Here is a 56,715-nt window from a genome sequence, read left to right on the forward strand (position 1 = left end):
TCGCAAGCTTTTTGAAGTCAGTGTTATTAAGGCTATCCATGGCTAAATTTCACAATAATTCATCAATCTTAATTAGATCACATTTTTACTTTAATTGGTATTAGGTGTTCCTCAAACCAACTCATGATTACGACTACATTATTTCTGATTCCAGCTGTGAGGTGACTCGAGCATTATTTCAAACGTATATAGCTTTAAGTTTAGCATTCAGATACTCGAGCCATACGCGCTGTAGATGTTTCCTTTATTAAGTGAGCGGCTCTCAGTATTAGTTAACAGCCTTTCGGCTACGAAATCTGACTTCTGCTCTATCTGTGAATCTATAGGATACGTGTAATTAGGGCTCTATCATGGAGGCTTCTCTTAAGAACGCTAGAGCTCATAATGAGTCGACTTAATGTCTCTTGTTATGCATTGAGCTTAAAACCACTCTCGATGGTATTGAGCGACTCGTTCTAAGTACTTCAAAGGGTGGAAGTAGGCTAGATTCAGCTTAAAGGTGAGAGTCGCTAAGTGTGTTCCCAAGTGGTGCCTGAGGGGTATATAAGCTAAGAAATAGAGCATCCCTCGTATTCGTGAAGTGACGTTTATCACCCTGCGGATTTAGATTCTTTGGTTCTAGGTGCTGGTATATTAGGGGTTACCACTCTGTCTTCGATTTTGATGTGTTTGTTGACTCGATATTAATCAGTCGTGTTGACCGTTTTGCTCTGAGCATATTGATTTCTTGCTGGTTAGTTCAAGCTATGTTTTGGTTATTGCGACTAAGATGAAGCTAGAAGGTCACTACTGTTTGCTTAGTAGAAATAAAAATCCCCCAAATCATCGGCGGATAGTTTTGTGATTCTTTTCAGAATTAGATAAAGCCTTAAACCTAATGGGTCGAATTATGAAATTGAGTTTTAACTTTGAAGATGCGAGCCAGATCTTTGTGGGATCTTTTGCCTTGGCCGTGCCGATTTCTTTTTCTGAAGAGGCTTGGAAGTTAGGGGAGACTTTACCTACCGCTAATCTATTGCTGCTATTTTTACTGTCTGCGGTGTTCTTAGGCTTCTATACGTATGAGAGTGTCTTTCAAAAAGATGTTGTTGCTCGGTTGCCGGTGTTTATTTTCAGAATAGTGATTGCTTATGTTATGACGGCATTGGTCGTTGCTTTGGTACTGACTTGCCTGGACAAATTACCTCTATTGAGTGATCCCGTCGTATCGATCAAAAGAGTGATTGTTATTTCAATGCCAGCCTCTATGGGCGCTATTGTAGTGGATAGTTTTGATAAAGAGTAATCTGTGTATCAATTTGGATTGAAGTGTCTTACAGAGCTTTTCAGCGCTTACTTGATTCGTTATTTAGCTTTCTTACCTCCAAACTTAGTATTGATTTTTTCAACCGATCTCCTAGTCAATAAAATGAGTAGCAACGTACTGTGACTGACTCTTACGTGAATGTGTCGTTTGTTGTTGGGAGATTTTGAAGAGCATTAAGTAGCGAAGATTTGTAGCTTTGGAAGGATATAAAAACGGTTGGTTTCTGAATTGAATATGGTATTTGAAAGGTGAGGGTAGTTGTATTAATAAGTTAGGATCTTTAGATGCAAAAAAGCCGCATCAATGATGCGGCTTTTTTTAATTGGCTCCCCTTGCAAGACTTGAACTTGCGACATACGGATTAACAGTCCGCCGTTCTACCAACTGAACTAAAGGGGAATTGATTGTTTAGTCTCTAATCAAGAGAATGGTGCCGACTACCGGAATCGAACTGGTGACCTACTGATTACAAGTCAGTTGCTCTACCTACTGAGCTAAGTCGGCATCATGAATCAAAAAGCTTATGCTTGATGATTAACTTGGCTCCCCTTGCAAGACTTGAACTTGCGACATACGGATTAACAGTCCGCCGTTCTACCAACTGAACTAAAGGGGAATTATTCTTAAAGCTTTAAAGAAATGGTGCCGACTACCGGAGTCGAACTGGTGACCTACTGATTACAAGTCAGTTGCTCTACCTACTGAGCTAAGTCGGCACATAATATTTCTTTGTGCTTTACTGTTGTTGTCTAAGACACCAACAAATAAATTGTGGTGCCCGGAGGCGGAATCGAACCACCGACACGAGGATTTTCAATCCTCTGCTCTACCGACTGAGCTATCCGGGCGACGAGGTGTATTAAACGTGTTTTCGCGTTCTGGGTCAACATTAAATTGCAAAAAAAGTATCGTTTGATGTTTTTCTATACTTAGTGGGTTGTTTTTGCTCATTTGGGGTGAAAAACCTAGGTCTAGCATGCCCTAAAAGATAGTAAAACTACGGTTAACTACACTGAATGGGCGCCGAAATAAAAAAAGCACGTATGAAAACGTGCTTTTTTATTTGAAAATTTTCTAGGGAGTTTAGTGTTTTACTTCAAACCTATTAACCCAAGCTTCTAATTCGTTGGAAAGAGAGGCAAGAGTTTGGGTGCTGTTATGACTTTCTGTTACGACATTGCTCAGTTGGTTACCGCTCTCTTCGATCATATTGATACGCTTCGATATATCATCGCTCACCTGAGTCTGCTCAGCGGCCGCTGTTGCGATTTGATGACTCATTGATGAAATGGACTCTAATGCGACAACAATCTGTTGTAGTGCTTCAGAGGCGTTTTGAGACTCTGTTACGGTGCTTTCACTGGTCGCGGCACACACTTCCATGGTTTGAATTGCGTTGCGAGATCCCTCTTGAAGGTTATTAATCATTAATTGGATTTCTTTTGTGCTCGATTGTGTTCTGCCTGCAAGGTTACGAACCTCATCTGCTACAACAGCAAATCCACGACCTTGTTCGCCAGCTCGAGCTGCTTCAATGGCTGCATTTAGTGCCAATAGGTTAGTTTGCTCCGCTATATCACCAATCACATCCAATACTTTTGCAATGTTGTTTACATCGTTATCTAGGTTAGCGACAGCTTCGCTTGCTGTGCCTAGTTGGCCTGCTAAGCCTTGAATGTTATCTACTGTGTTGTGAATGAGTTGTTGGGTATGCTGGCTCTGTTTGTCGGCCTCGTCGGTGTTGCGCGCGGTATCGCTAGCTGAAGCAGCTACGTTATTGGCTGAAGAGGCCATCTCGGTCATTGCTGTCGCGATCATCTCTGTTGATTTCTGTTGGGTGTCTGTCAGTTGACCAATTGACCCAGCGCGATCTTCTACGCGCTGCAGTTCGCCTCTTAATGCCAGCATTGAAGCGCCAAGGTTTGATACTAGCTCAGCCAATGACTTACTCATTTGTTGTACGGCGTGATAGATACTGCCGTCAATTGCCTGAGTTTCGAAAGAGGTTTGAATTCGACCTTGTGCTACGGCTTGTACTGCTTCTCGTACGTCTTTAGGTTCGCCGCCAAGAAGCGCTAGCATGCGTTTAATGGATACAATTAGGCTCGCCAGAATAAGACCAGCAATCACGACACAAAGGAATAGCTGCCATTGAGCAGTAGACCAAAAACGAGCGTTAACTTCATTGAACCCGATACCAGTGCCGACAACCCAACCCCAATGTGGCGTTTTCTCTGCAATAGACAGTTTTTCTTCAATCGTTCCATCTGGCAGTTTTTGTGTCCAGGTGTACTCAATGATCTCGCCAGTACGATTACCAAGTACTCTTTGGATTAGCTGCCCAACACTATTGCCGTCGCCATCTTTAAAGTCGTTAAAACTGGTTCCGTGCAGTTGAGGATCTAATGGTGTCGCGATAAACGTCATGTTCTCATCGGCTACGTAAACATATTCATTATCTTTATAGATGTTGTTGCGTAGAAGGCGAGTAGCTAGTTGCTTGGCTTGCTCTTCTTCTAGTGTGCCATCAATAGCCATTTTTTCGACTTCAGTAAGAATGCTGTATGCGCTCTTAAACAGCTCTGTTACGCGAGCTTTGTTGTCCATGTTGCTAGCAACTCTTAAGGTCCATAAGCCTGTAGCCGTCAGTGCTAGCAGGGCGATCAAGATGATGCCCGATAATAAGTAAGCTTGCGTTTTTAGTTTCATATTTCCCCGCGCAGCGATTCAATAATTAGTATTAGGTATAATTCATCGAATCTTAATCTAAGTGGTGTAAGGCAGATATTAGAAAGACATCAAAGTATGATAGGGATTAAATTTTCGAAGAAAAAAAAGTAACAGGACTTGGTTCTATTTGTTTTAATGTGAATATTAGCGGGTCATGAACTTTATAAGGCGTTGGTTCTGTTGTAGTGGATATGCTTTATAGAACTTAGAATCAACTGTTGTAGTAAGAGTACTAAAAGGAGATAACTCAATTTATCGAGACTGATTAAGAGTTAGTGAGGAGCTGATGTGTATATTGAATAGAGTTTGTTTTTGTTCAAACGAAAAAAAGCCAAGTCTTTCGACTTGGCTTTCTTGAATGTGGCTCCCCTTGCAAGACTTGAACTTGCGACATACGGATTAACAGTCCGCCGTTCTACCAACTGAACTAAAGGGGAATTATTTGTGTCAACATCAGGTCTATAAAGACCATTATTTGTTAAGCACCAAATAATGGTGCCTCGAGGCGGAATCGAACCACCGACACGCGGATTTTCAATCCGCTGCTCTACCGACTGAGCTATCGAGGCAAAAGAATGGTGCCGACTATGACCTACTGATTACAAGTCAGTTGCTCTACCTACTGAGCTAAGTCGGCACACTAAATTCTTTATGCTTTTGTCCGTGTTGTTACTCCCTGTTAAAGAGTGTTGACACCAACAAATCAAATTGTGGTGCCCGGAGGCGGAATCGAACCACCGACACGAGGATTTTCAATCCTCTGCTCTACCGACTGAGCTATCCGGGCAACGGAGCGCTATTAAACGGATTTTCTGCATAACCGTCAACTCCTTTTTTGAAAATAATTAAAAAAACCGTTCGTTCGTTGTTTTTTTATTCAAAAGTGAGGGTTATGTTTTACCTTGGTTAAATTCTTTTTTGAATTGCGTTACTTTTTCGAGGTATCGGCGCGACTCTTTATTTGGATGCTTCTTGGTAAGCGCCCAGTAGGCTTGGCTCGGTTGCAGCGAGTTTAAGTCTTGCATTGCTCGCTTTCTGTCCTTACTGAAGGTATTGAGTACGCCACCAGTACCGCCGTTATAGGCTGAAATCATACTGTATTCAAGCGTTAATGGGTTTTTTACGTCTTTCAAATAACGATTTTTAAGGATGTAAAAGTATGCGGTGCCAGCATCAATGTTGTTTTCTGGATTGAATAAGTACTCAGGGCTTGGTTCACCAGGTTTCTTTTTGACGTGTTCAAATACATCTCGACCAGCGGTTTTAGGTACCACCTGCATAAGACCATAAGCATTAGCCCAGCTTACGGCGTACGGGTTGAAGCTACTCTCTGTCTTGATGATAGCGTAGATTAAATCTTCAGGGATGTCATAACGCTGAGACGCTCGTCGAACGATGTCGGCATATTGATAACTACGCTGGCTAGCGTGGTCGGCCACCATTGGGATTTCAACGTAGTAGGCTTTTTTAAAGTCGACTTCTTTGGTTTTTAGGTTATTCGCGATCAGGTAATCCGCAAACTGGTTCGCTCGCCAAGTCCATTGAATGGGCTTTTTTTCTTGGTCTACGACCTGATTATAGAGGAAAGGTTTGCCTTCTAGCTTGATGCTTTTAGAAGAGAATAGATCGACATGCGCCGGATCATCTGGCGTCAAAAGGGTCGTCATGATCGCATTTTTGAGGTGTTTTTTCGGTTCGGTAGAGGAAACCGTTTCCACCGTTATCAGGCCTTGGCTAAAATTCACTTCTGAACGACTTAAGTAATTATCTATGTATTTCACATAGTTACTCTTACCTGCTATCTTGATTTCACTGCTACCCCAACGTTTTTGAATGTTGCCTGAAAAGCTATCTATTAATGAATCTAGCGCCCCGGTATCTTTTTCAAATTGTCCGGGTAGCTCAGCTAAATTCTTCACAAACCGGTTGGTTGGCTCGTAATTGACATCATAAATGCTTTCGACAAATTCACGGCTGCAGCCAGTTAATAACATGGCTGTTAGGAAGTAACTTAGCTTTTTCATAGTTCCTCATACAAAAATGACATCGCAGCGTTAACCATGATGTCATTAAAAATTGCTTAAATAAATGTCTTATTCGCTTGGTGGAGTATAGCCATCAATTACGACATCTTTACCTTCAAAAAGGAAGTTAACCATCTCAGTTTCAAGAAGTTTACGATGCTCAGGATCCATCATGTTTAGCTTCTTTTCATTGATAAGCATAGTTTGCTTGCTTTGCCATTGTCCCCAAGCTTCTTTAGACACGTTGTCAAAGATACGCTTACCTAAGTCACCTGGGTAAAGTTGAAAATCTAGGCCTTCAGCATCTTTTTGAAGGCGAGCACAAAATACAGTGCGGCTCATAGTGGTTCCTCTTATCGCGTTCGTTGATTCAAACGTCGTCGTTCAGTTCAAAGGGTAGGCTCTCAATAAGCTGCTTTACAGGAGCGGCTAGGCCAATTTCTTCCGGTTTTGATAAGTTATACCAGAGACCTTTAGCCCCTTCCATTATCAAATCTGGTTGTTTATCTAATTTCACTAATACTGGCGTGATATCTAAGTGGTAGTGGCTGAAAGTGTGTCTAAACGCAATCATGGTCTTGATCGAATTGGTTTGAGTGTCTTTGATCGAACGAAGATCTAGTTGATGTTCGATCTCTGCGTTTTCATTTTGAGGGAAACAAAACAATCCGCCCCAGATACCAGATTGAGGGCGCTGTTCGAGCCACACTTGGTTGTCGTGATACAGAATCACAAACCATGTGTCTTTTACTGGCTTTTCTTTCTTAGGCTTTTTGCCAGGGAAGTCGAGCTGTCTATCGAGCTTCTTGGCCTCACACATGCTTTCAATCGGGCACAAGGTGCACTTAGGCTTGCTACGGGTACAAACCATGGCACCCATGTCCATCATTGCTTGGTTGTACTTATCGACATCTTTGTTCGGAGTATGTGCTTCGGCGTGTTCCCAAAGCTGGTTTTCGACTTTCTTTTGCCCCGGCCAACCTTCAACGGCAAAACTTCTCGCAAGCGTTCGTTTTACATTGCCATCAAGAATCGCATGAGGAAGTTTATGAACCGATGATAAGACGGCTGCTGCTGTTGAGCGACCAATCCCCGGTAGCGCGTTCATCTCTTCGATAGACAGCGGAAATTCACCACCATATTGCTCAGCAACGATCTTGGCTGCTTTATGTAGATTGCGAGCTCGTGCGTAATAACCAAGCCCTGTCCATAAGTGGAGTACCTCATCTTGTTCGGCGTTCGCTAGGTCGATAACCGTTGGAAAGCGTTCTAAGAAGCGTTGGTAGTATGGAATCACCGTAGCAACCTGAGTCTGCTGAAGCATGATTTCAGATAGCCAAACGGTGTAGGCGGTTTTGTTTTGTTGCCAAGGCAATTCTTTACGCCCGTAGGCGTCATACCACTTTAATATGGCGGTTGCGAAAGGAGTCACGACATGCTCTATGCTTTGCTATTATTAGAAGCGAAATTGCACCACACTTAACGTTGGATGTAAAACAGACAAATTGTGTGGGAATTTATCCACGGAAAGACTTGCACCGAAGGCAATTCTTTGGATAATCCCCGCTTTGATTAATCAATGTGCAGGCAAAAATCAATGAGTGAAGTGACCACTAACGAATATACTGAAGACGGCAAACTGGTTCGTAAGATCCGTAGTTTTGTTCGCCGCGAAGGCCGCTTAACAAAAGGCCAAGAGAACGCGATGAATGAATGTTGGCCAACAATGGGTATCGACTACAACCCAGAGCTTCTTAACTGGAAAGAAGTATTTGGCAACGATAACCCAGTTGTACTAGAGATTGGCTTCGGTATGGGTGCATCACTGGTTGAAATGGCAAAGAACGCACCTGAGAAGAACTTCTTAGGTATTGAAGTTCACAGCCCAGGTGTTGGTGCTTGTTTGGGTACTGCGCGCGATGCTGGCGTAACTAACCTACGTGTAATGTGTCACGATGCTGTAGAAGTATTTGAACACATGATTCCAGATAGCAGCCTGCATACACTGCAACTGTTTTTCCCTGACCCATGGCACAAAGCTCGTCACCACAAGCGTCGTATCGTTAAAGCTGAATTCGCTGAAATGGTGCGCGCTAAGCTACACCTTGAAACTGGTATTTTCCACATGGCAACTGACTGGGAAAACTACGCAGAGCACATGATTGAAGTAATGAATGCTGCACCAGGTTTCGAGAATATCGCTGAAGATGGTGATTACATTCCTCGCCCGGATGAGCGTCCACTGACTAAATTTGAAGCACGTGGCCACCGTTTAGGTCATGGCGTTTGGGATATTAAGTACAAGCGTACTAAGTAATTCTGAACATCAACAAATATAAGGTGAGATTTGATTAGGATCTTAACCTTACACTTTGTGGGATTGATAAAAGCCAACATTATTGTAGTGTTGGCTTTTTTGTCCTTAGGCTTTTATTTCAGTAAAGGCTTAACGACAGAAAGTAATACCAATCACAGTAAGTAAGTGATCAGAAATAGCGTAGGAAAAAGGCTTGAGAACAAGGCAGCATTTTTCGATAAGTAGTTACTCTACAATCAAAAACTCTAACGCAGTTATCGAGCATTTTAACAAGCTAGAGTGAGCCGTTATTTACTACGATTGGTATATGTTACATCCCTACAAAAATAACAATATAGAAGTAAGCACACATGAAACCAACTCAAGCTATTTTGGCCGAGATCTTAGAAGAAGTTCGCCCTTTAATTGGTCAGGGAAAGGTCGCTGATTATATTCCTGCATTAGCGCGTGTATCGAACCAGAAACTGGCGATCGCGGTGTACACCAATGAAGGAGAAGTGATTCAAGCTGGTGATGCAGAGGAAGCCTTCTCTGTACAATCTATCTCTAAGGCTTTGAGTTTGACGTTAGCAATGGTGCTCTATAAGCCGGAAGAGATTTGGCAGCGTGTAGGTAAAGAGCCTTCAGGGCAGGCCTTTAACTCGATGATTCAGCTTGAGATGGAACATGGGATTCCTCGTAACCCGTTCATCAACGCTGGTGCAATTGTTGTTGCAGACCTACTACAAAGCCGCTTGTCAGCACCAAGACAGCGTTTATTGGAGTTTGTGCGTCAGTTATCGGGCGATACTCATATTGTGTACGACAAGGTAGTAGCAGCTTCAGAAATGATGCATAGCGACCGTAATGCCGCTATCGCGTACTTGATGCGTTCATTTGGTAATTTTGAGAACGATGTTATCCCTGTACTCAATAATTACTTCCATGCTTGTGCACTTAAGATGACTTGTGTGGATTTGGCGAAAACCTTTAGCTACTTAGCGAACAAAGGTGTGTCAGTACAGACTAAGAAAGAGATCATCACGCCGGTACAGACCAAGCAGCTGAATGCTTTGCTTGCAACTTGTGGTTTGTATGATGGCGCAGGTGAGTTTGCTTATCGCGTCGGCATGCCGGGCAAATCGGGAGTAGGTGGCGGGATTATCGCTATCGTTCCTGGTGAAATGACGATTGCTGTGTGGTCTCCAGAGCTTGATCCGTCTGGTAACTCTCTTGCTGGCACTAAGGCTCTCGAGCTGCTTTCAGAACGTATTGGTCGTTCGATTTTTTAGTACTTTCGGTATGCTGATTTCTATAAAAAGCCTCTCGTTGATGAGAGGCTTTTTTGCAGGTTCTAGGTTATTCGTCTTCTTCAGCCATGAAGGCTTCTAGCAAATCGTTTAGGAACAACTTACCTTTTTCTGTGATCTGCCAATGAGTGTCGGTTTCGCTCAAGTAACCTAGATCTTTTGCCCACTCAATTGTTGGCTGAACAGCGTCAAAACCAAGTCCTGTCGTATCAATGAAATCTTGCTTAGGGCATGCTTCCATCAGCCTGAAACGGTTCATGAAAAACTCAAAAGGGCGATCTTCATTTGCTACTTCAAATTCATCCGAAATATAAGGCTTCACCATATTCTGGTAAGCCGCCAAATAGCCTCTAGGGTGTTTAACCTTAGTCGTTCGAATGATTCGTCCATCAGCAAAACTCAGCTTGCCATGAGAGCCGCAGCCAATACCTAGGTAGTCGCCAAAGCGCCAATAGTTAAGGTTATGCTGACACTGATAGCCGGGCTTGCTGTAGCCTGAAATTTCGTACTGCACATAGCCTGCGTCTGCGAGTTTCTTATGACCCAAGTCGAAAATATCCCAAAGGTCATCATCGTCAGGTAGCTTTGGCGTTTTGTAATAGAACATGGTGTTAGGTTCTATTGTTAGCTGATACCAAGATAAGTGTGGAGGATCGAGCTCGATCGCTTTGTCCAAATCAGCCAAGGCCTGATCAATGCTTTGATCCGGTAAGCCGTGCATTAGATCTAGGTTGAAGCTATTTAATCCGATTTTATGTGCTAAATGAGCGGCGTTAACCGCTTCATCTTGCCCATGAATACGGCCAAGTCTTTCCAGTTTCTCTTGCTCAAAACTTTGCACGCCCACCGAGATTCGACTAACCCCTGCTTTTTGATAACCAGCAAAACGCTCAGCTTCAATGGTGCCAGGGTTGGCTTCCATGGTTACCTCGATTTCCGGTTTGAACGGGATGCGTTGTTCAATACCTTGCAGCAATCGACCAATTCCTTCTGGAGAGAATAGGCTCGGAGTACCACCACCAATAAAGATCGAGTGCAGTGGACGAGGTGCGTCATTGAGTTGGTATTTTTCGATATCAGTATCGAGATCCTCAAGCAGAGCATCAATGTATTCTTTTTCAGGAATCTCGGCTTTCAGAGCATGTGAGTTGAAATCACAATATGGACACTTTTGTACACACCATGGGATGTGTACATAGAGACTAAGTGCTGGTGGTATAAGCGCTGTATCGTGCATTACAGAGCTTGCTCTTTGATTGCTTCGAATAGTGAAGCAAGGGCTTTACCGCGGTGTGAAAGCTGCTTTTTACGTGTAGATTCGAGTTCAGCAGATGCACAGTTATCTTCTGGTACAAAGAATACAGGATCGTAGCCAAAGCCATTCTCACCGTGCTCTTCCGTCAGAATACGACCTTCCCATTTACCGTGACACACCAATGGTGTTGGATCGTTTTCGTGACGCATGAGTACCAACACACAGTGGAAACGAGCGGTACGCTTTTCAGTTTCCACACCTTGCATGGCATCAAGCAGTTTTTCAATGTTTTGCTTATCCGTAGCCCCTTCACCTGAGTAGCGCGCTGAGTAGATGCCCGGAGCACCCTTAAGGAAATCAACCTCTAAACCTGAGTCGTCAGCAATCGCTGGCAGCCCTGTCTCTTTCGCAGCATGGCGAGCCTTGATGATGGCATTTTCAATGAAAGTCGTTCCTGTTTCAGCGACTTCTGAAACGTTAAATTCACTTTGCGCGACAACGTCAAAACCAAACTCAGACAGAATATCTGCCATCTCGCGAACTTTACCTTGGTTGCCTGTTGCTAAAACAATCTTACTCATGGGAATGTAGCTCTAAATAAGTTAATAAATGAAAAGTAAGGTTTGAGCTTACTCTTCTATGTAGAATTTCTGTGTGAAACGCAGTGGACCAGTGCCTTTTAGGCCTGCGTTCACATCGATGTCGAAGGTGATGTTTTCTTCGTGAGTTACGGGGAACTCAGCAAGGTAATAAATCGCATCGCCTTCTTTGATTTCTCGAAACTTCAAAGTACGGGTGTTTCCAACGAGGTTCTTCGCTGTTCCCGTAATTTTAGCCGTTGTCGCAGGCTTGCCTAGAGAAGCCTTGTCTAACACGCTGATGTTGAGGATTGCTGAGTATCCATTTCGCTTAAGTTTGTATTGCTTAGCGACTTGCGAAGTTAAGAACGTGGAATTAAAAGCCGAGTAATGAACCTCGACATCCTTAATGTTCTTAAATTGCCCTGCTGAGCTTGGTAAGGCAACAAGAGCGGTGAGTAGTGCTGTTATCCATAAACGCATAATGACTCCAATAAATAGCAAAAAGCCATCATAGGATGGCTTTGACTTCAGTTGGGATTTGGCTTGGCGAGCATATTCGAACTTGCTTGTGCCTACCGAGATCTCCCTTTTCTATCTTAATTTGCCCTTTTGCGACCTTAAACTGTTTCGCAAGGTATTTCGCTAAGTGGGCGTTGGCTTTGCCATCTACTGGTGGAGCAGTTATGGCAATTTTGAGTTCCTCACCATGCAAGCCAACAATCTTGTCTCGGCTTGCTTTGGGTTGGATATAGAGCCTAAGAAGAATATCGTCTTCCTCGGCCCAAACCGCTTTTGGCATCGTCAAAGTACCTGATGTTTGTACTTGAATTATAGCTGATACCAAATAGGGCCAATCATGTCGCCCATTAGGAAGTTCGCAAATTGCAGAACAATGAACAGAACCAGTACGCTTAGGTCGAAACCACCCATGTCCGGAAGGATACGGCGGATAGGCACTAGCATTGGTTCAGTCAGTTGATGGAATACGTACTCGATTGGACTACGACCTTGGCTTACCCAGCTTAGGATTGCACGGATAAGTAGAACCCAGAAGATCAAACCACCAGCCGCTTTGAGCAGAGACAGTGCACCAAAGATCAGGAAGCTAATATCGAAAACGGCAGCGCCGCCAGAGATAATCAGGTTTAGAGCAACGAACTTAAGTACACACAGCACATAAGCGAAAACAACGGTCGCTAGATCAAGGCTGCCGATTGATGGAATAACTCGGCGTAGTGGGGCAACAACCGGTTGTGTCGCTTTTACGATGAATTGTGAGAATGGGTTGTAGAAATCTGCACGTGATGCTTGTAGCCAGATACGCAAGATCACAACCATGATGTAAAGATCAAAAACGGTCGAGATCAGAAAGCTCATCGAGTTCATATTGTTTCCTTTTTCGGATTTACTTGTCGCTTAGGTATAAATTGAAGCGACAAAATGCTTAAAACAGTTTTTCCATCTCTTCAGCTCGAGCAACCGCCGCTTGCATGGCTTTTGCTACGATGTCTGATAGTTGATGTTCGTTAAACGTGCGCAGTGCTTCTGCGGTCGTGCCGCCTTTTGATGTCACTTGTTCACGCAGTATAGATAATTCAGTATTTGGATTCGCTACCACCATCTCTGCCGCGCCTAATGCAGACTGCTGCACTAGCTTACGAGCGGTTTCTTGGTCAAAACCTTGCTTGATTGCTTCAGCTTGCATCGCTTCCATAAACAGGAAGAAGTAAGCCGGAGCGCTACCCGCCGCCGCAATGATGTTGTTGATTCCAGACTCTTGTTCAACCCAACTTACTTCACCAACAGCTTGCATCAGCTGAGAAGCAAAGTCTTTATCATCTTGGCTGACAGTTGCATCGGCATAAAGACCACTCATCCCTTTACCAAGCAGTGATGGCGTGTTTGGCATCACACGAACAAGGTTCAGTTGGCAGTTTAACATCTCATTAAGTCGATTCGCATTAATACCCGCGGCAATTGAGATAACCAGTTTGTTGCTGAAGTCGATATCTTGTAAGGGTTTACATACATCAGCCATCATTTGTGGCTTCACGGATAACACAACAACGTCTGCTTGCTCTGCTGCTGCAATATTATCGCTGGTGGTATTGATGCCGTATTCTTGTTCTAACGGCAGCCTTCTTGTTTCTGAAGGTGCTGTCGCAGTAATCTTTTGCGCTGGGTAACCACTAGCAACTAAGCCAGCTACAATTGAGCGAACCATGTTTCCCGCCCCAATAAAGGCGATGTTCTTATGTACCATATATAAAATCCTGAGCGTGTCGCTGCGCGGATAAGGCGAAGCGGTATCAATACTTGTACTTGTCGTTACTTACTACGGCTATTTCGCGTAATCACGAGCGCCGAAAATAGCTGTTCCAATACGAACCATTGTGCTGCCAGCCTCAACTGCTGCATCCATATCACCACTCATCCCCATCGAAAGGGTATCAATGTCTGAATACTTCGCGGCTAGCTTGTCTTTAAGCTCTGCCAGTTGAGAAAATGCATTAAGCTGAGATTGATAGTCAGATACGTTTGCAGGAATCGACATCAATCCTCTTAAGGTGAGGTTGGGGAGCGATGAAATCAACTCCGCGAGTGCAAAAACTGTCTCTTCTGAGGTTCCAGATTTGGACTCTTCACCACTGGTGTTTACCTGAATCAACACTTGCAAAGGTGGAAGTTCGCTTGGTCGTTGATCATTAAGCCTTTGTGCGATCTTATCGCGATCGACGGAATGCACCCATTGAAATCTTTCCGCGATTGGGCGGGTTTTATTGGATTGAATTGGACCAATAAAATGCCACTCTAAATTTAGGTTAGAATGTTGTTCTGAAAAGTGTTTTACTTTATCTACACCTTCTTGAACATAGTTTTCACCAAAGGCAACTTGGCCTCCGAGTGCGGCTTCTAGAATCGCATCAATAGGTTTAGTTTTGCTGACGGCTAAAAGTTGCACGGACTCTGGAGCTCGTCCGCACTTTTGCTCAGCACTACGAATCTGTGAGGTGATTTGTTCGATATTTTGTTGAATACTACTCATAGCTGACTTTACTTAAGGGAAAATAAATGGATATCACTGAGTTACTAGATTTTAGTGTAAAGCATAACGCGTCAGATCTACATCTTTCTGCGGGTGTATCTCCAATGGTACGTATAGATGGTGAAGTAAGGAAGCTTGGAATCCCAGCTTTGAGTCATGCTGATGTGCATCGTTTGGTTTTTGAGATCATGAGCGATTCACAACGCGGCGAGTTTGAAGAAAAACTGGAAGTCGACTTCTCTTTTGAATTACCCAATGTTGGTCGCTTTCGTGTTAATGCGTTTAACCAAGCCCGTGGCTGCTCAGCTGTCTTTCGAACTATCCCTGTCGAAATCCCGACTTTAGATCAGTTAGGTGCACCTGAGATCTTCGAAAGGATTGCTAACTACGAAAAAGGGTTAGTGCTCGTCACTGGTCCAACTGGCTCTGGTAAATCAACGACTCTTGCGGCGATGGTTGATTACGTAAATCGCAACCACAATAAGCATATTCTGACGATTGAAGACCCGATTGAATTCGTTCACACCAATAATAAATGCCTAGTCAACCAGCGTGAAGTTCACCGTGATACTCACAGTTTTAAAGCGGCACTGCGCAGTGCCTTACGTGAAGACCCAGACGTGATTCTGGTTGGTGAACTTCGTGACCAAGAGACGATTAGCTTAGCGTTAACCGCAGCAGAAACGGGTCACTTGGTCTTTGGTACTCTGCACACCAGTTCTGCGGCTAAAACGATCGACCGTATTATCGATGTGTTCCCAGGTAGCGATAAAGATATGGTTCGTTCGATGTTGTCTGAATCACTGCGCTCGGTGATAGCCCAGAAGCTGCTAAAGCGTGTTGGTGGTGGTCGTGTGGCGTGTCATGAAATCATGATGGCAACACCGGCGATCAGAAACTTGATTCGCGAAGACAAGGTCGCTCAGATGTACTCGATCATTCAAACGGGCGCAGCGCACGGCATGCAGACCATGGAACAAAACGCGAAGCAGCTGATGGCTCAAGGCTTGGTTGATTCGGAAGAGGTTGAGAAAAAAATCGAAATTGAAACCTCAATGTTTTAATCAAGGTGCACATAATGGAATTGAATCAAATCCTTGAGGGAATGTTGTCTCAAAAAGCGTCCGATCTTTATATCACTGTCGATGCGCCTGTCTTGTTCCGTGTCGATGGTGAACTACGACCGCAAGGCGAGAAGCTGAATTTGGTTCAGGTCGCTCAACTACTTGATGCGATGATGGATCAAGACCGACGTGATGAATATCAGCAAACGCGTGAGGCTAATTTTGCCATAGTGCGTGACTTTGGGCGTTTTCGTGTCAGTGCATTCTTTCAACGAGAGCTACCTGGAGCGGTCATTCGACGTATCGAGACTAACATCCCAACCTTTGAGCAATTAAAGCTTCCAGATGTACTGCAGGACCTTTCAATCGCTAAGCGCGGACTTGTGTTGGTGGTTGGGGCGACAGGCTCTGGTAAATCGACCTCAATGGCTGCGATGACTGGTTATCGCAATACCAACCGCTCGGGGCATATCTTGACGGTTGAAGACCCTATTGAATTTGTGCACGAACATAAAAAGTGCATCGTGACGCAGCGTGAGGTCGGGCTCGACACCGAGAGTTACGAAGTCGCGCTTAAGAACTCGCTACGCCAAGCACCAGACATGATCTTGATTGGCGAAATCCGTAGCCGTGAGACCATGGAATACGCGATGACCTTTGCTGAAACGGGTCACTTGTGTATGGCAACCTTGCACGCCAATAACGCTAACCAAGCGCTAGAGCGTATTCTTCATTTGGTGCCGAAAGAGCAGAAAGAACAGTTCTTGTTTGACCTATCGATGAACCTGCGTGGTGTCGTCGCTCAGCAACTCATTCGCGACAAGAATGGCAGCGGGCGTCATGGTGTATTCGAGATTCTGCTGAATAGCCCTCGTGTTTCTGACTTGATTCGTCGTGGTGAACTACACGAACTGAAAGCAACCATGGCTAAATCGAAAGAGATAGGTATGCAGACCTTTGACCAAGCTTTGTATGATTTAGTGATAGCAGGCAAGATCAGCGAAGAGGATGCGTTCCACAGTGCCGATTCTGCTAATGACTTGCGCTTAATGCTCAAAACTAGACGTGGTGATGACGACTACGGAACTGGGGCGTTGGCTGGTGTGAAGATAGATATGGGGTGATAAAAAACGCCTGATTTGATTCTAGGTTAAAATCAGGCGTTCATCATATTCATCGTTCGACTGCGTCTGTATTATCAACGCTTCTTGTTCTTAGGCTCGCTGATTACGTCTGCGTCAGTCGAAGTATGATTCATATAACCTGCATTATAGGAGCTTGTCGAACTGCATGCTGATATTGCTAGAGCTACGAAGATTGCTAGAAAAATTTTCATGTGAACTCCCACTTACCTAATAATGAATTGCTTCGACATTACGCCGTAATATCATTATAGGATCACAAAGGAGTTTAATCTTTGAGCTCTTAATTTTCGTTATGAATATTGTGCTTCAAACCAGCTCTCTAAAATGACGACTGCAGACTGGTTATCGACATTACCTTTACTTAGTGCTTTGTAGCCGCCCATTTCAAAAAGGTCGGCCCTTGCTTCTGTCGTAGAAAGTCTTTCATCATGCAGTTCAACATCGACACCAAAGCGCCCTTTTAGGCGATTGGCAAACTTCTTCGCCCTTGGTGTAATCGCGGCTAGATCTTTACCATGAAGATCGGTAGGAAGACCAACCACGATAAGATTCGGCTGCCACTCCTTAATTTGCTTTTCGATATCGTCCCAATTTGGGATGCCATCTTTGGCTTTAAAAGCTTTTAGAGGGCTTGCGGTGCCCGTGATTTCTTGTCCTATCGCACTACCGATACTTTTTGTACCGTAGTCAAATGCCATAATTGTTCGTGACATGGGGTTTCCAAATTTATCTGTGTTTGAGAGTGTCTGTTTATTTTACTTAGTTGATTTGAGCTAGGCGTGGCCAGCGTCTGCTGAAAGCTGAGCCGCATTTATTCCTAACATCTGCACGGCGACTTTCCAGCGGTCAGAAATCGGTGTATCGAAGATGACCTTCGGATCGGCTTCAACGGTTAACCATGAGTTCTCGGTCAGTTCGGTTTCCAGTTGTCCCGGTTCCCATCCTGCATACCCAAGTGCGACTAAATAATTCATCGGCTCATCTTCTGTGCCCAACACCATCAAGATATCTTTTGAAGTCGTCACCGAGATTTGATCTGTCATGTTGATGCTGGATTGATAGCTGCCTTTAGGTTTGTGCAAAATAAATCCACGGTCTTCTGCGACCGGCCCACCGTTCAATACTGGCTTATCAAGACTTGCTTGGTTGGATTTCGGCTGCTCAGAATCAACCTTAACTTGTTTAAGCATGCTGCCGACAGTGACATCGATAGGGGCGTTGATCATCAAACCCATCGCGCCTTCGTCATTGTGCTCACAAAGGTAAATCACCGAATTTTGAAAGTATGGGTCTTTCATTCCGGGCATAGCAACCAGAAAGTGGTTCGTTAAATTCATAGAGCCTCCTGCCAGTGTGTTCCCAGTAAAGGAAAAAGAGCGGCGTAAAGCCGCTCATTGTTCTTTGCCTAGATATTTCTGTGTTTTCGAATAGCTAAGGCTTTCTTTAGTTTAGGCTATTTAGCGTTAACGCGACGCTCAATTGCATCCATTAATTTACCTGTAACTGAAATATCAAAAGCGGCTTCAATTTCACGGATACAAGTAGGGCTAGTCACGTTAATTTCAGTCAGCTTGTCGCCGATAACATCAAGCCCAACAAAGATTAAGCCTTTCTCTTTCAGTGCTGGAGCAACTGCTCTTGCGATAGCCCAGTCTGTTTCACTTAGAGGACGAGCTTCACCTGTACCGCCAGCAGCAAGGTTACCTCGAGTTTCCCCTTTTGCAGGAATACGCGCTAGACAGTAAGGCATTGGCTCACCGTCAACCACAAGAATACGCTTATCACCATTGCTGATGTCTGGAACAAAAGTTTGTGCCATTGCGTAGTTCTGACCGTGGTTGGTCAAGGTTTCAATAATAACTGATACGTTTGGATCGCCTTCTTTCACACGGAAGATAGACGCGCCGCCCATGCCATCAAGTGGTTTTAGAATCACGTCGCCGTGTTCTTCTCGGAACGCTTTAATTTTTTCAGCTTTACGAGTCACGATGGTGGTCGGTGTCAGTTCAGGGAACCATGCCGTGAACAACTTCTCGTTACAGTCACGTAGGCTTTGTGGTTTGTTGACGATCAGTGCGCCGTTCTCTTCAGCACGCTCAAGAATGTAAGTTGCGTAGATGTACTCAGTATCAAACGGAGGATCTTTACGCATTAGTACCGCATCTAAATCGGATAGCGCGATAGTCTGTTCTGATTTGAACTCGTACCAACCGTTTGGATCTTCTTTTAGTTCAACAACCTTAGTGTCAGCAATGGCTACGCCTTGATCTAAATGTAGATCATTCATTTCCATGTAATGGATTTCGTAACCACGACGCTGAGCTTCAAGCATCATGGCAAAGCTAGAGTCTTTTTTGATGTTAATGGATGAAATTGGATCCATTACGATGCCAAGTTTGATCATTTTTTTCTCCTAGCCTAGATCGCCAAAACGGACTTGTAAGGCAGTAATTGCGGTTAGAGCTGCTGTTTCGGTACGAAGTACACGTGGGCCGAGTAGCGTCTCTTCAAATTTGTATTGTTCTGTCATGCCGATTTCTTCAGCCGACAAGCCACCTTCAGGGCCGATCAATAGGCGTACCTTACTGATAGGTTCTGGAAGGGTATTAATTGAGTATTTTGCACGAGGATGTAAGTTCAGCTTTAATGCTTCACTCGGTTCGCTACACCACTCTTCAAGTTGCATGATAGGGCGAATGACTGGAACCGTATTGCGGCCACACTGTTCACACGCCGCGATAGCAATCTTTTGCCACTGTGCGAGTTTTTTCTCGAAGCGTTTTGTATCAAGCTTAACGCCACAGCGCTCTGAAATTAAAGGGGTAATGGTGTTCACACCAAGCTCAACCGATTTCTGAATCGTGAACTCCATTTTGTCGCCACGTGAAATCACTTGGCCTAAATGTAAGTCTAACGGAGATTCGCTGCTGCGTTCGATGCGTTCAGAAACATTAACGGTGACATTTTTCTTTGATACTTCGGCTATCGTCGCAGGGAATTCAGCGCCACTGCCATCAAATAGAAGGACTTCTTGGCCTTCTTTCATGCGAAGGACACGACCAACATGACCCGCGGCATCTTCGCCTAAAGCGAGTGAACCTAACTGATGAATGCGTTCTGGGTGATGAATACGAGGGATTCTCATGCTGGTAAACCTATAAATATGTTCATTTGGGTATTTTGTCTCTGCCTAACATGGATGCTTTTAGTTGAAAAAACAAGGGTAGAGCAAGAGTTTCAGGGGCAATTCTGAAACTCTTGTTTGAGATAGTTAGGAATGTTGATTGTACGAGCGACGCTATTTACAAGCAGGGTAAACAAATGGGTTGTGATTACCTTGGATGGCATAGATTCGCTCATCACGAGTACATTCCCACTTGTCGACAGGAAATTGCTTGTTCCACGCCATCATTAGGTTGGTTTGTTGCTTAGATAGTTTGAAACCATACTCTTGGCTCATGTAAAGGTAAGTACGCGCGATAGAGCCTTTTGCTCTGTCTGGCGGCATAACTTTACGCTGCTTGAAGTTGACCTGCATTTCACACTGACCATAGCTCACACCATCCATGCCATTCCACTGACTGAAGTTGTAGTTGGAGCGATCACCGTTAACCTCGCCAATGGCCGGAGTTAGGTTGTGAAGGTCGGCTTCCATGGATTTGAATATTTTGTCATTGCGAGTGCAGTTCTTGCGCCCACCATCTTGCCAACACTGACGCTGGTGGCCAAATTGCCAAGCTGGAACCACGTGTTCCCACTCAATTCGACTCGCCCGCTTTTGTTGTTTTCGGACTTGATAGCCACAGCCATCAAGGTCGGGAATGCCTTTCTTTTTGTCCTTCCAAGTAATGTCACAGCCGCAATAAAATGAAGTCGGATGGTCGAGGTAAATCTTCACCGCTTCTCTTTTTGCTTTGGAAAATGAGCTCGGTGGTGCGGCGAGAACGCTTTGGGTTACCAGTAGGCCAAATACTATTGTTAAGTAAAAAGATACAGGTAGGCCAAATGCTTTGAAGGTGAGTTTTTGCATAGAAAAAGACTGATAAAAGTATGATAAACATCAGTCTAGCACTCAAATGTTAGATCTCTCTATTAGATTTGTTCTACCGAGTAAATCAACCTGTCACTAGCTTAGTTGAGTTCCCGTGAAAGCTAAGGTTTGCTGGCACAATTGGCAGCGGTAGGTCGATTGATTCCGAAGTACTTTGTTGTGTCGTCTGATTGATAATGGGTAAGTGGTGCACTCACATCGATATTCAAAGGTTTTCCCTTGAACTGACGCGATTTCAAAGCTGTGAGTTGTTCTGGCTGGCACGTTGAATACTTTTTCCATCACGTATTTCCACTCGTTTCCGTGAGGCCTAACACGTCCGAAAACCTGATGCGTGATCAGGTGTGCGAGTTCATGTGGCACAACCTCGTTGATGAAGGCATCTTCATTTTCAGAAAATAGTACGTGGTTGAGCTTAATTTCGTTGAGCTGAAGGTAGGCCTTTCCCGCCGCTTTGCCTCTTAACTTGAAGGTGATAGTTGGGTGTGGAAATTCACGAGAGAAATGTTGATTTGCGATAGCTAGGCATTCGGCCAATTTCTTATTTGCTCGGTGTTGTTGCAGGGTGTAAGACAAACGTTGTTAACTCCAAATAAAAGGCCTCAGCGTTTAAACCAAGGCCTAATCATAACATTGCTTGTTGATCTAGCGATGCTTTACACGTGATGTTTTTTCTTAATGATCTCGTGATAAGCGTGCCATGTAGCATAGCCAAGTAGCGGCATGGTGACGATCATTCCGATGCCGTAGGTGGCAAAACCCACCAAAATACCGGCACAAATAATACTCGCCCAAACCACCATTGCAGGGATGTTCGATTTCACGGCATTAAAGCTAGTGAAAATCGCACTCATCACATCAACGCGTCTCTCCATCATTAACGGAATTGAAAATGCTGAGATGCTAAATATGAGGCTTGCGATAACAAAACCAATCACAGAACCCGTAATTAAGAAGGGAGCGAACTCAGCCAGTGGTGCGCCTTGCACTGAAGGGTAGAGCGCGTGCAATAATGCAGCGATACGCATCCAGAATATCATCGCAACCATCAATACGATCGCAAAGGCCCATTGGTGGGTGGAGTTGCGAGTGATGGCTTTCATCGAGTGCAGTAGGCTTGCGTTGTGGCCTTTTTCTCTTTCCCAAGCTGCGTCATACAAGCCCAGAGCAAGAAACGGCCCTATTAGCATGTACACGATCAGGCTTGGCATTACGACCAAGTGTGTTCCTTGCCATTGGACAAGCTGAACAATGGCGATTGCCGCTCCCATAAAGCACAAACCGTAGAATGCGCTGATTAATGGCATTCTTACTAAGTCATGCAGAGCAAGCGACAACCAATGAAAGGGTGCGGAAATACTGATTTGGTTACAAGGAATGGTGCGAGCGTAATCCTTATCGCTGACCTTGTGTTTTTTATCGTTCAGTTCGGATGGGTGCGCGGTACGAGGCATAGATCCCCCTAGTTAAATAACGTCCTAGTTATAATTCCATAAGGCTCATCGATGTGGCTTGTGTGAGAGTTATGGTGTTGAGCTAAATTGCTCTTTGTCATCCCAGTTTTTGTTCTAGCGTGCATTTAACGAGCGTTATCAGGCTGAATTAATTTAAGTTAAATGTGAGCTTGATCTCTTAGGAGTTACCTTAACTATTGTCAGTAGTGTTAGAAAACACAAATTATCAGCGGTTTTTTATACTAAGTGGTTAACGGTAAAGAAGGGCATTAGAGAAGAGAATGGCGAGTGAAAGTAAGGTAAGTACATAAAAATAAAGCCCTTACTAAGAAGTAAGGGCTTTAAAGAAACAAATCGCAGTGGCTAAATTATTTTAGGCCAGCGAAGTCCGCAAGGATTGCTGCTTTGTCAGTCGCTTCCCAAGGGAACTCTTCACGACCGAAGTGGCCGTATGCAGCAGTCTGCTTGTAGATAGGCTGAAGAAGGTTCAACATCTCTTGAAGACCGTATGGACGTAGGTCGAAGTTTTGACGAACTGCTTCAATGATAATTTCGTGAGCTACTTTTTCAGTACCAAACGTTTCAACCATGATAGATGTTGGATCAGCAACACCGATAGCGTAAGACAGTTGAATCTCACAACGGTCAGCCATGCCAGCAGCAACGATGTTTTTCGCAACGTAACGAGCCGCGTAAGCTGCAGAACGGTCAACTTTTGATGGATCTTTACCAGAGAATGCACCGCCACCGTGACGAGCTGCGCCGCCGTAGGTATCAACGATGATCTTACGACCAGTTAAACCACAGTCACCCATTGGGCCACCGATTACGAAACGGCCTGTTGGGTTGATGAAGAAGTTAGTATCTTTGTTGATCCACTCAGCAGGAAGTACTGGCTTGATGATTTCTTCCATTACTGCTTCGCGTAGGTCAGGCGTTGTTACTGAATCACAGTGTTGAGTAGAAAGAACAACAGCATCGATACCAACGATCTTACCTTGGTCGTATTGGAACGTAACTTGAGATTTCGCATCTGGGCGAAGGAAGTCAAGTTTGCCGCTCTTACGTACTTCAGCTTGCTTCTTAACAAGAAGGTGAGAGTAAGTAATTGGAGCTGGCATTAGGATAGGAGTTTCGTTAGTCGCGTAACCAAACATGATACCTTGGTCGCCTGCGCCTTGCTCTTTAGGGTCTTCTTTATCAACACCTTGGTTGATGTCTGGAGACTGCTTACCAATTGTGTTTAGAACAGCACAAGAGTCAGCGTCAAAGCCCATATCAGAATGAACGTAACCAATTTCACGTACTGTTTCACGAGTGATTTCTTCGATATCAACCCATGCAGACGTTGTCACTTCACCGCCAACCATAACCATGCCGGTTTTAACGTAAGTCTCACAAGCAACACGTGCTTTTGGATCTTGTTCCAAGATGGCATCAAGAACAGCATCAGAGATTTGGTCTGCAATTTTATCTGGATGACCTTCTGAAACAGATTCAGAAGTGAATAGGTGCTTAGCCATGAGAGCTCCACTTTTAAGTTTTTGGTGTAAATAGTTTATGGCGTCGCAAGCTAGGAAGCGCCGCCATTAAATACAGTATATTTTGTAGGTGTTTCTACATCTAGACGGCTATTCTAAATTCCAGCGGTCGAATTACAAGCTCTTTTTTATGATATGTCATAACTAATCGTTTGCGTATCGATCGAGATAAGCCACTGCTAAGTGATGTAAATGTTCGAAAATTGCGAAAAATGACCGTTAAAATGCCAGTAAAACGTTTGCAGTCGCAATAGTCGTTTGAGAGAATACCCGCGCTAATAAAAATGAAAACTTTAGCAATTATCTCTTTTTTAAATCGCTTATGTATCCAGGAGCAGACATGCCTTCTCGTAAAGATCTAGCCAATGCAATCCGCGCACTTAGCATGGACGGTGTTCAACAAGCAAATTCAGGCCACCCAGGCGCACCTATGGGTATGGCTGACATCGCTGAAGTTCTTTGGCGTGGCCACTTGAACCACAACCCAGCAAACCCAGAGTGGGCTGACCGCGACCGTTTTATCCTGTCTAACGGCCATGGTTCAATGTTGATTTACTCTCTGCTTCACCTTGCAGGCTACGAGCTTTCAATTGAAGATCTGAAAAACTTCCGTCAACTGCACTCTAAGACTCCTGGTCACCCAGAGTACGGTTACGCTCCTGGTATCGAGACAACGACGGGTCCTCTAGGTCAAGGCATCACTAACGCTGTTGGTATGGCAATGGCTGAGAAAGCACTGGCGGCACAGTTCAACAAAGAAGGCCACGACATCGTAGACCACTACACTTATGCATTCATGGGTGATGGCTGTCTGATGGAAGGTATCTCTCACGAAGCATGTTCTCTAGCAGGTACGCTAGGTCTTGGTAAGCTGGTTGCTTTCTGGGATGACAACGGCATCTCTATCGATGGTGAAGTTGAAGGTTGGTTCTCTGACGATACACCTAAGCGTTTTGAAGCATACGGCTGGCACGTAATCCCAGCAGTAGATGGTCACGACTCTGACGCTATCAACGCAGCGATTGAAGCGGCTAAAGCGGATCCTCGTCCTACGCTTATCTGTACTAAAACTATCATCGGTTTTGGTTCTCCAAACAAAGCGGGTACGCATGACTGTCACGGTGCTCCACTAGGTGCTGATGAAATCACAGCAACTAAAGCAGCATTGGGTTGGGAACACGGTCCTTTCGAAATCCCAGCAGATATCGCAGCTGAGTGGAATGCGAAAGAAGCAGGCGCAGCGAAAGAAGCAGCGTGGAACGCGAAGTTTGACGCATACGCAGCGGCTTACCCAGAGCTAGCAGCTGAATTCAAACGTCGTACTAACGGCGAGCTACCCGCTGAGTGGGAAGAGAAAGCAAACGCAATCATTGCTGATCTTCAAGCTAACCCAGCAAACATCGCTTCACGTAAAGCATCTCAAAACGCACTAGAAGCGTTTGGTCAAATGCTTCCAGAATTCATGGGCGGCTCTGCTGACCTTGCGCCTTCTAACCTGACTATGTGGTCTGGTTCTAAGTCTCTTGAAGCAACTGACTTCTCTGGTAACTACATCCATTACGGTGTACGTGAATTCGGTATGACGGCTATCATGAACGGTATCGCTCTGCACGGTGGTTTCGTGCCATACGGCGCAACGTTCCTAATGTTCATGGAATACGCGCGTAACGCAATGCGTATGGCTGCTCTGATGAAAGTTCAGAACATCCAAGTTTACACGCACGATTCTATCGGCTTAGGCGAAGATGGCCCTACTCACCAACCGGTTGAGCAGATCGCTTCTCTACGTCTGACTCCAAACATGAGCACATGGCGTCCATGTGACCAAGTTGAATCTGCAGTGGCTTGGAAACTGGCTATTGAGCGTAAAGATGGTCCTTCATCTCTAATCTTCTCTCGTCAAAACCTTGCACAACAAGATCGTAATGCTGAGCAAGTTGCTAACATCGCTAAGGGTGGTTACATCCTGAAAGATTGTGAAGGCAAGCCAGAGCTAATCATCATTGCAACTGGTTCTGAAGTTGAGCTTGCAGTTGAAGCTGCTGCACAACTAACCGCTGAAGGTAAAGCAGTACGCGTAGTATCTATGCCTGCAACTGACGCGTTCGACAAGCAAGACGCTGAATACCGTGAGTCTGTACTTCCTTCTGATGTTACAGCGCGTATCGCAGTAGAAGCTGGCATCGCTGACTTCTGGTACAAATACGTTGGCTTCGGTGGCAAGATCATCGGTATGACAACGTTCGGCGAATCTGCACCAGCAGGTGAGCTATTCAAGATGTTCGGTTTCACTACTGAAAACGTAGTAAGCACAGCGAAAGAGCTTCTTGCTTAATCATTGACTGATGGCCTTGTGCTAACAGTTAAATGAAGGAAAAAACCGAGCACTGAGCTCGGTTTTTTGTTTCTGGGATTTGTTTCTTCTAGGCTTATCTCTACAAGCAACAGATTAACCTGTCTTAACTAAACGGCGTTATTCAAGTAATGCCTTTTGGGTAGGATTCAGTTATCATCTGTTGCACGAAATTTTGGTTAGATGTACGGAACTATGCTAAAAGTCGCGATAAACGGATTTGGAAGAATAGGGCGTAATGTATTACGCGCTGTCTATGAAAGTGGCAAAAGCCAACAAATCAAAGTAGTAGCTGTTAATGAGCTTGCTCAGCCTGACGCTATGGCTCATCTATTGCAATACGACACCAGTCACGGCCGCTTCGGCAAGAAAATCTCCAACGATCAAGAGCACATCTATGTCCATCACGGCATTGGTGCGGAAGATAAAGGTGAGTTCGATACCATTCGTATCTTACATCTTGCTGATATTGAGCTGTTGCCTTGGCGTGACCTAGAAGTGGATATTGTTCTCGACTGTACCGGAATTTATGGTTGCCGAGATGACGGCCTAGCGCACATTGCTGCTGGGGCAAAAAAGGTACTGTTTTCTCACCCTGGTGCCAATGACCTCGATAACACCATTATCTATGGTGTGAATCACGATACCATTGAAGCGGACCACCGAATCGTTTCCAATGGCTCATGCACCACCAACTGTATTGTCCCTATCATTAAGGTTCTTGATGACGCCTTTGGCATTGAGTCCGGTACTATTACGACTATTCACTCTTCAATGAATGATCAACAAGTTATCGATGCGTACCACAGCGATTTACGTCGTACTCGAGCGGCAAGCCAATCGATCATTCCTGTCGATACCAAGTTGCATAAAGGTATTGAAAGAATCTTCCCGAAATTTTCCAACAAATTTGAAGCTATATCTGTGCGTGTTCCGACGGTAAACGTAACAGCGATGGATTTAAGTGTCACAATTAATGCAAATGTGAAAGTTAATGACGTAAATCAAACCATTGTTAATGCATCCCAGTGTACATTACACAATATAGTTGACTATACTGAAGCGCCGCTCGTTTCCATCGACTTTAATCACGATCCCCATAGCGCAATCGTTGATGGTTCACAAACGCGAGTGAGCAACGGCCACTTAGTTAAAATGCTAGTGTGGTGTGATAATGAATGGGGCTTTGCGAACCGAATGCTGGATACGGTTCTTGCAATGCAAGCTTCTGAAGGCAAGAAGTAAGACCTAGAAGCAAATGTGCGGATTATTTATTTTTTAGCTTGAAATAAATACTAAGAGTCCACATATTATTAGTAGTGAAAGAATTACCAGTTGAATAATTTATAGGCTTAGCAGGGTTGCTGAGTTTCCAAAACTTTATATTTATTTAAATTTGAGAGGACAAATCATGTCTGTGATCAAGATGACTGACCTGGAACTTGCAGGTAAACGCGTATTTATCCGTGCTGACCTAAACGTACCAGTAAAAGACGGTAAAGTAACTTCAGATGCACGTATCCTTGCATCTCTACCAACTATCAAACTTTGCCTAGAAGCTGGCGCAAAGGTAATGGTTACTTCTCACCTTGGTCGTCCTACTGAAGGCGAATACAACGAAGAGTTCTCTCTAGCTCCTGTAGTTAACTACCTAAACGACGCACTAGACTGCGAAGTTAAACTAGCTAAAGATTACGTAAACGGCCTTGAGCTAAACGCTGGTGAACTTGTTGTTCTTGAAAACGTTCGCTTTAACAAAGGCGAGAAGAAGAACGAAGAAGCACTTTCTAAGCAATACGCTGCACTATGCGACATCTTCGTAATGGATGCATTCGGTACAGCTCACCGTGCTCAAGCTTCTACACACGGCGTTGGTACTTACGCTCCTGTAGCATGTGCTGGCCCTCTTCTAGCTGCTGAGCTTGAAGCGCTTGGTAAAGCAATGGACAACCCAGCTCGCCCACTAGTGGCTATCGTTGGTGGTTCTAAAGTTTCTACTAAACTAACCGTTCTAGAATCTCTTTCTAAAATTGCTGACCAGCTTGTTGTTGGTGGTGGTATCGCGAACACATTCATCGCTGCTGAAGGCCACAACGTAGGTAAGTCTCTATACGAAGCTGACCTAGTTGAAACTGCTCAGAAGCTAATGAAAGAGTGTGCTATCCCAGTAGCGACTGACGTTGCGTGTGCTAAAGCATTCGACGAAAACGCAGAAGCTGAAATCAAGCACGTTTCTGAAGTTCAAGACGACGACATGATCTTCGACCTTGGTCCAGATTCAACTGCGGCACTAGCTGAAATCATCGGCAACGCGAAAACTATCCTTTGGAACGGCCCTGTAGGCGTATTCGAATTCAAGAACTTCGAAGCGGGTACAGCTGGTATCTCTAAAGCAATCGCTGAGTCTGCAGGTTTCTCTGTAGCAGGTGGTGGTGACACGCTAGCAGCTATCGACAAGTTCGGTATCAAAGCTGACGTTTCTTACATCTCTACTGGCGGTGGCGCTTTCCTTGAATTCGTTGAAGGTAAAGTACTTCCTGCAGTAGCAATGCTTGAAGAGCGTGCTAAAGCATAATTGATTTAGAAAGGCGAGATGTGAATCTCGCCTTTTAACGTTTGCTGCATATCACACTTTTTTGCTAGAATGGCACAAGTTGTGAGCAAACGATTGCAAGTTTTTGAACTTAAGTTTTTTAATCTTAAAACGATAGAATAAATAGGACTATTTCCATGTCTAAGATCTTCGATTTTGTAAAACCTGGTGTAATTTCTGGCGATGACGTACAGAAAGTATTTGAAATCGCAAAAGAGAACAAGTTTGCACTTCCTGCTGTAAACGTTGTTAACACTGATTCAATCAACGGTGTTCTAGAAGCAGCAGCTAAAGTTAAAGCTCCTGTTGTTGTTCAGTTCTCTAACGGCGGTGCTGGTTTCTTCGCTGGTAAAGGCGTTAAACTTGAAGGTCAAGGCGCACAAATCCTTGGCGCTGTTGCTGGTGCAAAATACGTACACGCTGTTGCTGAGTCTTACGGTGTTCCAGTTATCCTGCACACTGACCACGCTGCTAAGAAACTTCTTCCATGGATCGACGGTCTACTAGACGCTGGTGAAGAGTTCTTCGCACAAACTGGTAAGCCTCTTTTCTCTTCTCACATGATCGATCTTTCTGAAGAGTCTCTAGAAGAGAACATCGAAACATGTGCTAAGTACCTAGAGCGCATGGCTAAAATGAACATGACTCTAGAAATCGAACTAGGTTGTACTGGTGGTGAAGAAGATGGCGTTGATAACTCTGATATGGACGCATCTGAGCTTTACACTTCTCCAGAAGACGTAGCATACGCTTACGAGAAACTAATGGCTGTTAGCCCTCGTTTCACTATCGCGGCTTCTTTCGGTAACGTACACGGTGTTTACCAAGCAGGTAACGTTGTACTAACTCCAACTATCCTACGTGACTCTCAAGCATACTGTGCAGAGAAGTTCGGTATCGCACCTAACGCTCTAAACTTCGTATTCCACGGTGGTTCTGGTTCTTCTGAAGCAGAAATCCAAGAGTCTATCGGTTACGGTGTTATCAAAATGAACATCGATACTGATACACAGTGGGCAACTTGGGATGGTATCCGTACTTACTCTGCTGAAAACTTCGATTACCTACAAGGTCAAATCGGTAACCCTAAAGGCGAAGACCAACCAAACAAGAAGTTCTACGATCCACGCGTATGGCTACGTGCTGGTCAAGCTTCAATGGTTACTCGTCTTGAGAAAGCATTTGCTGACCTTAACGCTATCGACGTACTATAATTCTTTGAATTAAGTACTCTTTAAATTTTAAAAACCCGCTCATTGAGCGGGTTTTTTTATATCTGATAAAAACTTGTATTAAATATGTGAAAAACCTAGCCTCCGGTGAATAAATTTCGTAGTCTTTTAGTTATCGGTATTTGTGTTTATCGGTAAGTTTTAATAATTCAAAAGCTTACATAAATATGACTTTGCAATCTGTCAAAGATAGGATATCGTGCCAGAAAATCTGAACTTGGTTCAGTTTATAAAAAGGACTTGGCTTTAATTTACTTTGAACACAATGACTTAACGGTCATTAACCTGTTTATTATATTGCAGAGTAAATTAGGCTTAAGGCAGTTTAGCCCATAGCATATTATATAGAGGATGCACATTATGGCTGATAGTTCGACAGCGATTGAGACTCCACTTGTGGATGGTTTGTCTCAAGCAGAGCAGTGGTTAACAAATAATTCAGATTTATTTATCCAATATGGCGTAAATATCATTTCAGCACTGATAATTCTATTTATTGGTAACCTTATTGTTAAAGCCGTAGCGAATAGCGTGTCTAAGGTTCTTCAGAAGAAGAAAATGGACCGAGCGGTTATTGAGTTTATTCACGGTTTAGTCCGTTACTTATTGTTTGTTATTGTTTTAATTGCTGCACTTGGTCGTTTAGGTGTTCAAACGGCATCCGTAGTTGCTGTTATTGGTGCGGCTGGTTTAGCCGTTGGTCTTGCACTACAAGGCTCACTATCTAACTTTGCTGCTGGTGTACTTATCGTCGCATTCCGTCCATTCAAGTCTGGTGACTACGTGGAAATTGGTGGTGTTGCGGGTTCAGTGGATTCAATTCAGATCTTCCAAACTGTTCTAACAACGCCAGATAACAAAATGGTAGTGGTACCAAACGGTAGCGTTATTGGTAGCCCAATTACTAACTACTCTCGTCATGACACACGTCGTATCGACCTAATGATCGGTGTTTCTTACGGTGCTGATCTACAAAAGACCAAAGAACTTCTGACTAAGATTTGTGAATCTGATGAGCGTGTATTGAAAGAGCCTGGTGTTCAAGTTGGTGTTCACACACTAGCGGACTCTTCAGTAAACTTTGTGGTTCGCCCATGGGTTAGTACTGCAGAGTACTGGAATGTTTACTTCGACCTGATGCAAGCAATCAAAGAAGGCTTGGATAAAGAAGGTATCGAAATTCCATTCCCACAAATGGATGTTCACATGAACAAAGTTGAGGGCTAATAAAGCTTCGACAAGTTGAATAAAAAGGCGGATAACTTAGGTTATCCGCCTTTTTTGTTGGTTTCATGAAGCTAAATAGATTTACCAGTATTGCTCAATAAGTCCATCGGTAAGCACCGTTGCTATGGCGAACATCATGGTTGCGACTGCGATATCAATGCCTTTCTTAACCTTAGGTTTAGATAGCGTCGGGCCTAGTTTTGCAGCGCCTAATGACAAAGAATAGAACCAGACGAACGAAGCCAATATAGTCCCCATAGCAAATGCAATTCTGTCGTTGCCTTCAAATTGCCCACCAATGGATCCAAGAATTACCACGGTATCCAAATAGAGGTGAGGGTTTAATACTGTAACCGCCAATGCACCCAAAATAACGGTGCGCTTACCGCGAGCCAGTATCTCTCCTTTCGACTCCTCGCTTGAGGGTGCTTTAAAGGCACTGCGCAGTGATAACAAACCATACACGGTTAGAAAAGCGATGCCGCCTAACGTCACTGAGGTGAGTAGCAATTCATTTTGCGACAGAATCGCACCGCCACCAAAGATACCCAATGAGATAAACAGAGTATCGAGCAGGCTACAGATTGTCGCGGTGGTTAAATGGTGGTTGCGCTTTATCCCTTGATTTAGGACGTACGCATTCTGAGCGCCAATAGGGATAATCATGCTTGCCCCTAGACCAAAACCTTGTAATAAAACCCAAAAACTCATTTTAACCTCCACTTATTTAACGATATTTACGTGCTATATGGCGAAGATACTCCGCCCCTTTAAATAAGTATAATTAATGATTTTAATCTATTATTAGAGTTGCTAATGTGGTGGTGAGATAGCTTAAAAAGGAAGCAAATTGATGCGCGGATTGGATTATAAATGGATAGAAGCACTGGATGCCGTAGTAAAACAACGTGGCTTCGAAAGGGCTGCTGAGCAGTTATATATATCCCAGTCGGCGATATCTCAGCGCATCAAACAGCTGGAAAAGTGGTTGGCTCAGCCTGCCTTAGTGAGAGAAAGCCCGCCTAGGCCAACGCCTGCGGGTAAAAAATTACTGGGCTTATATCGTCGTGTTCGGTTGTTAGAGCACGAACTTGTGCCTGAGTTGATGAATGAAGAGGGAACTCAGCCACTATCGATATCCATAGCCACCAACGCTGATAGTTTGGCGACATGGCTGCTACCGGCTTTGTCGGATGTGATGAAATCTCGCCAAGTCGAGTTGAACCTCGCGATTCATGGTGAGTCGAGAACCATTGAAAAGATAAAAAGTGGCGAGGTGGCAGGTGCAATCAGTTTGGAGTCTCAAGCGATTCCAGGCTGCAGTGCCGACTATCTTGGTAGGATGGATTATGTGTGTGTGGCTAGCCCTGATTTTCATCAGCGTTACTTTGCAGAGGGCGTAAACTACGCCACTTTAAGCAAAGCGCCTGCGGTTTCCTATGATCAATACGATGATCTGCATAAGAAGTTTCTGCATGATCATTTTAACGTCCCGAGAGACAGTGTGATCAATCATACAGTCGGCAGTTCAGAAGCATTTGTGCGCTTGGCATTATCGGGTGTAGCCTATTGCTTGATCCCCCGATTACAGATTATCGATGAGCTCGAGTCTGGTGCTCTGATTGATATTACCCCTGGCTTTCTGCTCTCTTATCGCATCTATTGGCACCATTGGCAGCTTGAGAGCGGAGTATTAAAAGAGGTATCCCAAGCAATATTGAGTTTTGCTCACAATCACTTACCTCAGTAAACTGTTGGTTTTTTCAGCGTCAAAGTTCTGTTAGAAGTGTGTGCTCTGGATTGGCTAAACGATAAATTGCTCTATGATGAAAGGACATTTGTTTAGCATAGGTCATACCTAATGAAGCTTGTACCAAAGATGTTAGCAACGTCTCTTACTCTTACTGCGGCGTTGAGTGCTGTGAGTTTTCCATCATTGGCTGACTCTCCATCCTTTCCTCATATTTCAACGACAGGCTATGGTGAAGTGATCGCTACACCTGATATGGCGACATTCTCTGTGAGAGTCGTGGAATCGACGATGACTGCTGAACAGGCTAAAAATACCGTTGATAAAGTCGTGACAGGCTTTCTAAACAAGCTACATCAAGCTGGTGTTGATGAGGCGAGTGTACACAGCTCTAACCTGTATTTATCTCCTCAATATCATTACCCGAAAGATGGCAAACCGGAACTGGTTGGCTACCGCGCCTCACGTAATGTGACCGTTCAAGTGACTGAGCTAGCTAATCTTAATGAGTACATGGATATTGCGATTGGAGAAGGCATTAATCAGATCGACAACATCCAACTGCAAGTTCGCGACCAAGCTAAGTATCAAGAGCAAGCGCGCTTAGAAGCCATTAAAGATGCGACATCAAAAGCTAAATCATTGGCGAGTGGTTTTGAGCGCGAGTTAGGTGATGTATGGCGCGTGGATTACAACGCCCAATCTTCTCAGCCAGTACTCATGCGTTCAATGGCGATGGATGCAAGAACAGAATCGAACTCTTATGAAGACTCAACGATCACCATTCGTGATCGCGTGAATGTGATCTACCAGATCGAAGAGTAATGACAGTGCTATAGAAGGTTTTGGATCATGACGGCCTAATTACCTACGATAGGCCAAATGCTAAAAAGGCTCTCATGATGAGAGCCTTTTTTATGCATTTTGAGTGCGATGATTAGTGAAGAAGACGAGCACGGATTGTGCCTTCGATCTCTTTCAGTTTAAGCAGTGCTTCTTCAGAGCGATCGGCTTCTACATCGATAACGACATAACCCATATCAGCCGCAGTCTGTAGGTATTGACCCGCGATGTTGATCCCTTCCTCAGCGAAGATGGTGTTGATCTGAGTTAGGATGCCTGGGCGGTTTTCGTGAATGTGTAATAAACGAGACGTTCCAGTATGCAGTGGTAGTGACACCTCAGGGAAGTTAACACTTGATAGCGTAGAGCCGTTATCAGAGTATTTCGCTAGCTTACCAGCAACTTCAACACCAATGTTCTCTTGTGCTTCTTGAGTTGAACCACCCACGTGAGGCGTTAGGATCACGTTATCGAACTGCATTAATGGAGACTCAAACGGGTCTGCATTGGTTTTTGGTTCTGTTGGGAAAACATCAATAGCCGCACCTGCAAGGTGTCCAGACTCCAGAGCGCCACACAGAGCAGGAATATCGACTACCGTGCCACGAGCTGCGTTGATAAAGATAGAACCAGGCTTCATGCGCTCGAACTCTTCTTTACCCATCATGTCTTTTGTTTCGTTGGTTTCAGGTACATGCAAAGAGATTACGTCACACTTGTTCAGTAATTCCGTCATGGTATGAACTTGCGTTGCGTTACCCAGAGACAGTTTGTTTTCAATGTCGTAGAAGTAAACACGCATGCCAAGGTTTTCAGCAATAATACCCAGTTGAGTACCGATGTGACCGTAGCCAATAATACCTAAACGCTTACCACGGGCTTCGTAAGAGTTGTCTGCACTCTTTTTCCAGATACCACGGTGAGCAAGGGCGTTCTTTTCTGGAATGCCACGTAGTAGTAATAAAATCTGACCAAGAACGAGCTCAGCAACGCTTCGAGTGTTTGAGAACGGTGCGTTGAACACGGGGATACCGCGTTTTGCTGCTGCTTGAAGGTTGACTTGGTTAGTACCAATACAGAAACAACCAATAGCAACCAGTTTTTCAGCTGCATCAATAACTTCTTGGGAGATGTTAGTGCGAGAACGAATACCAATGAAGTGAGCATCTTTAACTGCTTCAAGAAGTTCATCTTCCGGTAGCGAGCCTTTGTGGTACTCAATGTTTGTGTAACCAGCGGCTTGCAGTACTTCTACAGAAGAAGGGTGAAGACCTTCTAGAAGTAGAATTTTTATTTTTTCTTTTTCCAGTGAAACTTTGGCCATTGTTCTCGTCCTTAAAATGGAAAGGTTGGGCAAATGCGGCGCACGTGCTACAAAATGGCTGAAAGGGGAACAAATTCACCACTTTGTTAGGAGACAAACGTTTTCCCTGTGCGTCTTCTGAACAATAAAGTAACAAAAAAAAAATGTTTTGGGTAAGAAAATTACGGAATAAGACATAATTTTACAGCAATAAAGCAAAAAAAACGGCGCCCTAGGGCGCCGTATGTAATGAAGTAACAGAAAAACTCAATCTTCTATTATTTATTCTTCGATTTTTGCACCTTCAGGCGTGCCGGTGATAACCACATCAGCACCACGGTGAGCGAACAGACCAACCGTCACCACACCAGCTATACCATTGATGATATCTTCTAGTTGTTTCGGGTTTTCGATCGCCATGCCGTACACATCTAGGATCACGTTGCCGTTATCGGTTGTGCAGCCTTCGCGGTAAACTGGGTCACCACCAAGCTTAACCAACTCACGTGCCACGTATGAACGTGCCATTGGGATTACTTCAACAGGCAGTGGGAATTTACCCAACACATCAACTGCTTTAGTACCGTCAACAATACACACAAACTTATCAGAGATAGCCGCTACGATTTTTTCACGAGTCAAAGCAGCGCCGCCGCCTTTGATCATATCGCGAGTTGGGTTGATTTCATCTGCGCCATCAACATAGATGTCTAGCTTAGCGACATCGTTACACTCATACACTTTGATCTCTAGCTCTTCTAGTCGCTGCGTTGAAGCAACAGAGCTTGAAACCGCACCTTTGATTTTGTCTTTCATTGTGCCTAGTGCGTCGATGAAGTGATTTACTGTAGAGCCAGTACCTACACCTACAATGCTGCCTTCTTCAACATATTGAAGTGCTGCCCAGCCAGCTGCTTTTTTCATTTCATCTTGAGTCATGCCATTCTCCTGAATAAGGTCTTGCGCTTTGAATTGATCGTTTGCGTAATGATGAAGTTAACGTTTAGATATTGAGTTAACGCTTCTATATCGAGGTTAACGTTTGCGGCGCGATTATAGCGCTTTCATGGTTGTTTTCCCATTGCCAAGTTTTACTCGGAGTCACGATTTTAGGTAACGGAATGTCCCATTCTTCAATCGGTAGCGTATCAACATGTTGGCAATCATGAGCCAAACCAATAGGAGCTGCACCTTCGCCCGTCTCGAACCACTTTGCCAAGGTGCGATCGTAATATCCGCCGCCCATACCTAAACGATGGCCATGGGAGTCAAAGCCGACAAGGGGCGTAAGAATAAGGTCGAGTTGCTGACAAGGTTTAACCAGCATTTGATTGAGCTGAGGTTCGACAATACCGTACTTATTCAAAACAGTGGGTGTGGTTGGCGAGTAGTGTAAAAACAGCAGGTGCCCGGCAGAGAAGGGGTGCAATACTGGTAAATAAATTTGCTTACCTTGCGCCCATAACCATTCGATTAAAGGCTGAGTATCGAGTTCGCCATCGATAGAGATATAGAGGGCAATATGCTGAGCAGACTGAATTTCATCAAGCTGCATGCACTGCTTAACTAAGTCGATACCGGATTGAGTTTGTTGGTCGCCAGATAAGGCATTGCGTTTGATACGGATCTGTTTGCGAAATTCGCTGCGTGTGAGCGTCTTCATAAGAAGGGATACCCCAAAGTGCCGTTGAGAATAGATGGCCCTTGAACCAGCGAGTTCAAGGCGGATCAGCAATGATTACCGTAGGCTTCTCGGTCGGGCCGAGCATGCTCAATAGCACTCAAGTACTAACCCTTAGGGATTGCTTATCGGCTCGGGGACGTGAATCCTCTGACAAACACTCCAGGGTAAATTTTGTGTACGCTATTGCTGTCCGTGCTTAACTTTACTGAGGACATCTGAAAGTGATGTCGTGAGCTGTTCCATTCGCTCGGTCAGTGCGTTTTGTTCATCATTTGCTTCAAACTTCTTGGTTTGTAATTCGTAGCAAATATTCAGAGCTGCGATAGTCAGCAGCTTCACTTCATTGGTTACCTTAGTACGTTCAGCCATCTCTTTCAATCGATTATCAAGATCGGCCGCCGCTGCAATCAATGACTCTTCTTGCCCTGGTGGACAATTCACTCGAGTCAGTTTTCCTAATATTTCAACGTCTACCGCTTGATTACTCATGATGGATGAACTCTTTAACGCGCTATTTTAAGGCTGTTGCCCTTCGCCATTTTTTGAGAAAGAAAAAGTGCAAGTACCGATGAGGAAGCAATCTCCTCTGAGGAAGAAACTATAGGTAAACCGCTATTAAGATTCAAGCTTTTCAGAGTGACTGTTTGTAAATGAGAGCTTGAGCACACAGTAATTCAGCAAATTGAACAATTGGTAGTCAGTCATCCTTCAATTGCTGGGGATCGATGCTTATCAGAATTGGGGTGAAGTGGTACGATTATACTATCGATATAAAGAATAACTGAGCGAGCTATCTGATGAGCGAAACTACTTTACCTGACTACCTAACGGTTGCGACTGAACTTCAATCGGCAAGTCTAGCCGTAACCCCTGCTGAGATGCACGGTTTATTAACGGGTATGTTAAGCGGAGGCTTAAGCCTTGCAGATAAAAGCTGGCAACCACTGATCTTCGATTACACCAATGAAGGCATGGGTTGGCCAGATCGCGCATTAACGCTAGCGGAAGCGACACTGAAAGTAACGACCAGTGAAATCACAGGTTCGGGTATGGAATTGTCTATGTTGCTGCCTGACGAAGACGCAAGCGCAAGCCTATTTGACTTGGCTGATGGTGTGTCTGATTGGATTAACCATTTCATTACTGGTCTAGGCTTGGTTGGCGCTCAATTGAACAAAGCGTCTGACAGTACAAAAGAAGCATTAGCTGATCTAGAAGAGATGGCTAAGCTAGGCATTGACGAAGAAGATGATCTGGAAGAGCAAGCGCAGCTTCTAGAGCACGTTATTGAGCACGTAAAAGCGTGTGCACTAACGATTCATGCTGAATTTGGTGCTCGCCCATCTGAAGATGCGGCGCCTACCATTCATTAATTCGTTGGCCGGTTTGAGGTTATGATGGCTCAGTATGATGTTGTAATTGCTGGTGGCGCAATGGCAGGGGCAACCTTAGCCCTTGCTTTGAATCACCTAAGCCAAGGTTCACTGTCGATTGCGGTAGTGGAGCCTTATCAGGTTGATCATCAAGCTCACCCTGGGTTTGATTCTCGTTCGATTGCTTTGTCCTATGGCACGGTGCAGATCCTGGATTCTTTGCGCTTATGGCAATCTATCGCTCCGGTCGCGACCCCGATTAAAGATATCCATGTTTCGGATCGCGGGCATGCCGGAATGACAGACATCTACAGTGAAGAGCTTGCTGTAGATGCGCTTGGCTACGTGGTCGAGTTAGCAGATGTGGGTCGAATCTATCAGCAGAAACTTGAATCAGAAGCGGCAATTACCATGCTTTGTCCTGAGTCTGTTAGTAAAGTTGAACGTGAAGAAGCGTTGACGACGATTGAACTGACAAGTGGGCAAACAGTAACCACTAAGTTACTGGTTGCTGCTGACGGTGCAATCTCAACCTGTTGCCAACAGCTCAATATCTCATTGAGTGAGCATGACTTTGAGCAAGTCGCTGTGATTGCCAATATTGTGGCGAGTGAACCTCACCAAGGTCGCGCATTTGAGCGTTTTACCCATCATGGGCCAGTTGCTCTATTACCGATGAGTGACAACCGTTTATCGCTGGTTTGGTGTTTAACACCAGAGCAAGCACAAAAAGTGATGATGCTAAACGACAATGAATTTCTTGAGCAATTGCAGAATGACTTTGGCTGGCGACTTGGCCGATTAGAGAAGGTCGGCAAGCGCGCGAGTTACCCTCTGATTCTTCGTCACCGACAGCAAAATATCTCTCATCGATTTGCCATTGTTGGTAATGCTGCTCAAACGCTTCACCCAATTGCGGGGCAAGGCTTTAACCTAGGCATCCGAGATGTGGCTTCCTTGGCAGAAGAGTTGTGTACCCAGTTAGATGATGTAGGTCGTTACCGTGGTCTTGTTAACTTTAGAAAGCGTAGAGAACAAGACCGAGACGCAACGATCACGTTGACTTCAAGCCTAGTTCACCTGTTCTCAAACGATTATATGACCGCTCGCATTGGGCGTAATCTTGGGTTAGCCGTAATAGATAACCTTCCACCACTTAAAGGTCCACTTTTGCGTCATACGCTTGGCCTAGTAGAAAGATAAGGTAATAAATAATGATGCAAAGTGTTGATATCGCGATTGTTGGTGGTGGCATGGTTGGCCTAGCGCTTGCTGCTGCCCTAAAAGACAGTGACCTAAGAATCGCTGTCATTGAAGGCAGAGCGCCTAGTGAAGGGCTGAGTGAGCTGCCTGATGTGCGTGTATCCGCGTTGAGTCGTTCTAGTGAAGTGATTCTTCGTAACCTAGGTGCATGGCAAGGTATCGAACAAAGACGCGCTGCACCGTATCAAGCGATGGAAGTGTGGGAACAAGACAGTTTCGCTCGTATTGAGTTTGACTCGACACGCTTGGCTCAGCCTAATCTTGGTCATATCGTTGAAAACCGTGTGATTCAATTAGCGCTGCTTGATCAGGTTAAGAAACAAGACAACGTCAGCCTGTATATGCCCGCAACGTGTAAAACGATGGCGATTGGTGAAAGTGAAGCTTGGTTAACATTGGACAATGGTCAAGCACTGACAGCTAAGTTAGTTGTTGGAGCAGACGGCGCAAACTCTTGGGTTCGTAAGCAGCAAGATATCCCATTAACACATTGGGATTACGGACACAGTGCGATTGTCGCGAACATCAAAACCACAGAGCCGCACCACAGCGTTGCTCGTCAAATCTTCACGCCTCAAGGCCCATTGGCATTCCTACCAATGCAACCAAGCAACATGAGCTCGATTGTTTGGTCTACGGAACCAAATCGTGCCGAGAAGCTGGTATCCATGTCGGATGTTGATTTTAATAAGCAGCTAACGGCAGAGTTCGACTCGAAGCTTGGATTGTGCGAAGTGGTTGGTGACCGTTTTGCCTTCCCACTGCGCATGCGTTATGCGCGTGACTTTGCGGTAGAGCGTGTGGCTTTGGTTGGTGATGCTGCTCATACCATTCACCCATTAGCAGGGCAGGGTGTGAACCTTGGCTTATTAGACGCAGCAAGTTTAGCGCAAGAGCTGTTAAAGCTATGGTCTGCGGGTGAGGATATTGGCACCAAGCGTAATCTTCGCGGCTACGAGCGCTGGAGAAAAGCAGAGGCGGCGAAAATGATTGCTTCAATGCAGGGCTTCAAAGATCTGTTTGAAGGCGATAACCCAGCTAAGAAGCTGATTCGTGGTATTGGTATGAAGCTAGCGGGCCAATTACCGGGTGCGAAAGATGAGATCATGAAGCGCGCACTGGGTTTGTCTGGCAATCTTCCTGACTTAGCTAAGCGTCCAGTGACTCATCGATAATGACATAGTGTTCTGGTGGTTTATCGAATCATCATTGATACGAAAATAGGTACGAAAAAAGGGTTGGCATAATGCCAACCCTTTTTGTTTTTAATTCTGTAGATAATCAGGTCATGCGTACGCGCAGCGCAGTTTCATGATTTCACTATTTATTTCTTTCACTGTTTGAAAGTGACGTTTTTCTGCTCGGTCTGGTAGCACTAGCTTACCGTTATCAAACTCAAATTTTCCTACGCCGTAAATGTAGATTCGTCCTTTGAAAAGTCGACTTACATGTTTAGCAATCATACTCGGTGTATAGCGCTTAAACAGTCTCATTCTTAATTATCCTTATATTTACCTAGCCTGCATATTATAGAAAAACTCCGAGATAATAATTGTGATAAGCATGGAGTTATATGCAGTAGCGTTGACGTTAATTAGATATTTGTGCTGTTCTAAGCACTTTCTTCAGTAAATATCTATTTTTACGTGAGCTCCTCCCCAAAATAATACTGAGTAGTGAACTGCCGTGAACTTTTCTGTTCAGTATTAAGCAGTGATAATGTTACAAGTATAAGAATAGGCGGGATTTTTTTGTTTGTGTAATCAAATTGTAAATTTCGGACAAAAAAAAGCCCGTCTAAAACGGGCGAATAGTCACAGATGCATTACACAAAAGTGGATACTGATGTTACTCAGTGGATTCACTTGCACTGATTTGCTTAATAGCTAGTCAGTAAATTTACAATAACGCAAATTTAACTTTGTGACTACTTATGCTTTTATTTTGAGTAACTATTTATTAATGGTGTGTTCTTCTTATGACGAGGTTCACACTAAAAATGTACTCAATGAAATATTAAAATGAAGTTTGCGAAGCATGATCTAAACGATCATCGACTGATGTCCGCGACGGTCGGTGCACATAGCGCCATAAGATCATTGAGATCCAGCGCAACGCCAGCCATTCGGTCGCCGGAGCTAATGGTTACGGTCGAGTTGTTTTGAATGGAAGGATCAAAAATGATCGGCATGTGTCTCTTGAGAGCGAGCGGACCAACACAACCCACTTTAAAACCGGTGATCGCTTCAACATCAGCGAGCGACACGCAGGTCATTCGACGGCAATTCAGTACCGAGCGTACTTTCTTGGGGTCGACAGAGCGATCGCCAGCAGTACAGGCTAACGCATACTGGTTGCCCATATCCTTGAGCAGGATGCACTTCACCATTTGAGAGGCGTCGATGCCTCGCTCTTGTGCAGTTTCTTCAATGCTGGTGGTTGGCTTGCTTTGCATCAGCAGGCGATAATTCACCTGCTGTTGATCCAGCCATTGTGTAATCTGCGTTTCCACGTGGTTACTCGTCGTCAAGGCTGTACGGCAGTGGCAGGATATTCCATGTTTGATCAGGCTGCGCGGTCAGTCGCAGCTGAACATCGTCATCAAGGTTGTTTGGCAGTACCATCAAACCAATCGCTCGGTTATCAGCAAATTGATAGACGTTTAATAGTCGGCCTGCGCCACGCCAGTTCTCACCCACACTACGTTCCAGTTCAATAGGGTTTTCTAACGACAGCACGTCCGCAGTTGTGCCCGACACAATGCGCATCTCACGCTTGTTCATGCCACGGTACTTAGCACGAGCAACCGTTTCTTGACCTGTGTAACAGCCTTTTGAAAAGCTGATACCGCCAATCGCTTGCAGGTTAAGCGCTTGAGGGATGTGCTCGTTTTGCTCTGCTTTCGATAGGTTAGGCTGAGCATCAAGAATTTCATGATATTGCCAAAGTGTTTCTGATACTTTCTCCGCAGCGCTGTTTGATACCAAGGCTTCAGCGGCTTCTTCTGTCACAAGTAGAGCCCAGCGATTGTCTGAGACTTTAACCGCTGTGCCACCAGAGATAGCACGCACGTTACCTTGGCCTTCTGAAATTGAATCAATATATTGATCCGCAGACGCGCCCATCACACCGATAACAACATCTGTCGTTTGCTCGATATCAACCTTAGAGAACACGGCGTATTTTTTGATTTCGACCAGCTCTACTTCAATCGCAGATTTAGGCTGCATGAGTGCGTAACCGCCATTGTGATGGAACAGGCGGAAGATGCTCCATACCTTTCCTTTTGCATCACAGTGCGCGCCTAACGTGGATTCATCATTAGGAAGAGTGACGACATCGCACGTTACTTGACCCTGTAGGTACGACTTTTTGTCATCGCCTATCATGGTGATTGCGCTCCAGTCTGACACGTGTGTCATCATCAGTTCTGGAAGCGATTCATTTTGCGTATGAGCGAGTGGCTGAAATGTGTTTTTCCAATCCATTTTATCTTTCCTAAGAATTTTATTTGGCTCTATGTTAATCCGGTTCTGTTTCTTTGTCAGCCTAGGTTTTTTTGTGAGCTTAGATAGGGACTGTGACTCACATAGTAGTTACAGGGCGTATGACTTGTTACACTCCGAGAAAGAAAAATTATAGGTGAGGATAGCCAATGTACACTGCAGAGCAGAAAGCACGAATTAAATGGGGTTGCCGTCGCGGCATGTTAGAACTTGATGTAGTCATCATGCCATTTTTCGAAGAGTGTTTTGATTCATTGCAAGAGCAGGAACAGCGCGAGTTTGTTTCTCTATTAGAGTGTGATGACCCAGATTTGTTTACTTGGGTGATGGGACACGGACGCAGTGAAAACCTAGGCCATGCATCAATGGTTGATAAAATTGTCGCACACAACCTCAGCAAGGTTCGTTAAGCTCCAGCTTAACCCTTCATATTCCGCATTATTTGCAAAAGGCACTATTTTTGGGTGCCTTTTGTTTTTCATCGTCCTGTCTTCTATTCCACTTGCCGCCAGCCTTTATTGCTTAGCTTTAATGATCCGCTTGTTCAGAAACAATCATGTGATTCTAAATAGTGTCTATGGGCGTTTTGATTACAGAGAGGATGGTGATATTCGACTCAATGACCGAACTTACCGACTCAAGTCCGTTGATAAGATCTGGGCGCAGTTCTTCGTTAAATTGCAGTTTGAATGTGGGCACTCGGTACTGCTTTGGCGGGACAGCTGTTGCGAGCGAGAATATCGCCATTTTCTGGCGAACTTACAACGAGCGCGCTAGAGAAGCCAAACTATTCGATGAAAGAAAGTATTAGATAAAAGAAAGCGTTAGACAAAAGAAAAGGGAGCACTCGGCTCCCTTTCGTTTAATCATTTTCCGCTGACGGCTAATTCGCTAAGCACGTTTAACCAATTATTATGATTGGCGTTTCTCTGGCGTCAGAATCGTTGGGCCACTGTCTTCTGCAAGTTCAGGGTAATCCAACGTGTAGTGGAGGCCGCGGCTCTCTTTACGTTGCATTGCACAACGAACCATTAGCTCTGCCACTTGTAGCAAGTTACGCAGTTCTAATAGGTTATTCGAAACCTTGAAGTAGCTGTAGTACTCATGAGTTTCTTGTTGCAGCATCTGAATGCGACGCAATGCTCGCTCTAGTCGTTTATCCGTTCGAACAATGCCCATGTAATCCCACATGAATAGGCGCAGTTCGTGCCAGTTGTGTTGAATGATAACTTCTTCATCACTGTTGGTGACCTGGCTTTCATCCCATGCTGGCAGTTCAGCGCACAGTTGAGATTGGTCGATGTTCTCAACGATATCTTTTGCTGCTGCCCATGCGTAAACCACACACTCAAGCAGTGAGTTAGAAGCCATTCGGTTTGCACCGTGTAAGCCGGTGTAGCTCACTTCGCCAATCGCATACAAGTTCGTTAGGTCGGTTTGACCCTGCTTATTCACCATGACACCACCACACGTGTAGTGAGCGGCTGGTACGATAGGGATCGGCTCTTTGGTCATGTCGATGCCCAAGTCCATCAAGCGAGTATGGATCATCGGGAAGTGCGCTGTGATGAATTCTTCAGGTTTGTGGCTGATATCAACATACATACAGTCGGCACCTAAGCGCTTCATTTCGAAGTCAATTGCACGAGCAACCACATCACGTGGCGCCAGTTCACCGCGCTCATCGAAGTCCTTCATAAAGCGAGAACCATCTGGACGACGCAAGTAAGCACCTTCACCACGCAGTGCTTCCGTTAGTAGGAAGTTACGCGCTTCTGGGTGGAATAAACAAGTTGGGTGGAACTGGTTGAACTCAAGGTTTGCCACACGACAACCCGCACGCCAAGCGATAGCAATACCATCACCTGAAGAAACATCTGGGTTAGAGGTGTATTGGTAAACCTTTGAAGCGCCGCCTGTTGCTAATACAACAAACTTAGCACGCACGGTTTCAACATGTTCTTGGTTACGGTTCCAAATGTAGGCACCGATCACCTTGTCTTTTGAACCACCAATCTTATCTTCCGTGATCAAATCCAGCGCATTGTGGCGCTCGAAGATCTCGATATTTGGGTGGTTGTTGACGTTATCTTGTAGTGAGGTTTGCATCGCCATGCCAGTTGCATCGGCAGCGTGCAGAATTCTGCGGTGACTGTGGCCACCCTCACGAGTGAGGTGATATTTTGGTTGGCCTTCTGTGCTGTTCTCATCTTTATCAAATGGAACACCACCATCAATCAGCCATTGCACACACTCTTTCGCATTTTCAGCAATGAATTGAACTGTATCTTCTTCGCATAACCCAGCCCCAGCGATTTGAGTATCCTCTACATGAGACTCAATACTGTCCGACTCATCGAACACCGCGGCGATACCACCTTGTGCGTAATACGTCGATCCTTCGCTGCGTGGTCCTTTGCTTAATACAATTACTTTTGCATGTTCTGCTACGCGTAAGGCTAATGACAAGCCTGCCGCACCACTTCCTACCACTAATACATCACACTGATGTTCACGGTTTGCGTTCATAAAACTTATTAAATCCCGGGCTATAGTCGAGTTGTCCACTCTCAATTGACTTTGTCTTGTTTTAGGAGTTTGGCTAAGACTGTTATAATCTCTCCAGAGTCATCCTTAAACGCTATGCAAAATCAATATATAGACAGCTATCTAGAAATATTTAATTGCTCAATACCATTGCTTTTGCTCAAGTTTCCCCAAATTGATAGGGATAGCTATTTTTATTACATCACATTGTGAAACAATAATGGCAAATAATTTTAAGAAAGTTGGAACTTTCGGTATTTGGCTTAGTCACAATAGTGCTCTTGTAGACGGTGGTGTCAATACTACATTTCGCATAATTAGTACCCATATCTGTGAAGGTGAGGGTTATAACAATAGGAGTACCCGCTCGAATGAACGAGCAGCTAACCGATCAAGTGTTGATTGAGCGAGTTCAGAGTGGAGATAAGCAGGCATTTAACTTACTAGTGGTTAAGTATCAAAACAAAGTTTGTAATCTTATCTCTCGATACGTGAATAATTCCGGTGATGTACCTGATGTAGCACAAGAAGCTTTTATTAAAGCTTACCGCGCGATACCTAACTTTCGTGGCGAGAGTGCCTTCTATACATGGTTATACCGAATTGCCGTGAACACCGCTAAAAATCATATCGTTGCCCAAAGCCGTAGGCCGCCAGCAACCGATGTAGATGCAGAAGATGCAGAATATTACGAAACAGGCAGCGCGTTAAAAGAAATATCGAACCCTGAGAACTTAACGCTGTCTAAAGAATTGAAACAAGTTGTTTTTGGAGCGATTGAAGCGCTACCAGAAGACTTAAAAACTGCAATGACGTTGCGAGAGCTCGAAGGTTTGAGCTACGAAGAGATTGCAGAAGTAATGGATTGCCCTGTAGGAACCGTACGTTCGCGTATTTTCCGAGCTCGTGAAGCGGTGGAAAAGAAAATCAAACCTCTTTTGCAACGCTAGAACTTGTAATAATTATGGTGAAAATAATGGCTGATAAAGAAAAGCTTTCGGCACTCATGGATGGTGAAACGATCGATAAAGCTCTCATTGTAGATCTAGAATCTGATCAAGAAAGCATGGATACTTGGCAGAGTTACCATTTAATTGGTGATGTTATGCGTGGGGATTCGCCAGAAACTCCAGAGTGGAACATTGCTAATAGTGTAGCGGCAGCGCTTGAGAACGAGCCTGCATATGGTTCAATGTCGAACCTGCACCAAGTGAATGTTGAACCTACTGTTGCTCCAATTGAAGAGCAACCTAAACCTCAGCAAGCGAAGCGTCAGCTTCCGGCGTGGTTACAACAGTTTGGACAAGTTGCCGTGGCAGCGTGTGTTTCATTAGCCGTTGTATTAGGTGTTCAACAATATGGTGGTAGCGACCCTGCAGCACCAGAGCAGTTGCCTGTACTCCAGACGATTCCATTTGCCGGTTCTGCGGAACCAGTAAGTTTAACGCGTGACTCTGTTGAGAAACCAGCATCTGAAGCTAACTTGCAAGAGCAGCGCAAACGCGTTCATGCATTGTTAGAAGATTATGAGCTGCAGCTAAGATTAAACAGTGATGCATCGCCAATGCAAGATGCACATCTAGAATCGGACATTGAATGAAGAAAATCCTGGTCAGTGCACTGACACTGTTCAGCTTGATGTCTCCAACAGCCTTTGCAGAGGAAACCACTGCAAAGGCCTTGTTGCATCAAATGAACGAGGCCAGTCAGCATCTAAATTACGAACTCTCCTACATTTTGATAAAGAAGAGCAGTATTGAGCCTCTTGTTTATCGCCATGCGGTTAACGACGACCAACAACTTGCACACCTTGTTTATCTAAGCGGCCCTGTTCGTGAAGTCATTCGACGTGGCAACGAAGTTAGCTACATCGAGCCGGGTACAGAGCCATTTACGATTCAGTCAGGCAGCATGGTTGCGCCTGTTATTCCGATGATTAATCGAGATATCGAATCTCTGAATCAGTACTACGACTTTGTGAAAGTTGGTCGCTCTCGTGAAGCAGGTAGCACCACTCAAGTGCTGCGTGTCGTGCCGAAAGATGGCCTTCGCTACTCTTACGTGGTTTGGGTAGACGAAAAAACGAATCTTCCTTTGCGTGCTGACCTTTTGGATCGTGATGGCGAAGTGCTTGAACAGTACCGCACTATCTCTTACGTGGTGAACGATAAGATTGCTGAGGCTATGGGTGGCTTGAGCCAAGCTCAATTGCCGAAAGTTTTATCATTACCGGAAGGCTTAGTGAGTGAAACTAACTGGCAAGCGTCGTGGATTCCTGAAGGGTTTAAATCAAAAGAGCTTAGCCGCTATCAAATGGCTGCGACCGATAAAATGGTTGAAAGTCAGCTTTTCAGTGATGGACTGTTTAACTTTTCGGTTTATATCGCGGAAAAAGATGAGCATTCATTGAAAGGGCAGCTGGTGCGTCAAGGGCGTAGAACCTTGCACAGCTTAGTGATTGGCGATAAAGAGATCTCTGTGGTTGGTGACATTCCGCCGGCAACTGCAAAACGTATTGCTCAGTCAGTTACATTTAATAAATCGGTACAAGCGCAATGATGACCGCGCTGGCGACCGTTAGCTCGGTTGAACAAAAAGGTAAGCAATACTTTGTTCAATTGAGCTGCGAACAACAAACCAGTTGTAGCAGCTGTTCTTCTCAAAAAAACTGCGGTACGGGTATTGTGACCAAGGCTGTTGGCAATAAATCTTTGTTTTGGCAGCTTAAAACCAAAAGCTTAGTCAAAGCTGGACAAATCGTAGAAATTGGCTTTCCAGAAAAAAGCCTACTTCAGTCGGCGGCGATTGTTTATCTCATCCCACTTTTCATGTTGATGATTGGTGCTGGTTTTGGGCAACTCTTGTTACAACCCTTACTCCAGGGGGGCGAGGGCATTGTTATCTTAAGTGCAGCACTGTTTACTGCTGGTGGGATTGCCTTAGCGAAGCGGTTAGCCAAACCCATGGAAGACAAATCCAAGCAAGAAGTCGTCTTGATTCGAATCCTAGGTGAGTCTCTCGTCTAATTTATGATGCTTCTTGCCCTTAAATTGGGTAGAATCTGCCAACTTGATTGAAATGCCGCCACCAATGCTGACTGTAGATTGGACGCGTCGCGGCTTTCTTATTATCCCTATTCAAAGAGTTTAGTCACACCAAGCCTATGAAGCACATTCGTAATTTTTCGATTATCGCCCACATCGACCACGGTAAGTCGACCCTTTCTGACCGCTTAATCCAAGTTTGTGGAGGATTAAGTGAACGTGAGATGGCAGCTCAAGTCCTCGATTCTATGGATATAGAACGCGAGCGTGGTATTACAATTAAAGCGCAGAGTGTGACTTTAGATTACAAAGCTAAAGATGGTGAAACTTACCAACTTAACTTTATCGACACTCCTGGACACGTAGACTTCTCTTACGAAGTATCTCGTTCTCTAGCGGCTTGTGAAGGCGCACTACTTGTAGTGGATGCTGGCCAAGGTGTTGAAGCACAAACTCTAGCAAACTGTTACACAGCAATCGAAATGGAACTGGAAGTAGTGCCAATCTTGAACAAGATTGACCTACCAGCTGCTGAACCAGAACGTGTTGCTGAAGAAATCGAAGAGATCGTTGGCATCGATGCGATGGAAGCGACTCGCTGTTCTGCGAAAACAGGTTTGGGTGTTGATGATGTTCTAGAAAACATCGTGACGGCAATCCCGCCACCGGAAGGTGATCCTGAAGCGCCTCTACAAGCGTTGATCATTGACTCTTGGTTCGATAACTACCTTGGCGTAGTTTCTTTGGTTCGTATCAAAAACGGTAAGCTGAAGAAGAACGATAAGATCAAAGTAATGTCGACAGACCAAGTATGGGGTGTTGACCGTCTAGGTATCTTCACGCCTAAGCAAATCGATACTACAGAGCTAAATACTGGCGAAGTAGGTTGGGTTGTTTGTGGTATTAAAGACATCCTAGGTGCACCGGTTGGTGATACGTTGACGCTTGCAAAAGGCGGCAGCACTGAACGTCTACCTGGTTTCCAAAAAGTGAAGCCTCAGGTATACGCTGGTCTATTCCCTGTATCATCTGATGACTACGAAAACTTCCGTGACGCGTTAGGCAAATTAAGCCTGAACGATGCATCACTGTTCTTTGAACCAGAAAGTTCAGCAGCACTTGGTTTTGGTTTCCGTTGTGGCTTCTTAGGAATGCTTCACATGGAGATCATCCAAGAGCGTCTAGAGCGTGAATACGACCTAGACCTAATCACAACTGCTCCAACAGTAGTGTATGAAGTTGTAAAAACAGATAAAACGGTTCTTTACGTTGATAGCCCGGCTAAACTGCCAGCGGTTAATGACCTAGAAGAAATTCGTGAGCCAATTGCACGCTGTAATATTCTGGTACCTTCGGATTACCTAGGTAACGTAATCACACTGTGTGTTGAGAAGCGTGGCGTACAAGTAGACATGGTCTACCACGGTAACCAAGTTGCTGTGACGTACGATCTTCCTATGGCAGAAGTAGTTCTAGACTTCTTCGACCGTCTGAAGTCAACGTCTCGCGGCTATGCATCATTGGATTACAACTTCCAACGTTACGAGCCATCAAACATGGTACGTGTAGACGTATTATTGAATGGCGAAACGGTTGATGCGCTAGCGATCATTACGCACAAAGATATTGCTCAGTCTCGTGGTCGTCTACTGGTAGAGAAGATGAAAGAATTCATCCCTCGTCAGATGTTCGATATCGCGATTCAAGCAGCGATTGGTAACCACATCATTGCTCGTTCTACAGTGAAACAACTGCGTAAGAACGTAATCGCAAAATGTTATGGTGGTGATATCAGTCGTAAGAAGAAACTTCTTAAGAAACAAAAAGAAGGTAAGAAGCGTATGAAGCAGATCGGTAACGTTGAACTGCCTCAAGAAGCTTTCCTTGCAATCCTTCATGTTGGAAAAGACTAACTTTATCCAGCATTAAACGAATAATTTAAAGTGAAAGAGTAGCTCGCTACTCTTTCACTTTCGTTATTTTTAAAGAAATGAAATTTAAGGGATATCAATGGCTAATACATTTTCGCTTATCTTAGTGATCGTAACTCTAGTGACCGGCATTGTATGGGCGTTGGAAAAGTTTGTGTGGGCGAAGAAGCGCCAGCAAAAGCTTGCTGACGTTGAAGCACAATCGAATGGCCTAGACGCTGAAACTAGCGCAAAAGTTACGGCTCAACCTTGGTGGGTTGAGAACAGTGTGTCCATTTTCCCGGTAATTGCATTTGTTTTGGTTCTGCGTTCATTTATTTATGAACCGTTTCAAATCCCTTCTGGCTCGATGATGCCAACGCTTTTGGTTGGTGACTTCATCTTGGTAGAGAAGTACGCGTACGGTCTAAAAGACCCAGTATGGCGCACTCAACTGGTAGAAACGGGCAAGCCAGAGCGTGGTGATTCAATCGTATTTAAGTACCCACCTCAGCCTAACATCGACTACATCAAGCGTGTTGTTGGTATGCCAGGTGACACCATTCGCTACAGTAGTCGTAAAGAGATCTGCATTCAGGCGAAGGGTACAAGTAGCTGTGAACCAGTGAAACTAAGTAATGTTGAAGAGAGCCAATTTATTCAAGATGGTGTGCCTCTGATTCAGCTGAACGAACAGCTTGGAGACGTAGAACACCAGATTTTAGTTAACCCATTGCGCCGCGATCGTGTGCAAGCATATCAGCCTCGCAATGGTGTTAACGAATGGGTCGTTCCAGAAGGCCAGTACTTTGTGATGGGTGATAACCGTGACAACAGTGCCGATAGCCGTTACTGGGGCTTTGTCCCTGAAGCAAACCTTGTTGGTAAGGCCGTTGCTATTTGGATCAGCTTCGAATTCGAACGCGGTTCAGACAGTGTACTTCCAACATGGATTCCTACTGGTGTGCGTTTTAATCGCATCGGTGGGATTCATTAATCGATCACATAACACATCGAGAGAGCATGAATTCTCCAATTGATAAACTAGAGAGAAAGATTGGCTATCAGTTTAATGATGCCGATCTTATCCACTTGGCGCTGACTCACCGCAGCGCCGCAGGTAAACATAACGAACGTCTTGAGTTTCTGGGCGATTCAATTTTAAGTTTTGTTATCGCTGATGATCTTTACCACCGTTTTCCTAAGGTAAACGAAGGTGATATGAGCCGCATGCGCGCAACATTAGTACGTGGTCATACATTGGCAGAACTAGGTCGTGAATTCGAACTAGGAGATTACTTAAAATTAGGTCCAGGTGAGTTGAAGAGTGGCGGTTTCCGTCGTGATTCTATTCTAGCGGATGCGGTTGAAGCGGTCATCGGCGCTGTCTATTTAGATAGTGATACCGAGACGGTTCGCGGCATTATTTTAAGCTGGTACCAATCTCGCCTAGATGCTATTCAGCCTGGAGTATCTCAAAAAGATCCGAAAACTCGCCTACAAGAGTTTTTGCAAGGTCGAAGAAATCCTCTACCTGTCTACACAGTGACTAATATTAAAGGTGAAGCACACAACCAAGAGTTTACGGTTGAGTGTGAAGTGGCAGGTGTGGATAAACCTGTTATCGGTAAAGGTACTAGCCGCCGCAAGGCAGAACAAGCGGCTGCTGAAACAGCATTAGAGCAACTAAGCAATGTCTGATAACAACCAAGATTTCGATATCGATGCATTCTTTTCATCTGATAGCAAAAAAACAGGCCTACCGGAAAACCAACACTGTGGCTTCATCGCTATTGTCGGTCGCCCAAATGTAGGTAAGTCGACGCTTCTGAACCATATTCTGGGTCAGAAGATTTCTATTACATCACGTAAACCACAGACGACACGTCACCGTATTATGGGCGTTGAAACTGAGGGTGATTACCAAGCGATCTTTGTTGATACTCCTGGACTTCATATTGAAGAAAAGCGTGCCATCAACCGCTTGATGAACCGTGCGGCGAACAGCTCATTGAGTGATGTAAACCTAGTATTCTTCCTTGTCGATGGTACTCACTGGACTGACGACGATGAGATGGTTCTGAACAAACTGAAGAAGACTGACTTCCCAGTTGTACTTTGCATCAACAAAGTAGATAACGTTCAAGACCGTACTAACGTGATGCAGCACATGATGGAAGTCTCTAAGAAGATGGACTTCATTGATGTAGTGCCAATCTCAGCGAAGCAAGGTAAAAATATTGATGTACTGCGTAAGCACGTACGTGAACATTTACCTAAAGCGACACACCACTTCCCTGAAGAATACGTGACTGATCGCTCGCAACGTTTTATGGCCTCTGAAATTATCCGTGAAAAGCTGATGCGCTTTACGGGTGACGAGCTACCTTACTCGGTAACGGTTGAAATCGAACGTTTCGATTACAACCCAGATAACGATGGCTTCCACATCAATGCACTGATTCTTGTTGAGCGTACAGGCCAGAAGAAAATGGTGATTGGTAAAGCGGGCGAGAAGATCAAAACGATTGGTCGTGAAGCGCGTATCGATATGGAAGAGCTATTCGGCCGTAAGGTTTACCTAGAGACTTGGGTCAAGGTTAAATCTGGCTGGGCTGATGATGAGCGTGCACTTCGCTCGTTAGGCTACATCGACGATCTATAATATATTGAACGTCACTTTCTGAGATTAAGAAAGTTGAACTGAAGATAAATCCAAGAGAGAGTGCGAACTCTCTCTTTTTGTATCTGTAATAAGGGTAAGTGATTGAGCGAAGGGTTACAGCGATGCTTTGTGTTGCACCGTCGACCATACAGTGAGTCGAGCCTGATCTTGGACGTCTTCAGCGAAGAGTTCGGTCGGGTGACGTTGATGTCTAAAGGCGCTCGCAGCAAGCGTTCCAATTTGAAAGGTGCATTACAACCTTTTACGCCGCTATTGCTTAAGTGGTCTGGTAATGGTTCGATGAAAACCTTACGCCAAGCTGAACCCATCAGCTTGGGGCTCCCTCTCGCCGGTATTAATCTGTATTCAGGCATGTACGTGAACGAGCTTATCGGTCGGGTATTGATGGCGGAAGTACCGATGCCTGCACTTTTTCACGACTATCTTCATGCTTTAACAGAGCTGGCGCATAATGATAATCCTGAGCCAGCACTGCGTCGCTTTGAGCTGGCTCTATTATCTGCTATGGGTTACGGCGTCGACTTTTTACACTGCGCGGGCACTGGCGAAGCGATTGATCCGAGCATGACTTATCGCTATCGAGAGCAGAAAGGTTTCATCGCTTCAGTACGTCGAGATAACCTGACTTTTATGGGCGATGAACTTATTGCAATCAGCGAACGTAGGTTTATCACTAAAGAGCAGTTAAAAGCGGCAAAACGCTTTACACGCATAGCCTTAAAGCCGTATCTTGGCGGCAAACCATTAAAAAGTAGAGAGCTATTTATGCCAACAATAGCCCTCTCCAGAGCACGGAGTATTGGAAAATGAGCTCAATCCTTTTAGGCGTTAATATCGACCATATTGCAACACTACGTAATGCACGTGGTACTAAATACCCAGATCCAGTACACGCAGCTGAAATCGCTGAACGTGCTGGTGCAGATGGCATTACTATTCACCTGCGTGAAGACCGTCGTCACATCGTTGATCGCGATGTGCGTATTCTGGCTGAAACACTTCAAACTCGCATGAACTTGGAGATGGCCGTAACGGACGAGATGGTTCAAATTGCACTCGATACTAATCCTGAGTTTGTTTGTCTGGTTCCTGAAAAACGTGAAGAGCTAACCACTGAAGGTGGCTTGGACGTAGTTGGTCAACTAGAGAAGATCAAAGCGGCGACACAAAAACTGTCTGCAGCAGGTATCAAGGTATCTCTGTTTATCGATGCTGACCGTGAGCAAATCGATGCTGCAAAAGCGTGTGGCGCACCGTTCATTGAACTGCACACGGGTCACTATGCTGATGCTAAGACAGAAGAAGATCAACAAGACGAGCTTAAGAAGATCGCAGCAGGCGCAAGCTATGCAGATGACTTAGGTATCACAGTCAATGCGGGTCATGGTCTGACTTACCACAACGTAGCACCGATTGCGGCACTTCCAGAGATCTACGAGCTGAACATCGGTCACTCGATCATGGGACGTGCAGTGTTTGATGGCTTAAACAAAGCCGTTGCAGACATGAAAGCAATCATGGAAACAGCACGTAACAACGCTTAGTTCGGCAAGTCGTCGGCACTAAGCGATGTACAGTTAATCATTAGACAGAAGTTAAGTAGTAGAGGAAACATGGCAGTTGTTGGATTAGGTACAGATATCGCAGAAATCGAACGTGTCGAGAAGGCGCTGTCGCGAAGTGGCGACGCTTTTGCTCAGCGTATTTTGACGGATTCTGAGTTTGAAGTATTCCAACAGTTGAAGCAAAAAGGCCGTTACCTTGCAAAACGTTTTGCTGCTAAAGAAGCTGCATCTAAGGCGTTAGGTACGGGGATTGCGCTGGGTGTTACCTTCCACGACTTTGAGATTTCAAACGATGAGCATGGTAAGCCAGTATTGAGCTTACACAAGAAAGCGCGTGAAATCGCAGAGGCGAATGGCACAACATCGATTCATCTGACTATCTCGGATGAGCGTCACTACGCTGTGGCAACGGTGTTACTCGAATCGTAAACAGATTATCGCGACTTTATATCTAGTGCTCTTGGCTCTAGACAGAAAAAAGCAGAGCTCATGAGCTCTGCTTTTTTATTGGCGGGTAAACCCTCTAAAGAATACTAGTGAGTAACAAGTACCCGCTAGGCCTTCGCCTGTTTCAAGTAGTGAGTCGCGGTTGCTTGAACCTTATCTAATTCATCCTGAAGCTCGAAAAGCTCAGGTTCAATGTCTTCAACAGAAGTACCTGAACGCAGCTCTTTCTCTATTGTCGCACATACCGATTTTAGCCTTGGTACGCCGCTGTACGAGCTGCTGCCATGCATCTTGTGAATGATGTGTATCAGCTCTTCAACTGGATAGTCACTGTCTTCTATCGCTTTGTCTGCTGCCTCATACACCTCTGGAATAAAGTCGACGAGCATTTGCAGCATATCGCGTGCGAGGTCTTCTTTATTGGCGGCTTGTTTCATCGCAGCTTGCCAATCAATGATGATGTTTGTGTGCACGCTGGCTTCAGTTTCTGACACCGGACCGTTGTCGACTTCAGCAGAGACCGCTGGGTGGTCTGGATCTATTTTTTCGATGAGCTCAACCTCAGAGGTCGAGCTCCAATGAATCAGAACCTGCTGTAAAACATGCTCTTCAATAGGTTTGGTTAGGTAGTCATCCATGCCCGCTTCAAGCAGTCGATCACGCTCGCCAATCATTGCATGTGCGGTCACGGCAATTACAGGTGTATTCGCATTGTTCGCCAGTTTTTTGATGTTCTGACAAGCGGTTACACCGTCCATCTGTGGCATTTGAATATCCATGAAGATGATATCAAATGGCGTCTCTGTCGCTTTGTCTATCGCCTGCTGACCACTGGTACAACTGATGACGGTTTCTACACGCTCTTTAAGCAGCGCGGTAATCAACTTAAGGTTGGCTGGGTTGTCGTCTACTGCCATCACAGTAAGCGGTAACTTCTCTTCAGAATGCGTTTCAATCGCTGGTGCAATCAAGGTAGGTGCCTGATTCGATACCAGAGTTTGCAGCAACTTCTTACGAGAAAGAGGCTTGGTGATGCACTGAACATCGACCTCTTTCATTAGTTGCTCACCCAACGCTAGCTCGGTACTTGGTGTACCAATAATCACGTTTTGAGCAATCTTCTTCGCACCGATCGCCCAACCACTCACAGTATCAAATTGATACTCTTGGTTGGCGGCTAGGTTAAGCAGAACGTAGTCATACGAGGTCGTCTCATCTGGCATCACCGAACGATACGTTACCACTAAGCCTTCTTGGGTTAGGATTTGCTGAGTAATCGATGCCGCTTGCATGTTTGGCTCGATAAGCAGCAGTTGTTTGTCTTGCAGACACTGCGTCTCAATCAGCTCTGTCATCGGCATATCAGTCGTTGATAGTCTCAAGGTGAACCAGAAGGTAGAGCCTTGGTGAAGACGACTGGTTAGGCTGATCTCTCCGCCCATTTGGCTGACCAGTTTTTGGGTGATAACCAGACCTAAGCCTGTACCACCATAGCGACGAGAGATACTTGCATCGGCTTGGCTGAAGGCTTGGAACAGCTGAGCTTGTTGACGCTCCGAGATACCAATACCCGTATCGCGAACCAT

General features: G+C 44.8%; 58 protein-coding genes, 9 tRNA genes and 1 other RNA gene (1 of these 68 only partly in view). 28 read left to right on the top strand and 40 right to left on the bottom strand.

Annotated features, from left to right (window positions below; all coding sequences use genetic code 11):
- Positions 1–889: 889 nt before the first annotated feature.
- On the top strand, positions 890–1,285 hold the full coding sequence (locus F0229_RS05165; protein ID WP_017060180.1) for a DUF2391 family protein: 396 nt from the start codon (positions 890–892) through the stop codon (positions 1,283–1,285).
- Between the two features lie 344 nt (positions 1,286–1,629).
- Here F0229_RS05165 and F0229_RS05170 read toward each other — a convergent pair.
- The 13 genes from F0229_RS05170 to mutY all read right to left on the bottom strand — a co-directional run bounded on the left by F0229_RS05170 (position 1,630) and on the right by mutY (position 7,492).
- Positions 1,630–1,705: transfer RNA gene (locus tag F0229_RS05170), tRNA-Asn, on the bottom strand.
- 29 nt (positions 1,706–1,734) lie between these two features.
- Positions 1,735–1,810: transfer RNA gene (locus tag F0229_RS05175), tRNA-Thr, on the bottom strand.
- A 36-nt stretch (positions 1,811–1,846) separates the two neighbouring features.
- Positions 1,847–1,922, bottom strand: a tRNA-Asn gene (locus tag F0229_RS05180).
- Positions 1,923–1,946: 24 nt separating this feature from the next.
- Positions 1,947–2,022: transfer RNA gene (locus F0229_RS05185), tRNA-Thr, on the bottom strand.
- Positions 2,023–2,078: 56 nt separating this feature from the next.
- Positions 2,079–2,154 (bottom strand) — tRNA-Phe (locus F0229_RS05190).
- A 235-nt stretch (positions 2,155–2,389) separates the two neighbouring features.
- Positions 2,390–4,015 (bottom strand): methyl-accepting chemotaxis protein, encoded by a 1,626-nt coding sequence (locus tag F0229_RS05195; RefSeq protein ID WP_171732404.1) that lies wholly within the window; start codon positions 4,013–4,015, stop codon positions 2,390–2,392.
- A gap of 382 nt (positions 4,016–4,397) precedes the next feature.
- Positions 4,398–4,473 (bottom strand) — tRNA-Asn (locus F0229_RS05200).
- A 56-nt stretch (positions 4,474–4,529) separates the two neighbouring features.
- A tRNA-Phe gene (locus F0229_RS05205) sits at positions 4,530–4,605 on the bottom strand.
- A gap of 7 nt (positions 4,606–4,612) precedes the next feature.
- Positions 4,613–4,673 (bottom strand) — tRNA-Thr (locus tag F0229_RS05210).
- A 74-nt stretch (positions 4,674–4,747) separates the two neighbouring features.
- A tRNA-Phe gene (locus tag F0229_RS05215) sits at positions 4,748–4,823 on the bottom strand.
- 103 nt (positions 4,824–4,926) lie between these two features.
- Positions 4,927–6,060, bottom strand: a complete 1,134-nt coding sequence (gene mltC, locus F0229_RS05220) for a membrane-bound lytic murein transglycosylase MltC (protein ID WP_017063191.1) — start codon at positions 6,058–6,060, stop codon at positions 4,927–4,929.
- Positions 6,061–6,129: 69 nt separating this feature from the next.
- Entirely contained in the window at positions 6,130–6,402 is a 273-nt protein-coding gene (locus F0229_RS05225) for an oxidative damage protection protein (protein WP_010435637.1), read from the bottom strand.
- A 28-nt stretch (positions 6,403–6,430) separates the two neighbouring features.
- Positions 6,431–7,492: an A/G-specific adenine glycosylase gene (gene mutY / locus F0229_RS05230; RefSeq protein WP_065584120.1), complete on the bottom strand. Its 1,062-nt coding sequence runs from the start codon at positions 7,490–7,492 to the stop codon at positions 6,431–6,433.
- Positions 7,493–7,657: 165 nt separating this feature from the next.
- Here mutY and trmB point away from each other — a divergent pair, with 165 nt between their 5' ends.
- Both trmB and glsB read left to right on the top strand, forming a co-directional pair.
- Positions 7,658–8,377: a tRNA (guanosine(46)-N7)-methyltransferase TrmB gene (gene trmB / locus F0229_RS05235; RefSeq protein WP_004738956.1), complete on the top strand. Its 720-nt coding sequence runs from the start codon at positions 7,658–7,660 to the stop codon at positions 8,375–8,377.
- Between the two features lie 350 nt (positions 8,378–8,727).
- Entirely contained in the window at positions 8,728–9,648 is a 921-nt protein-coding gene (gene glsB / locus F0229_RS05240; protein ID WP_008223607.1) for a glutaminase B, read from the top strand.
- Between the two features lie 67 nt (positions 9,649–9,715).
- Here the strand turns inward: glsB and hemW are convergent, their stop codons facing one another.
- The 7 genes from hemW to F0229_RS05275 form a co-directional block, all read right to left on the bottom strand.
- Positions 9,716–10,903 carry a radical SAM family heme chaperone HemW gene (hemW, locus tag F0229_RS05245; RefSeq protein ID WP_171732405.1) on the bottom strand — a complete coding sequence of 396 codons (1,188 nt, stop codon included), beginning with the start codon at positions 10,901–10,903 and terminating at the stop codon, positions 9,716–9,718.
- Positions 10,903–11,502, bottom strand: a complete 600-nt coding sequence (locus F0229_RS05250) for an XTP/dITP diphosphatase (protein WP_146490584.1) — start codon at positions 11,500–11,502, stop codon at positions 10,903–10,905. Before F0229_RS05250 ends, hemW begins: the two co-directional genes overlap by 1 nt.
- A gap of 48 nt (positions 11,503–11,550) precedes the next feature.
- Positions 11,551–11,982: a DUF4426 domain-containing protein gene (locus F0229_RS05255; protein WP_017062246.1), complete on the bottom strand. Its 432-nt coding sequence runs from the start codon at positions 11,980–11,982 to the stop codon at positions 11,551–11,553.
- Positions 11,983–12,010: 28 nt separating this feature from the next.
- Entirely contained in the window at positions 12,011–12,301 is a 291-nt protein-coding gene (gene yggU / locus F0229_RS05260) for a DUF167 family protein YggU (RefSeq protein ID WP_102427900.1), read from the bottom strand.
- Between the two features lie 29 nt (positions 12,302–12,330).
- Entirely contained in the window at positions 12,331–12,888 is a 558-nt protein-coding gene (locus F0229_RS05265; RefSeq protein WP_017067798.1) for a YggT family protein, read from the bottom strand.
- Positions 12,889–12,946: 58 nt separating this feature from the next.
- Positions 12,947–13,765, bottom strand: coding sequence for a pyrroline-5-carboxylate reductase (gene proC / locus F0229_RS05270; protein WP_171732406.1), 819 nt, complete (start codon positions 13,763–13,765; stop codon positions 12,947–12,949).
- 78 nt (positions 13,766–13,843) lie between these two features.
- Positions 13,844–14,548 (bottom strand): YggS family pyridoxal phosphate-dependent enzyme, encoded by a 705-nt coding sequence (locus tag F0229_RS05275; RefSeq protein WP_171732407.1) that lies wholly within the window; start codon positions 14,546–14,548, stop codon positions 13,844–13,846.
- A 26-nt stretch (positions 14,549–14,574) separates the two neighbouring features.
- Here F0229_RS05275 and F0229_RS05280 point away from each other — a divergent pair, with 26 nt between their 5' ends.
- Positions 14,575–15,612 carry a type IV pilus twitching motility protein PilT gene (locus F0229_RS05280; protein WP_017062242.1) on the top strand — a complete coding sequence of 346 codons (1,038 nt, stop codon included), beginning with the start codon at positions 14,575–14,577 and terminating at the stop codon, positions 15,610–15,612.
- 14 nt (positions 15,613–15,626) lie between these two features.
- Entirely contained in the window at positions 15,627–16,736 is a 1,110-nt protein-coding gene (locus F0229_RS05285) for a PilT/PilU family type 4a pilus ATPase (RefSeq protein ID WP_171732408.1), read from the top strand.
- Between the two features lie 74 nt (positions 16,737–16,810).
- Here the strand turns inward: F0229_RS05285 and F0229_RS05290 are convergent, their stop codons facing one another.
- From F0229_RS05290 to metK, 9 genes are all read right to left on the bottom strand, one after another.
- Positions 16,811–16,948 carry a hypothetical protein gene (locus tag F0229_RS05290; RefSeq protein WP_171732409.1) on the bottom strand — a complete coding sequence of 46 codons (138 nt, stop codon included), beginning with the start codon at positions 16,946–16,948 and terminating at the stop codon, positions 16,811–16,813.
- A 99-nt stretch (positions 16,949–17,047) separates the two neighbouring features.
- Positions 17,048–17,470 (bottom strand): Holliday junction resolvase RuvX, encoded by a 423-nt coding sequence (ruvX, locus tag F0229_RS05295; protein ID WP_004735480.1) that lies wholly within the window; start codon positions 17,468–17,470, stop codon positions 17,048–17,050.
- Between the two features lie 60 nt (positions 17,471–17,530).
- On the bottom strand, positions 17,531–18,094 hold the full coding sequence (locus F0229_RS05300; RefSeq protein ID WP_102394125.1) for a YqgE/AlgH family protein: 564 nt from the start codon (positions 18,092–18,094) through the stop codon (positions 17,531–17,533).
- Positions 18,095–18,210: 116 nt separating this feature from the next.
- A complete protein-coding gene (gshB, locus tag F0229_RS05305; protein ID WP_054547450.1) occupies positions 18,211–19,161 on the bottom strand; it encodes a glutathione synthase in 951 nt (316 codons plus the stop codon).
- 9 nt (positions 19,162–19,170) lie between these two features.
- Complete coding sequence (gene rsmE / locus F0229_RS05310; RefSeq protein ID WP_017062238.1) at positions 19,171–19,902, bottom strand: 16S rRNA (uracil(1498)-N(3))-methyltransferase; 732 nt, start codon at positions 19,900–19,902, stop codon at positions 19,171–19,173.
- 153 nt (positions 19,903–20,055) lie between these two features.
- Positions 20,056–20,787, bottom strand: coding sequence for an endonuclease (locus F0229_RS05315; RefSeq protein WP_017063198.1), 732 nt, complete (start codon positions 20,785–20,787; stop codon positions 20,056–20,058).
- Between the two features lie 96 nt (positions 20,788–20,883).
- A complete protein-coding gene (locus F0229_RS05320) occupies positions 20,884–21,384 on the bottom strand; it encodes a SprT family zinc-dependent metalloprotease (protein ID WP_171732410.1) in 501 nt (166 codons plus the stop codon).
- Positions 21,385–21,464: 80 nt separating this feature from the next.
- Positions 21,465–22,262: a DUF2189 domain-containing protein gene (locus tag F0229_RS05325; protein ID WP_017062235.1), complete on the bottom strand. Its 798-nt coding sequence runs from the start codon at positions 22,260–22,262 to the stop codon at positions 21,465–21,467.
- 368 nt (positions 22,263–22,630) lie between these two features.
- Positions 22,631–23,785, bottom strand: a complete 1,155-nt coding sequence (metK, locus tag F0229_RS05330) for a methionine adenosyltransferase (protein ID WP_017062234.1) — start codon at positions 23,783–23,785, stop codon at positions 22,631–22,633.
- Between the two features lie 358 nt (positions 23,786–24,143).
- Here metK and tkt point away from each other — a divergent pair, with 358 nt between their 5' ends.
- From tkt to mscS, 5 genes are all read left to right on the top strand, one after another.
- A complete protein-coding gene (gene tkt / locus F0229_RS05335; RefSeq protein WP_171732411.1) occupies positions 24,144–26,138 on the top strand; it encodes a transketolase in 1,995 nt (664 codons plus the stop codon).
- A gap of 213 nt (positions 26,139–26,351) precedes the next feature.
- Positions 26,352–27,401 (top strand): erythrose-4-phosphate dehydrogenase, encoded by a 1,050-nt coding sequence (gene epd, locus F0229_RS05340; RefSeq protein WP_171732458.1) that lies wholly within the window; start codon positions 26,352–26,354, stop codon positions 27,399–27,401.
- A 166-nt stretch (positions 27,402–27,567) separates the two neighbouring features.
- Entirely contained in the window at positions 27,568–28,731 is a 1,164-nt protein-coding gene (locus tag F0229_RS05345; RefSeq protein ID WP_017059064.1) for a phosphoglycerate kinase, read from the top strand.
- A 155-nt stretch (positions 28,732–28,886) separates the two neighbouring features.
- The gene (fbaA, locus tag F0229_RS05350; protein ID WP_171732412.1) at positions 28,887–29,963 is read left to right on the top strand and encodes a class II fructose-bisphosphate aldolase; all 1,077 of its coding nucleotides are present in this window, start codon (positions 28,887–28,889) and stop codon (positions 29,961–29,963) included.
- A 378-nt stretch (positions 29,964–30,341) separates the two neighbouring features.
- A complete protein-coding gene (gene mscS / locus F0229_RS05355; RefSeq protein WP_171732413.1) occupies positions 30,342–31,208 on the top strand; it encodes a small-conductance mechanosensitive channel MscS in 867 nt (288 codons plus the stop codon).
- An 81-nt stretch (positions 31,209–31,289) separates the two neighbouring features.
- Here the strand turns inward: mscS and F0229_RS05360 are convergent, their stop codons facing one another.
- On the bottom strand, positions 31,290–31,919 hold the full coding sequence (locus F0229_RS05360; protein WP_171732414.1) for a LysE/ArgO family amino acid transporter: 630 nt from the start codon (positions 31,917–31,919) through the stop codon (positions 31,290–31,292).
- 142 nt (positions 31,920–32,061) lie between these two features.
- Between F0229_RS05360 and F0229_RS05365 the strand changes: the two genes are divergently transcribed.
- Both F0229_RS05365 and F0229_RS05370 read left to right on the top strand, forming a co-directional pair.
- On the top strand, positions 32,062–32,958 hold the full coding sequence (locus F0229_RS05365; RefSeq protein WP_171732415.1) for a LysR family transcriptional regulator ArgP: 897 nt from the start codon (positions 32,062–32,064) through the stop codon (positions 32,956–32,958).
- Between the two features lie 111 nt (positions 32,959–33,069).
- Positions 33,070–33,783, top strand: coding sequence for an oxidative stress defense protein (locus tag F0229_RS05370; protein WP_017059059.1), 714 nt, complete (start codon positions 33,070–33,072; stop codon positions 33,781–33,783).
- A 112-nt stretch (positions 33,784–33,895) separates the two neighbouring features.
- Here F0229_RS05370 and serA read toward each other — a convergent pair whose 3' ends face one another.
- The 5 genes from serA to zapA all read right to left on the bottom strand — a co-directional run bounded on the left by serA (position 33,896) and on the right by zapA (position 37,277).
- Entirely contained in the window at positions 33,896–35,125 is a 1,230-nt protein-coding gene (serA, locus tag F0229_RS05375; RefSeq protein ID WP_171732416.1) for a phosphoglycerate dehydrogenase, read from the bottom strand.
- A gap of 261 nt (positions 35,126–35,386) precedes the next feature.
- Positions 35,387–36,043, bottom strand: a complete 657-nt coding sequence (gene rpiA, locus F0229_RS05380; RefSeq protein ID WP_017059057.1) for a ribose-5-phosphate isomerase RpiA — start codon at positions 36,041–36,043, stop codon at positions 35,387–35,389.
- A gap of 85 nt (positions 36,044–36,128) precedes the next feature.
- Positions 36,129–36,767, bottom strand: coding sequence for a 5-formyltetrahydrofolate cyclo-ligase (locus F0229_RS05385; protein ID WP_171732417.1), 639 nt, complete (start codon positions 36,765–36,767; stop codon positions 36,129–36,131).
- A gap of 6 nt (positions 36,768–36,773) precedes the next feature.
- A non-coding RNA gene (gene ssrS / locus F0229_RS05390) (6S RNA) lies at positions 36,774–36,957 on the bottom strand.
- A gap of 11 nt (positions 36,958–36,968) precedes the next feature.
- Positions 36,969–37,277 (bottom strand): cell division protein ZapA, encoded by a 309-nt coding sequence (gene zapA / locus F0229_RS05395; RefSeq protein ID WP_004735366.1) that lies wholly within the window; start codon positions 37,275–37,277, stop codon positions 36,969–36,971.
- 308 nt (positions 37,278–37,585) lie between these two features.
- Between zapA and F0229_RS05400 the strand changes: the two genes are divergently transcribed.
- From F0229_RS05400 to F0229_RS05410, 3 genes are read left to right on the top strand one after another with little or no spacing between them, the layout of a single operon-like run.
- Positions 37,586–38,161 carry a YecA family protein gene (locus F0229_RS05400; protein WP_017059055.1) on the top strand — a complete coding sequence of 192 codons (576 nt, stop codon included), beginning with the start codon at positions 37,586–37,588 and terminating at the stop codon, positions 38,159–38,161.
- A gap of 24 nt (positions 38,162–38,185) precedes the next feature.
- On the top strand, positions 38,186–39,364 hold the full coding sequence (gene ubiH, locus F0229_RS05405) for a 2-octaprenyl-6-methoxyphenyl hydroxylase (RefSeq protein ID WP_171732418.1): 1,179 nt from the start codon (positions 38,186–38,188) through the stop codon (positions 39,362–39,364).
- A gap of 11 nt (positions 39,365–39,375) precedes the next feature.
- A complete protein-coding gene (locus tag F0229_RS05410; RefSeq protein WP_102321427.1) occupies positions 39,376–40,599 on the top strand; it encodes an FAD-dependent 2-octaprenylphenol hydroxylase in 1,224 nt (407 codons plus the stop codon).
- A gap of 111 nt (positions 40,600–40,710) precedes the next feature.
- Here F0229_RS05410 and F0229_RS05415 read toward each other — a convergent pair whose 3' ends face one another.
- The 3 genes from F0229_RS05415 to ygfZ form a co-directional block, all read right to left on the bottom strand.
- Positions 40,711–40,917, bottom strand: coding sequence for a DUF1107 domain-containing protein (locus F0229_RS05415; RefSeq protein ID WP_009847660.1), 207 nt, complete (start codon positions 40,915–40,917; stop codon positions 40,711–40,713).
- Between the two features lie 557 nt (positions 40,918–41,474).
- The gene (locus F0229_RS05420) at positions 41,475–41,936 is read right to left on the bottom strand and encodes an aminoacyl-tRNA deacylase (RefSeq protein ID WP_029235114.1); all 462 of its coding nucleotides are present in this window, start codon (positions 41,934–41,936) and stop codon (positions 41,475–41,477) included.
- A gap of 4 nt (positions 41,937–41,940) precedes the next feature.
- Positions 41,941–42,912: a tRNA-modifying protein YgfZ gene (gene ygfZ, locus F0229_RS05425; protein ID WP_017059051.1), complete on the bottom strand. Its 972-nt coding sequence runs from the start codon at positions 42,910–42,912 to the stop codon at positions 41,941–41,943.
- 167 nt (positions 42,913–43,079) lie between these two features.
- On the opposite strand from ygfZ, the gene F0229_RS05430 reads away from it, so the two are divergent.
- Positions 43,080–43,340, top strand: a complete 261-nt coding sequence (locus F0229_RS05430) for a succinate dehydrogenase assembly factor 2 (protein WP_004735374.1) — start codon at positions 43,080–43,082, stop codon at positions 43,338–43,340.
- Positions 43,288–43,707: a protein YgfX gene (locus F0229_RS22035; protein WP_324295273.1), complete on the top strand. Its 420-nt coding sequence runs from the start codon at positions 43,288–43,290 to the stop codon at positions 43,705–43,707. Before F0229_RS05430 ends, F0229_RS22035 begins: the two co-directional genes overlap by 53 nt.
- Positions 43,708–43,842: 135 nt before the next feature.
- On the opposite strand, the gene nadB is transcribed toward F0229_RS22035, so the two are convergent.
- Positions 43,843–45,459, bottom strand: coding sequence for an L-aspartate oxidase (gene nadB, locus F0229_RS05440; RefSeq protein ID WP_017059049.1), 1,617 nt, complete (start codon positions 45,457–45,459; stop codon positions 43,843–43,845).
- A gap of 389 nt (positions 45,460–45,848) precedes the next feature.
- On the opposite strand from nadB, the gene rpoE reads away from it, so the two are divergent.
- From rpoE to acpS, 11 genes are all read left to right on the top strand, one after another.
- On the top strand, positions 45,849–46,427 hold the full coding sequence (gene rpoE / locus F0229_RS05445; protein ID WP_008223963.1) for an RNA polymerase sigma factor RpoE: 579 nt from the start codon (positions 45,849–45,851) through the stop codon (positions 46,425–46,427).
- Positions 46,428–46,453: 26 nt separating this feature from the next.
- Complete coding sequence (locus F0229_RS05450; RefSeq protein WP_171732419.1) at positions 46,454–47,077, top strand: sigma-E factor negative regulatory protein; 624 nt, start codon at positions 46,454–46,456, stop codon at positions 47,075–47,077.
- Positions 47,074–48,036, top strand: a complete 963-nt coding sequence (gene rseB, locus F0229_RS05455) for a sigma-E factor regulatory protein RseB (RefSeq protein WP_017059047.1) — start codon at positions 47,074–47,076, stop codon at positions 48,034–48,036. Before F0229_RS05450 ends, rseB begins: the two co-directional genes overlap by 4 nt.
- Positions 48,033–48,503 (top strand): SoxR reducing system RseC family protein, encoded by a 471-nt coding sequence (locus F0229_RS05460; protein WP_017059046.1) that lies wholly within the window; start codon positions 48,033–48,035, stop codon positions 48,501–48,503. The genes rseB and F0229_RS05460 overlap by 4 nt, the downstream gene beginning before the upstream one ends.
- 137 nt (positions 48,504–48,640) lie before the next feature.
- The gene (gene lepA / locus F0229_RS05465; RefSeq protein ID WP_017059045.1) at positions 48,641–50,434 is read left to right on the top strand and encodes a translation elongation factor 4; all 1,794 of its coding nucleotides are present in this window, start codon (positions 48,641–48,643) and stop codon (positions 50,432–50,434) included.
- A gap of 97 nt (positions 50,435–50,531) precedes the next feature.
- On the top strand, positions 50,532–51,428 hold the full coding sequence (gene lepB, locus F0229_RS05470; protein ID WP_017068697.1) for a signal peptidase I: 897 nt from the start codon (positions 50,532–50,534) through the stop codon (positions 51,426–51,428).
- A 26-nt stretch (positions 51,429–51,454) separates the two neighbouring features.
- Positions 51,455–52,132 (top strand): ribonuclease III, encoded by a 678-nt coding sequence (gene rnc, locus F0229_RS05475; protein WP_017066012.1) that lies wholly within the window; start codon positions 51,455–51,457, stop codon positions 52,130–52,132.
- On the top strand, positions 52,125–53,096 hold the full coding sequence (gene era, locus F0229_RS05480) for a GTPase Era (protein ID WP_017059042.1): 972 nt from the start codon (positions 52,125–52,127) through the stop codon (positions 53,094–53,096). The genes rnc and era overlap by 8 nt, the downstream gene beginning before the upstream one ends.
- Positions 53,097–53,198: 102 nt before the next feature.
- Positions 53,199–53,927, top strand: a complete 729-nt coding sequence (gene recO, locus F0229_RS05485; RefSeq protein WP_019826299.1) for a DNA repair protein RecO — start codon at positions 53,199–53,201, stop codon at positions 53,925–53,927.
- Positions 53,924–54,661 (top strand): pyridoxine 5'-phosphate synthase, encoded by a 738-nt coding sequence (gene pdxJ / locus F0229_RS05490; RefSeq protein ID WP_017059040.1) that lies wholly within the window; start codon positions 53,924–53,926, stop codon positions 54,659–54,661. Before recO ends, pdxJ begins: the two co-directional genes overlap by 4 nt.
- Before the next feature lie 69 nt (positions 54,662–54,730).
- A complete protein-coding gene (gene acpS, locus F0229_RS05495) occupies positions 54,731–55,111 on the top strand; it encodes a holo-ACP synthase (protein ID WP_017059039.1) in 381 nt (126 codons plus the stop codon).
- A 125-nt stretch (positions 55,112–55,236) separates the two neighbouring features.
- Here the strand turns inward: acpS and barA are convergent, their stop codons facing one another.
- Positions 55,237–56,715: the 3' portion of a two-component sensor histidine kinase BarA gene (gene barA / locus F0229_RS05500; RefSeq protein WP_171732420.1), read on the bottom strand. It continues 1,335 nt past the right edge of the window; 1,479 of the gene's 2,814 nt are visible here — the last part of the coding sequence; its start codon lies beyond the right edge, outside the window — the gene reads right to left on this strand; the stop codon is at positions 55,237–55,239.

Origin of the sequence: Vibrio sp. AIC-3, assembly GCF_013114515.1 — a bacterium.
Lineage (GTDB): Bacteria > Pseudomonadota > Gammaproteobacteria > Enterobacterales > Vibrionaceae > Vibrio > Vibrio crassostreae_C.

What these genes read in the sequence shown, in the direction of transcription:
- F0229_RS05165 (WP_017060180.1), top strand. Translation starts at nt 890, where the DNA reads ATGAAATTGAGTTTTAACTTTGAAGATGCGAGCCAGATCTTTGTGGGA.
- F0229_RS05195 (WP_171732404.1), bottom strand. Translation starts at nt 4,015, where the DNA reads ATGAAACTAAAAACGCAAGCTTACTTATTATCGGGCATCATCTTGATC.
- mltC (WP_017063191.1), bottom strand. Translation starts at nt 6,060, where the DNA reads ATGAAAAAGCTAAGTTACTTCCTAACAGCCATGTTATTAACTGGCTGC.
- F0229_RS05225 (WP_010435637.1), bottom strand. Translation starts at nt 6,402, where the DNA reads ATGAGCCGCACTGTATTTTGTGCTCGCCTTCAAAAAGATGCTGAAGGC.
- trmB (WP_004738956.1), top strand. Translation starts at nt 7,658, where the DNA reads ATGAGTGAAGTGACCACTAACGAATATACTGAAGACGGCAAACTGGTT.
- glsB (WP_008223607.1), top strand. Translation starts at nt 8,728, where the DNA reads ATGAAACCAACTCAAGCTATTTTGGCCGAGATCTTAGAAGAAGTTCGC.
- hemW (WP_171732405.1), bottom strand. Translation starts at nt 10,903, where the DNA reads ATGCACGATACAGCGCTTATACCACCAGCACTTAGTCTCTATGTACAC.
- F0229_RS05250 (WP_146490584.1), bottom strand. Translation starts at nt 11,502, where the DNA reads ATGAGTAAGATTGTTTTAGCAACAGGCAACCAAGGTAAAGTTCGCGAG.
- F0229_RS05255 (WP_017062246.1), bottom strand. Translation starts at nt 11,982, where the DNA reads ATGCGTTTATGGATAACAGCACTACTCACCGCTCTTGTTGCCTTACCA.
- yggU (WP_102427900.1), bottom strand. Translation starts at nt 12,301, where the DNA reads ATGCCAAAAGCGGTTTGGGCCGAGGAAGACGATATTCTTCTTAGGCTC.
- F0229_RS05265 (WP_017067798.1), bottom strand. Translation starts at nt 12,888, where the DNA reads ATGAACTCGATGAGCTTTCTGATCTCGACCGTTTTTGATCTTTACATC.
- proC (WP_171732406.1), bottom strand. Translation starts at nt 13,765, where the DNA reads ATGGTACATAAGAACATCGCCTTTATTGGGGCGGGAAACATGGTTCGC.
- F0229_RS05275 (WP_171732407.1), bottom strand. Translation starts at nt 14,548, where the DNA reads ATGAGTAGTATTCAACAAAATATCGAACAAATCACCTCACAGATTCGT.
- F0229_RS05280 (WP_017062242.1), top strand. Translation starts at nt 14,575, where the DNA reads ATGGATATCACTGAGTTACTAGATTTTAGTGTAAAGCATAACGCGTCA.
- F0229_RS05285 (WP_171732408.1), top strand. Translation starts at nt 15,627, where the DNA reads ATGGAATTGAATCAAATCCTTGAGGGAATGTTGTCTCAAAAAGCGTCC.
- F0229_RS05290 (WP_171732409.1), bottom strand. Translation starts at nt 16,948, where the DNA reads ATGAAAATTTTTCTAGCAATCTTCGTAGCTCTAGCAATATCAGCATGC.
- ruvX (WP_004735480.1), bottom strand. Translation starts at nt 17,470, where the DNA reads ATGTCACGAACAATTATGGCATTTGACTACGGTACAAAAAGTATCGGT.
- F0229_RS05300 (WP_102394125.1), bottom strand. Translation starts at nt 18,094, where the DNA reads ATGAATTTAACGAACCACTTTCTGGTTGCTATGCCCGGAATGAAAGAC.
- gshB (WP_054547450.1), bottom strand. Translation starts at nt 19,161, where the DNA reads ATGATCAAACTTGGCATCGTAATGGATCCAATTTCATCCATTAACATC.
- rsmE (WP_017062238.1), bottom strand. Translation starts at nt 19,902, where the DNA reads ATGAGAATCCCTCGTATTCATCACCCAGAACGCATTCATCAGTTAGGT.
- F0229_RS05315 (WP_017063198.1), bottom strand. Translation starts at nt 20,787, where the DNA reads ATGCAAAAACTCACCTTCAAAGCATTTGGCCTACCTGTATCTTTTTAC.
- F0229_RS05325 (WP_017062235.1), bottom strand. Translation starts at nt 22,262, where the DNA reads ATGCCTCGTACCGCGCACCCATCCGAACTGAACGATAAAAAACACAAG.
- metK (WP_017062234.1), bottom strand. Translation starts at nt 23,785, where the DNA reads ATGGCTAAGCACCTATTCACTTCTGAATCTGTTTCAGAAGGTCATCCA.
- tkt (WP_171732411.1), top strand. Translation starts at nt 24,144, where the DNA reads ATGCCTTCTCGTAAAGATCTAGCCAATGCAATCCGCGCACTTAGCATG.
- epd (WP_171732458.1), top strand. Translation starts at nt 26,352, where the DNA reads ATGCTAAAAGTCGCGATAAACGGATTTGGAAGAATAGGGCGTAATGTA.
- F0229_RS05345 (WP_017059064.1), top strand. Translation starts at nt 27,568, where the DNA reads ATGTCTGTGATCAAGATGACTGACCTGGAACTTGCAGGTAAACGCGTA.
- fbaA (WP_171732412.1), top strand. Translation starts at nt 28,887, where the DNA reads ATGTCTAAGATCTTCGATTTTGTAAAACCTGGTGTAATTTCTGGCGAT.
- mscS (WP_171732413.1), top strand. Translation starts at nt 30,342, where the DNA reads ATGGCTGATAGTTCGACAGCGATTGAGACTCCACTTGTGGATGGTTTG.
- F0229_RS05360 (WP_171732414.1), bottom strand. Translation starts at nt 31,919, where the DNA reads ATGAGTTTTTGGGTTTTATTACAAGGTTTTGGTCTAGGGGCAAGCATG.
- F0229_RS05365 (WP_171732415.1), top strand. Translation starts at nt 32,062, where the DNA reads ATGCGCGGATTGGATTATAAATGGATAGAAGCACTGGATGCCGTAGTA.
- F0229_RS05370 (WP_017059059.1), top strand. Translation starts at nt 33,070, where the DNA reads ATGAAGCTTGTACCAAAGATGTTAGCAACGTCTCTTACTCTTACTGCG.
- serA (WP_171732416.1), bottom strand. Translation starts at nt 35,125, where the DNA reads ATGGCCAAAGTTTCACTGGAAAAAGAAAAAATAAAAATTCTACTTCTA.
- rpiA (WP_017059057.1), bottom strand. Translation starts at nt 36,043, where the DNA reads ATGACTCAAGATGAAATGAAAAAAGCAGCTGGCTGGGCAGCACTTCAA.
- F0229_RS05385 (WP_171732417.1), bottom strand. Translation starts at nt 36,767, where the DNA reads ATGAAGACGCTCACACGCAGCGAATTTCGCAAACAGATCCGTATCAAA.
- zapA (WP_004735366.1), bottom strand. Translation starts at nt 37,277, where the DNA reads ATGAGTAATCAAGCGGTAGACGTTGAAATATTAGGAAAACTGACTCGA.
- F0229_RS05400 (WP_017059055.1), top strand. Translation starts at nt 37,586, where the DNA reads ATGAGCGAAACTACTTTACCTGACTACCTAACGGTTGCGACTGAACTT.
- ubiH (WP_171732418.1), top strand. Translation starts at nt 38,186, where the DNA reads ATGGCTCAGTATGATGTTGTAATTGCTGGTGGCGCAATGGCAGGGGCA.
- F0229_RS05410 (WP_102321427.1), top strand. Translation starts at nt 39,376, where the DNA reads ATGATGCAAAGTGTTGATATCGCGATTGTTGGTGGTGGCATGGTTGGC.
- F0229_RS05415 (WP_009847660.1), bottom strand. Translation starts at nt 40,917, where the DNA reads ATGAGACTGTTTAAGCGCTATACACCGAGTATGATTGCTAAACATGTA.
- ygfZ (WP_017059051.1), bottom strand. Translation starts at nt 42,912, where the DNA reads ATGGATTGGAAAAACACATTTCAGCCACTCGCTCATACGCAAAATGAA.
- F0229_RS05430 (WP_004735374.1), top strand. Translation starts at nt 43,080, where the DNA reads ATGTACACTGCAGAGCAGAAAGCACGAATTAAATGGGGTTGCCGTCGC.
- F0229_RS22035 (WP_324295273.1), top strand. Translation starts at nt 43,288, where the DNA reads ATGCATCAATGGTTGATAAAATTGTCGCACACAACCTCAGCAAGGTTC.
- nadB (WP_017059049.1), bottom strand. Translation starts at nt 45,459, where the DNA reads ATGAACGCAAACCGTGAACATCAGTGTGATGTATTAGTGGTAGGAAGT.
- rpoE (WP_008223963.1), top strand. Translation starts at nt 45,849, where the DNA reads ATGAACGAGCAGCTAACCGATCAAGTGTTGATTGAGCGAGTTCAGAGT.
- F0229_RS05450 (WP_171732419.1), top strand. Translation starts at nt 46,454, where the DNA reads ATGGCTGATAAAGAAAAGCTTTCGGCACTCATGGATGGTGAAACGATC.
- rseB (WP_017059047.1), top strand. Translation starts at nt 47,074, where the DNA reads ATGAAGAAAATCCTGGTCAGTGCACTGACACTGTTCAGCTTGATGTCT.
- F0229_RS05460 (WP_017059046.1), top strand. Translation starts at nt 48,033, where the DNA reads ATGATGACCGCGCTGGCGACCGTTAGCTCGGTTGAACAAAAAGGTAAG.
- lepA (WP_017059045.1), top strand. Translation starts at nt 48,641, where the DNA reads ATGAAGCACATTCGTAATTTTTCGATTATCGCCCACATCGACCACGGT.
- lepB (WP_017068697.1), top strand. Translation starts at nt 50,532, where the DNA reads ATGGCTAATACATTTTCGCTTATCTTAGTGATCGTAACTCTAGTGACC.
- rnc (WP_017066012.1), top strand. Translation starts at nt 51,455, where the DNA reads ATGAATTCTCCAATTGATAAACTAGAGAGAAAGATTGGCTATCAGTTT.
- era (WP_017059042.1), top strand. Translation starts at nt 52,125, where the DNA reads ATGTCTGATAACAACCAAGATTTCGATATCGATGCATTCTTTTCATCT.
- pdxJ (WP_017059040.1), top strand. Translation starts at nt 53,924, where the DNA reads ATGAGCTCAATCCTTTTAGGCGTTAATATCGACCATATTGCAACACTA.
- acpS (WP_017059039.1), top strand. Translation starts at nt 54,731, where the DNA reads ATGGCAGTTGTTGGATTAGGTACAGATATCGCAGAAATCGAACGTGTC.